The 57,671-nt window shown below is 73.9% G+C and carries 45 protein-coding genes and 1 tRNA gene (1 of these 46 running past the window's edge); 23 read left to right on the top strand and 23 right to left on the bottom strand.

Going from position 1 to position 57,671, the window contains the following annotated elements:
• The 4 genes from RF647_RS17590 to RF647_RS17575 form a co-directional block, all read left to right on the top strand.
• On the top strand, positions 1-345 hold the end of the coding sequence (locus tag RF647_RS17590) for a carbohydrate ABC transporter permease (RefSeq protein ID WP_368812841.1). The gene continues 561 nt to the left of window position 1, outside the view; the window shows 345 of its 906 coding nt (coding positions 562-906); the start codon falls outside the window, past its left edge; the stop codon is at positions 343-345.
• Positions 346-349: 4 nt separating this feature from the next.
• Complete coding sequence (locus RF647_RS17585; RefSeq protein ID WP_368812840.1) at positions 350-1,264, top strand: carbohydrate ABC transporter permease; 915 nt, start codon at positions 350-352, stop codon at positions 1,262-1,264.
• A 29-nt stretch (positions 1,265-1,293) separates the two neighbouring features.
• Positions 1,294-3,645 carry a glycoside hydrolase family 3 N-terminal domain-containing protein gene (locus tag RF647_RS17580; RefSeq protein ID WP_368812839.1) on the top strand — a complete coding sequence of 784 codons (2,352 nt, stop codon included), beginning with the start codon at positions 1,294-1,296 and terminating at the stop codon, positions 3,643-3,645.
• An 87-nt stretch (positions 3,646-3,732) separates the two neighbouring features.
• On the top strand, positions 3,733-4,902 hold the full coding sequence (locus RF647_RS17575; protein ID WP_368812838.1) for an endo-1,4-beta-xylanase: 1,170 nt from the start codon (positions 3,733-3,735) through the stop codon (positions 4,900-4,902).
• Positions 4,903-4,984: 82 nt separating this feature from the next.
• On the opposite strand, the gene RF647_RS17570 is transcribed toward RF647_RS17575, so the two are convergent.
• Entirely contained in the window at positions 4,985-6,151 is a 1,167-nt protein-coding gene (locus tag RF647_RS17570; RefSeq protein ID WP_368812837.1) for an ROK family protein, read from the bottom strand.
• Positions 6,152-6,299: 148 nt separating this feature from the next.
• Here RF647_RS17570 and xylA point away from each other — a divergent pair, with 148 nt between their 5' ends.
• Both xylA and xylB read left to right on the top strand, forming a co-directional pair.
• Positions 6,300-7,523 (top strand): xylose isomerase, encoded by a 1,224-nt coding sequence (gene xylA / locus RF647_RS17565; protein ID WP_368812836.1) that lies wholly within the window; start codon positions 6,300-6,302, stop codon positions 7,521-7,523.
• Positions 7,524-7,674: 151 nt separating this feature from the next.
• Positions 7,675-9,099: a xylulokinase gene (xylB, locus tag RF647_RS17560; protein WP_368812835.1), complete on the top strand. Its 1,425-nt coding sequence runs from the start codon at positions 7,675-7,677 to the stop codon at positions 9,097-9,099.
• A gap of 44 nt (positions 9,100-9,143) precedes the next feature.
• Here xylB and RF647_RS17555 read toward each other — a convergent pair whose 3' ends face one another.
• Positions 9,144-9,650 carry a PTS sugar transporter subunit IIA gene (locus tag RF647_RS17555; protein WP_368812834.1) on the bottom strand — a complete coding sequence of 169 codons (507 nt, stop codon included), beginning with the start codon at positions 9,648-9,650 and terminating at the stop codon, positions 9,144-9,146.
• Between the two features lie 206 nt (positions 9,651-9,856).
• Here RF647_RS17555 and RF647_RS17550 point away from each other — a divergent pair, with 206 nt between their 5' ends.
• From RF647_RS17550 to RF647_RS17540, 3 genes are read left to right on the top strand one after another with little or no spacing between them, the layout of a single operon-like run.
• Entirely contained in the window at positions 9,857-10,621 is a 765-nt protein-coding gene (locus RF647_RS17550; RefSeq protein ID WP_368812833.1) for a LamB/YcsF family protein, read from the top strand.
• Positions 10,618-12,276 carry a 5-oxoprolinase/urea amidolyase family protein gene (locus tag RF647_RS17545; protein ID WP_368812832.1) on the top strand — a complete coding sequence of 553 codons (1,659 nt, stop codon included), beginning with the start codon at positions 10,618-10,620 and terminating at the stop codon, positions 12,274-12,276. The genes RF647_RS17550 and RF647_RS17545 overlap by 4 nt, the downstream gene beginning before the upstream one ends.
• Before the next feature lie 4 nt (positions 12,277-12,280).
• Positions 12,281-14,011 carry a biotin carboxylase N-terminal domain-containing protein gene (locus RF647_RS17540; RefSeq protein WP_368812831.1) on the top strand — a complete coding sequence of 577 codons (1,731 nt, stop codon included), beginning with the start codon at positions 12,281-12,283 and terminating at the stop codon, positions 14,009-14,011.
• Between the two features lie 43 nt (positions 14,012-14,054).
• On the opposite strand, the gene RF647_RS17535 is transcribed toward RF647_RS17540, so the two are convergent.
• Positions 14,055-15,017 carry an ABC transporter substrate-binding protein gene (locus tag RF647_RS17535; RefSeq protein ID WP_368812830.1) on the bottom strand — a complete coding sequence of 321 codons (963 nt, stop codon included), beginning with the start codon at positions 15,015-15,017 and terminating at the stop codon, positions 14,055-14,057.
• A gap of 112 nt (positions 15,018-15,129) precedes the next feature.
• Here RF647_RS17535 and RF647_RS17530 point away from each other — a divergent pair, with 112 nt between their 5' ends.
• Positions 15,130-15,864 carry a GntR family transcriptional regulator gene (locus RF647_RS17530; protein ID WP_368812829.1) on the top strand — a complete coding sequence of 245 codons (735 nt, stop codon included), beginning with the start codon at positions 15,130-15,132 and terminating at the stop codon, positions 15,862-15,864.
• On the opposite strand, the gene RF647_RS17525 is transcribed toward RF647_RS17530, so the two are convergent.
• Positions 15,827-16,570, bottom strand: coding sequence for a putative hydro-lyase (locus tag RF647_RS17525; RefSeq protein ID WP_368812849.1), 744 nt, complete (start codon positions 16,568-16,570; stop codon positions 15,827-15,829). The genes RF647_RS17530 and RF647_RS17525 overlap by 38 nt on opposite strands.
• A 71-nt stretch (positions 16,571-16,641) precedes the next feature.
• Positions 16,642-17,895, bottom strand: a complete 1,254-nt coding sequence (locus RF647_RS17520) for an NRAMP family divalent metal transporter (RefSeq protein WP_368812828.1) — start codon at positions 17,893-17,895, stop codon at positions 16,642-16,644.
• 200 nt (positions 17,896-18,095) lie between these two features.
• On the opposite strand from RF647_RS17520, the gene RF647_RS17515 reads away from it, so the two are divergent.
• Positions 18,096-19,085: a DNA-3-methyladenine glycosylase 2 gene (locus RF647_RS17515; RefSeq protein ID WP_368812827.1), complete on the top strand. Its 990-nt coding sequence runs from the start codon at positions 18,096-18,098 to the stop codon at positions 19,083-19,085.
• A 39-nt stretch (positions 19,086-19,124) separates the two neighbouring features.
• On the opposite strand, the gene RF647_RS17510 is transcribed toward RF647_RS17515, so the two are convergent.
• The 6 genes from RF647_RS17510 to RF647_RS17485 form a co-directional block, all read right to left on the bottom strand.
• The gene (locus RF647_RS17510; RefSeq protein WP_368812826.1) at positions 19,125-20,159 is read right to left on the bottom strand and encodes an ABC transporter ATP-binding protein; all 1,035 of its coding nucleotides are present in this window, start codon (positions 20,157-20,159) and stop codon (positions 19,125-19,127) included.
• Positions 20,152-21,219, bottom strand: a complete 1,068-nt coding sequence (locus RF647_RS17505) for an ABC transporter ATP-binding protein (RefSeq protein ID WP_368812825.1) — start codon at positions 21,217-21,219, stop codon at positions 20,152-20,154. The genes RF647_RS17510 and RF647_RS17505 overlap by 8 nt, the downstream gene beginning before the upstream one ends.
• Positions 21,216-22,184, bottom strand: a complete 969-nt coding sequence (locus RF647_RS17500) for an ABC transporter permease (protein ID WP_081994050.1) — start codon at positions 22,182-22,184, stop codon at positions 21,216-21,218. The genes RF647_RS17505 and RF647_RS17500 overlap by 4 nt, the downstream gene beginning before the upstream one ends.
• Positions 22,177-23,100, bottom strand: coding sequence for an ABC transporter permease (locus tag RF647_RS17495; protein ID WP_368812824.1), 924 nt, complete (start codon positions 23,098-23,100; stop codon positions 22,177-22,179). The genes RF647_RS17500 and RF647_RS17495 overlap by 8 nt, the downstream gene beginning before the upstream one ends.
• Positions 23,101-23,183: 83 nt before the next feature.
• On the bottom strand, positions 23,184-24,815 hold the full coding sequence (locus tag RF647_RS17490) for an ABC transporter substrate-binding protein (protein ID WP_368812823.1): 1,632 nt from the start codon (positions 24,813-24,815) through the stop codon (positions 23,184-23,186).
• Positions 24,816-25,096: 281 nt separating this feature from the next.
• Entirely contained in the window at positions 25,097-25,552 is a 456-nt protein-coding gene (locus RF647_RS17485) for a hypothetical protein (protein WP_368812822.1), read from the bottom strand.
• Between the two features lie 433 nt (positions 25,553-25,985).
• Here RF647_RS17485 and RF647_RS17480 point away from each other — a divergent pair, with 433 nt between their 5' ends.
• The 4 genes from RF647_RS17480 to nrfD all read left to right on the top strand — a co-directional run bounded on the left by RF647_RS17480 (position 25,986) and on the right by nrfD (position 32,734).
• Positions 25,986-27,227 carry a heparan-alpha-glucosaminide N-acetyltransferase domain-containing protein gene (locus RF647_RS17480; protein ID WP_368812821.1) on the top strand — a complete coding sequence of 414 codons (1,242 nt, stop codon included), beginning with the start codon at positions 25,986-25,988 and terminating at the stop codon, positions 27,225-27,227.
• An 82-nt stretch (positions 27,228-27,309) separates the two neighbouring features.
• Positions 27,310-30,651 carry a formate dehydrogenase gene (fdh, locus tag RF647_RS17475; RefSeq protein ID WP_368812820.1) on the top strand — a complete coding sequence of 1,114 codons (3,342 nt, stop codon included), beginning with the start codon at positions 27,310-27,312 and terminating at the stop codon, positions 30,649-30,651.
• Positions 30,651-31,646 carry a 4Fe-4S dicluster domain-containing protein gene (locus tag RF647_RS17470; RefSeq protein ID WP_368812819.1) on the top strand — a complete coding sequence of 332 codons (996 nt, stop codon included), beginning with the start codon at positions 30,651-30,653 and terminating at the stop codon, positions 31,644-31,646. The genes fdh and RF647_RS17470 overlap by 1 nt, the downstream gene beginning before the upstream one ends.
• A complete protein-coding gene (gene nrfD / locus RF647_RS17465; protein ID WP_368812818.1) occupies positions 31,643-32,734 on the top strand; it encodes an NrfD/PsrC family molybdoenzyme membrane anchor subunit in 1,092 nt (363 codons plus the stop codon). Before RF647_RS17470 ends, nrfD begins: the two co-directional genes overlap by 4 nt.
• Before the next feature lie 27 nt (positions 32,735-32,761).
• On the opposite strand, the gene selD is transcribed toward nrfD, so the two are convergent.
• Entirely contained in the window at positions 32,762-33,781 is a 1,020-nt protein-coding gene (gene selD / locus RF647_RS17460) for a selenide, water dikinase SelD (RefSeq protein ID WP_368812817.1), read from the bottom strand.
• A 41-nt stretch (positions 33,782-33,822) separates the two neighbouring features.
• Between selD and RF647_RS17455 the strand changes: the two genes are divergently transcribed.
• The 3 genes from RF647_RS17455 (at position 33,823) to selB (ending at position 37,112) form a co-directional block, all read left to right on the top strand.
• A tRNA-Sec gene (locus tag RF647_RS17455) sits at positions 33,823-33,917 on the top strand.
• 64 nt (positions 33,918-33,981) lie between these two features.
• On the top strand, positions 33,982-35,319 hold the full coding sequence (gene selA, locus RF647_RS17450; RefSeq protein ID WP_368812816.1) for an L-seryl-tRNA(Sec) selenium transferase: 1,338 nt from the start codon (positions 33,982-33,984) through the stop codon (positions 35,317-35,319).
• A 2-nt stretch (positions 35,320-35,321) separates the two neighbouring features.
• Positions 35,322-37,112: a selenocysteine-specific translation elongation factor gene (gene selB / locus RF647_RS17445; protein ID WP_368812848.1), complete on the top strand. Its 1,791-nt coding sequence runs from the start codon at positions 35,322-35,324 to the stop codon at positions 37,110-37,112.
• Between the two features lie 47 nt (positions 37,113-37,159).
• Here the strand turns inward: selB and RF647_RS17440 are convergent, their stop codons facing one another.
• The 7 genes from RF647_RS17440 to RF647_RS17410 all read right to left on the bottom strand — a co-directional run bounded on the left by RF647_RS17440 (position 37,160) and on the right by RF647_RS17410 (position 45,458).
• Positions 37,160-38,155, bottom strand: coding sequence for an electron transfer flavoprotein subunit alpha/FixB family protein (locus RF647_RS17440; protein ID WP_368812815.1), 996 nt, complete (start codon positions 38,153-38,155; stop codon positions 37,160-37,162).
• A 67-nt stretch (positions 38,156-38,222) separates the two neighbouring features.
• Positions 38,223-39,047, bottom strand: a complete 825-nt coding sequence (locus tag RF647_RS17435; RefSeq protein ID WP_368812814.1) for an electron transfer flavoprotein subunit beta — start codon at positions 39,045-39,047, stop codon at positions 38,223-38,225.
• Between the two features lie 77 nt (positions 39,048-39,124).
• Positions 39,125-39,946, bottom strand: a complete 822-nt coding sequence (locus tag RF647_RS17430; RefSeq protein ID WP_368812813.1) for a CoA ester lyase — start codon at positions 39,944-39,946, stop codon at positions 39,125-39,127.
• A gap of 86 nt (positions 39,947-40,032) precedes the next feature.
• On the bottom strand, positions 40,033-40,521 hold the full coding sequence (locus RF647_RS17425; RefSeq protein WP_031282867.1) for a MaoC family dehydratase: 489 nt from the start codon (positions 40,519-40,521) through the stop codon (positions 40,033-40,035).
• Between the two features lie 10 nt (positions 40,522-40,531).
• Positions 40,532-41,692 carry an acyl-CoA dehydrogenase family protein gene (locus tag RF647_RS17420; protein WP_368812812.1) on the bottom strand — a complete coding sequence of 387 codons (1,161 nt, stop codon included), beginning with the start codon at positions 41,690-41,692 and terminating at the stop codon, positions 40,532-40,534.
• Positions 41,689-43,854, bottom strand: coding sequence for a biotin carboxylase N-terminal domain-containing protein (locus RF647_RS17415; protein WP_368812811.1), 2,166 nt, complete (start codon positions 43,852-43,854; stop codon positions 41,689-41,691). Before RF647_RS17415 ends, RF647_RS17420 begins: the two co-directional genes overlap by 4 nt.
• Positions 43,851-45,458, bottom strand: a complete 1,608-nt coding sequence (locus RF647_RS17410) for a carboxyl transferase domain-containing protein (RefSeq protein WP_368812810.1) — start codon at positions 45,456-45,458, stop codon at positions 43,851-43,853. Before RF647_RS17410 ends, RF647_RS17415 begins: the two co-directional genes overlap by 4 nt.
• 124 nt (positions 45,459-45,582) lie before the next feature.
• Here RF647_RS17410 and RF647_RS17405 point away from each other — a divergent pair, with 124 nt between their 5' ends.
• Together RF647_RS17405 and RF647_RS17400 are read left to right on the top strand one after the other, a co-directional pair.
• On the top strand, positions 45,583-46,257 hold the full coding sequence (locus RF647_RS17405; RefSeq protein ID WP_368812809.1) for a TetR/AcrR family transcriptional regulator: 675 nt from the start codon (positions 45,583-45,585) through the stop codon (positions 46,255-46,257).
• Positions 46,254-47,426, top strand: a complete 1,173-nt coding sequence (locus RF647_RS17400; protein ID WP_368812808.1) for an acyl-CoA dehydrogenase family protein — start codon at positions 46,254-46,256, stop codon at positions 47,424-47,426. Before RF647_RS17405 ends, RF647_RS17400 begins: the two co-directional genes overlap by 4 nt.
• Positions 47,427-47,438: 12 nt before the next feature.
• Here RF647_RS17400 and RF647_RS17395 read toward each other — a convergent pair whose 3' ends face one another.
• The 4 genes from RF647_RS17395 to RF647_RS17380 all read right to left on the bottom strand — a co-directional run bounded on the left by RF647_RS17395 (position 47,439) and on the right by RF647_RS17380 (position 52,344).
• Entirely contained in the window at positions 47,439-48,269 is an 831-nt protein-coding gene (locus tag RF647_RS17395) for an IclR family transcriptional regulator (protein ID WP_368812807.1), read from the bottom strand.
• 169 nt (positions 48,270-48,438) lie between these two features.
• Positions 48,439-50,184, bottom strand: coding sequence for a BCCT family transporter (locus RF647_RS17390; protein WP_368812806.1), 1,746 nt, complete (start codon positions 50,182-50,184; stop codon positions 48,439-48,441).
• Positions 50,185-50,191: 7 nt separating this feature from the next.
• Entirely contained in the window at positions 50,192-50,968 is a 777-nt protein-coding gene (locus RF647_RS17385; RefSeq protein ID WP_368812805.1) for a creatininase, read from the bottom strand.
• Positions 50,969-51,084: 116 nt separating this feature from the next.
• Positions 51,085-52,344 carry a M24 family metallopeptidase gene (locus RF647_RS17380; protein ID WP_368812804.1) on the bottom strand — a complete coding sequence of 420 codons (1,260 nt, stop codon included), beginning with the start codon at positions 52,342-52,344 and terminating at the stop codon, positions 51,085-51,087.
• Between the two features lie 724 nt (positions 52,345-53,068).
• On the opposite strand from RF647_RS17380, the gene ppsA reads away from it, so the two are divergent.
• The 3 genes from ppsA (at position 53,069) to RF647_RS17365 (ending at position 57,480) form a co-directional block, all read left to right on the top strand.
• Complete coding sequence (ppsA, locus tag RF647_RS17375) at positions 53,069-55,468, top strand: phosphoenolpyruvate synthase (RefSeq protein ID WP_368812803.1); 2,400 nt, start codon at positions 53,069-53,071, stop codon at positions 55,466-55,468.
• 72 nt (positions 55,469-55,540) lie between these two features.
• The gene (locus RF647_RS17370) at positions 55,541-56,386 is read left to right on the top strand and encodes a pyruvate, water dikinase regulatory protein (RefSeq protein WP_368812802.1); all 846 of its coding nucleotides are present in this window, start codon (positions 55,541-55,543) and stop codon (positions 56,384-56,386) included.
• 476 nt (positions 56,387-56,862) lie between these two features.
• Positions 56,863-57,480, top strand: a complete 618-nt coding sequence (locus tag RF647_RS17365) for an MBL fold metallo-hydrolase (RefSeq protein WP_368812847.1) — start codon at positions 56,863-56,865, stop codon at positions 57,478-57,480.
• Positions 57,481-57,671: the final 191 nt, after the last annotated feature.

Here is a 57,671-nt window from a genome sequence, read left to right as displayed (position 1 = left end):
CAGAGCATGTACGAGGCCGCCACGATCGACGGCGCGGGCACGGTGCGGCAGTTCTTCTCGATCACGCTGCCGCAGCTGAAGTACACGATCGTGACGTCCTCCACGCTGATGCTGGTCGGCTCCCTGACCTACTTCGACCTCGTCTTCGCCCTCACCGGGGGCGGGCCCGGCACCGCGACCCGGATCCTGCCCCTGGACATGTACCTGACCGGATTCCGCAGCAACCAGATGGGCGAGGCCAGTGTCCTGGCGGTCATCCTCGTCGCCGTGGGGCTCACCCTCGCCCTCGGCCTGCAACGGCTCACCGGGGCCGAAAAGATGGAGAGCCAGGCGGAAGGTGCGTAGTCCCATGAGCACACGAACCGCGGACACCCGTCCCGTGCGCACGCGACCCGAGGGCGCGTCCCGCCCGGACCCCCGGCCGGCGGCCGCCCGCGCCGCCCGACGGCGCCGGGGGCTCCCGAACATCCCGGCGGACGTCGGCGGCTGGCTGTGGCTGGGCGCGATCATCATCCCGATCTACTACATCGCCATCACGAGCCTGAAGCCCCGCGAGGACTACTACTCCACGAACCCGCTGCTGCCCTCGTCCCCGACGTTCGCGCCGTACGCCACGGTCCTGCAGAACCAGTTCGTCCAGTACTTCCTCAACAGCGTGGTCGTGGTCGTGTTCACCGTGGCCGGGATCGTGTTCCTGTCCCTGCTCGCGTCCTACGTGATCGTGCGCAGCCGCAGCGGGCTGGCCGTGTTCTCGAACCGGCTGTTCCTGCTGGGCATCGCCATCCCGATCCAGGCGACGATCATCCCGATCTACCTGATCATCGTCCAGCTCGGCCTGTACGACACCCTGGCCGCCCTGATCCTGCCCGGGATCGCGTCCGGGATCCCGATCACGGTCCTGATCCTGACGAACTTCATGCGGGACATCCCCAACGAGCTCTACGAGTCCATGACCCTCGACGGCGCCGGCGACTGGAAGGTCTTCCGCACGCTCGTGCTGCCGCTGAGCCTGCCCGCCATCACCACCGTGGGCGTCTACAACGCCCTCAACAGCTGGAACAACTTCCTGTTCCCGCTGATCCTCACGCAGAGCTCCGAGAAGCGCACGCTGCCCCTGTCCCTGTGGACCTACCAGGGGGAGTTCCAGGCCGACATCCCCGCCGTCCTGGCCGCCGTCGTCCTCTCGGCGCTGCCGATCCTCGTCCTCTACGTCTTCGGGCGCCGGCACCTCGTCGCCGGGCTCACCGCCGGCTTCGGCAAGTGACGCGCCCACCGAGCAGAAAGAACACCCCCATGACAGCACCCTGGAACGACCCCGCCCGCCCCGTCGCCGAACGCGTCGACGCCCTGCTGCAGGAGCTGAGCCTCGAGGAGAAGGCCGGTCAGCTCGGCAGCTACTGGCTGCGCCCCGACCCGGAGGAGGCCACGGGCGGCGCGGCCCCCATGGAGTCCGCCTTCGCCGACGACCGCTCGACCTTCGAGGCCGCGATCGCGCACGGTCTCGGCCACATCACCCGGGCCTTCGGCAGCGCGCCGATCTCCGCCGCGGACGGGGTGGAGCACCTGCGCACCCTGCAGCGCCAGGTCGTGGAGACCTCCCGGCTCGGGATCCCGGCCATCGCCCACGAGGAGTGCCTCACCGGGTTCACCACCCTGGGGGCCACCTGCTACCCGGCCGCGATCGCCTGGGGCGCCGCCTTCGACCCCGAGCTGGTCCGCACGATGGCCCGGCACATCGGCGCCGACATGAAGGGCGTGGGCGTCCACCTCGGCCTGTCCCCCGTGCTCGACGTCGTCCGCGACTACCGCTGGGGCCGCGTCGAGGAGACCGTCGGCGAGGACCCCTACCTCGTGGGCACCCTGACCACGGAGTACGTCCGGGGGCTGCAGGAGGCCGGCGTGATCGCCACCCTGAAGCACTTCGCGGGCTACTCCACCTCCCGCGCCGGGCGCAACCACGCCCCCGTCTCGATCGGACCGCGCGAGTTCCGCGACGTCGTGCTCGTGCCCTTCGAGATGGCCGTCAAGCTCGGGCAGGCCGGCGCGGTGATGAACTCCTACGCGGACGTCGACGGCGTCCCTCCCGTCGCCGACCCCGAGCTGCTCACCACGCTCCTGCGGGAGACCTGGGGCTTCGAGGGCACGGTCGTCTCCGACTACTGGGCCGTGAGCTTCCTGGAGTCCATGCACCACGTCGCCGCCGACCCCCGTGACGCCGGCGTGCAGTCGCTGGCGGCCGGGATGGACGTGGAGCTGCCCGAGACCGGCTGCTTCGCGGACCTCGCCGGTGCCGTGCGCGACGGCGCGCTCGACGAGTCCCTGCTCGACCGCGCGGTGCGGCGGGTGCTGACGCAGAAGGTCGAGCTGGGCCTGCTGGATCCGGGCTTCGACCCCGGCACCGCGGGCGGGGCCGTCGACCTCGACTCCCCGGCGAACCGCCGGCTCGCCCGCCGCATGGCCGAGGAGTCCGTCGTCCTGCTCAAGAACGAGGGCGTCCTGCCGCTGGCCCGCGACACCGCCCGGAAGGTCGCGGTCATCGGCCCCAGCGCCGGGCAGCCCCGCGCGTTCCTCGGCTGCTACAGCTTCACCAACCACGTCCTGTCCCGCTTCGGGGAGTCCGGCACCGGCATCGAGATCACCTCGATCGTCGACGCCCTCGCCGAGGAGTTCGCGGACGGGGGGACCACCTTCCGGCACGCCCGCGGCGTCGACTTCACCGACCCCGACACCAGCGGCATCGCCGAGGCCGTGGCCGCGGCCGAGGAGGCCGACCTCGCGGTCGTGACCGTGGGCGACCTCGCCGGGCTCTTCGGCACGGGCACCTCCGGCGAGGGCTGCGACGTCGTGGACCTGTCCCTGCCCGGCCGGCAGGCCGAGCTCGTCGAGGCCGTGCTCGCCACGGGCACCCCGGTGGTCCTCGTGCTCGTGACGGGCCGCCCCTACAGCCTCGGCGCGTTCGACGACCGCTGCGCGGCCGTGGTGCAGGCCTTCATGCCGGGCGAGGAGGGCGGGCACGCCGTCGCCGGGGTGCTCTCCGGGCGGGTGAACCCCTCCGGGCGGCTGCCCGTGGGGATCCCCCGGCACGTGGGCGGGCAGCCCGGCACCTACCTGACCCCCGCCCTGGGCGGGTACTCGGAGGGCGTCTCCAACCTGGACCCCCGGCCGCTGTACCCGTTCGGCCACGGCATCGGCTACTCGAGCTTCTCCTACGACGCGCTCGAGCTGTCCGCGGCCGAGATCGGCACCGACGGCACCGTGGAGGCCGCGGTCACCGTGACCAACACCTCCGGCCGGGCCGGCCAGGAGGTCGTCCAGCTGTACCTGAGCGACCCCGTCGCCCAGGTCGTCCGGCCGCTGAAGATGCTCGTCGGCTTCGCCAAGATCGCGCTGGAGGCCGGGCAGAGCGCCCGCGTGGTCTTCTCCGTCCACGCCGACCGCACCTCGTTCACGGGCCGGGCCGTGCGCCGGATCGTGGAGCCGGGCGAGTTCGTCCTGCGCGCCGGCACCTCCAGCGAGGACCTGCCCCTCGAGGGCCGGTTCACGGTCACCGGCACGGTCCGGGACGTGGAGGACGCCGACCGCGTCCTCACGACCCCCGTCGAGGTCCGCGTCGCCGACCGCGCCCTCGCGGCCGACGCCTCCTGAGCCCGGGGCGCGGGCCGCCGTGCGGCCCGCGCCCCGTCCCACCCGTCCCTGCGAATCCCCCCACCCCCTGATGAAGGAACCCCCGACATGAGCAGACGAGCCCCCCTCCTCCGCGCCGGAGCGGCCACCGCCGTCGCCGTCCTGTGCCTCACCGCGGTCCCCCAGGCCGCGAGCGCCGCCCCCGGGACCCGGCCCCCCGGCCTGGCCCAGCAGGACACCCTGCGCTGGAACACCCCGAAGGACTTCCACATCGGCAGCGCCGTGGCCGGCGGAGGCCACCACACCAGCGCCGACTACCCGGAGCCCTTCCCCTCCGACCCCGAGTACCGCTCCGTCCTGGCGCGGGAGTTCAGCTCCCTGACCCCCGAGAACCAGATGAAGTGGGAATTCGTCCACCCCGAGGAGGGGGTCTACGAGTTCGGCCCCGCGGACGACATCGTCGACTTCGCCGAGGCCAACGGGCAGGTCGTGCGCGGCCACACCCTGTTCTGGCACAGTCAGAACCCCGACTGGCTCGAGGAAGGGGACTACACCCCCGACGAGCTGCGCGCCATCCTCAAGGAGCACATCCAGACGGTGGTCGGCCACTACGAGGGGCGCATCCAGCAGTGGGAGGTCGCCAACGAGATCTTCGACGACAGCGGGAACCTGCGCCTGCAGGAGAACATCTGGCTGCGGGAGCTGGGCCCGGAGATCATCGCCGACATCTTCCGCTGGGCCCACGAGGCCGACCCGAACGCCCAGCTGTTCTTCAATGACTACAACGTGGAGGGCCTCAACGCGAAGTCCGACGCCTACTATGCGCTGATCCAGGACCTGCTCGCGCAGGGCGTGCCGGTCCACGGCTTCGGGATGCAGACCCACCTCGGCCTCCAGTACGGCTTCGACGGGCGCATGCAGCAGAACCTCCAGCGCTTCGACGACCTGGGGCTGGAGACGGCCGTCACCGAGATCGACGTCCGCGGACCGGTCGACGGGAACGACCGGATGACCGACGAGCTGCGCCGGAAGCAGGCCGACTGGTACCGCATGGCCCTCGAGGCGTGCCTGGCCGTGGAGGACTGCAACTCCTTCACCGTGTGGGGCGTGCTCGACGAGCACTCCTGGGTGCCGAACACCTTCCCCGGCTACGGGGACGCCCTGACCATGGAGGGCGACTACGAGCGCAAGCCGGCCTACGACGCCCTCCAGGAGACCCTGGTCCGCTCGCAGCCCGGCGGCGACGCGAAGTGGGAGCACCACCCCGCGTTCCGCTGAGCCGGTCGCCCGGCCCCGGCCGGCGCGCGACGGGGCCCGCTCGTGCGAGCGGGCCCCGTCGTCGTCCCCGGACGGGGGCGGGTCAGCGCCGGTCGATCCAGCGGGCCGGCGAGTCGTGGATGGGCTCGAGGGCCGTGGCGGCCGCACCGGTCAGGGCGGGATGGGCGTCCGCGGCGGAGCGCTGGATCTCGACGGGCCCCACCTCCGCCGTGAGCGCGTGCGCCTCCAGGACCTCGCGCAGCACGGGCTCCAGCTCCGGGGCGATCGGGGCGAAGTACCCGGAGAGCACGACCGTCGACAGGTCCAGGACGTTCATCGAGTTCGCGAGCACCACGCCCAGGGGCCGCCCGATCATCTCCATGACCGCCTCCCGGCTCTGCAGCCGCTCCGCCGTGGCCGCCACGAGGTCCTCGATCCGGACGTCCTCCGGCAGGCCGGTCCGGCCCCGCAGCGCGTGGTAGCTGGCGTAGGCCTCGAGGCAGCCGCGCCGCCCGCACCGGCACAGCTCCCCGCCGGGGGTGATCGTGACGTGGCCCAGTTCCCCCGCCCAGCCGTGCTCGCCGCGGTGGATGCGCCCCTCCAGGACCACGGCGCCGCCGATGCCGGTCTGGCCGTGCAGGAAGAGGAAGGACGCGCCGGGCCGGTGCAGGACCTCGGTGCGCGCGGCGAGCATGCTGTCGTTGCCGGCGGTGAGCGCCGGGCCCCGGAACGCCGGGTGCTCCCGGAGCCGCTCGACCAGCGGGACGTCCTGCCAGGCGAGGTTGGGGGCGGAGAGCACGGTGGCGCGGTCCGTGGAGAGCCGGCCGGGGACCGAGACGCAGATCCCGGCCACGGGCACGTCCCGGCGGGGCGCCAGGGCGGTGTCCAGCAGACCGGCCAGCACGGAGACGACCTCGTCCACGGACGCCCCGGCGAAGGCCCCGAAGCGGGACTCCTCGTGCAGGACGCGGCCGCCGAGATCCGTGACGAGGCACGCGAGATGGTCGGCGGCGATCTCCAGGCCCACGCCCAGCACGGTTCCCCGGGCCACGGTCAGGGGGATCGTCGGCCGCCCGGACACCCGCGCGGCCGTCTGCCGGCCCTCGACGAGCAGGCCCGCCTCGAGCAGCTCCTGCACCAGCTTGGACACGGTGGGCTTCGTGAGCCCGGTGAGCTTGGCGAGCGCGGCGCGCGAGACCGGCGCGTCCGCCCCGGCGACGGCGCGCAGCACGGTGGAGAGGTTGTGCTCCCGCAGGTGGCTCGACTGCACGGACGACTCTTCTCTGGTGCCGAGGGGACCGGGTCCGGCGCGGATCCCGGCCGACCGGACGGCAGAAAATCCGCCGGCGGTCTTCCCCCACGGTATCCCAGCTCCTATAGTAAGTAACGGAAACTAACCAACTGGGAAAGGACCTCCGATGCCCACCGCCTCCCCCGCGACCTTCCTCGCCTCCTCACTCACCCCGTCACCCGCGGACAAGTTCTCCTTCGGCCTGTGGACCGTGGGCTGGGCTGCCCGCGACCAGTTCGGCACCGCCTCCCGGCCCGAGCTCGACCCCCTCGAGTCCGTGCGCAAGCTCAAGGAGCTCGGCGCCTGGGGCTTCACCTTCCACGACAACGACCTGATCCCCTTCGACGCCACCGAGGCCCAGCGCGAGAAGCTGATCGGGCAGCTGAAGCAGACCATGGACGAGACCGGCATGGTCTGCGAGATGGTCACCACGGACACCTTCGCGGAGCCGATCTTCAAGGACGGCGCGTTCACGTCCAACGACCGGCGGGTCCGGCGCTACGGCCTGCGCAAGGTGCTCCGCAACGTGGACCTCGCCGCCGAGCTCGGCGCCACGACCTTCGTGATGTGGGGCGGGCGCGAGGGCACCGAGTACGACTCCTCCAAGGACCTCTACGCCGCCCTGGACCGCTACGCCGAGGGCATCGACACCGTGGCCGGGTACATCAAGTCCCAGGGCTACGACATGCGCATCGGCCTCGAGCCGAAGCCCAACGAGCCCCGCGGCAACATCTTCCTGCCCACCATCGGGCACGCCCTCGCGTTCATCGACCGGCTCGAGAACGGGGACGTCGTGGGCGTGAACCCGGAGACCGGGCACGAGCAGATGGCCACGCTGAACTACACGCACGGCCTCGCCGAGGCGCTGTGGTGCGAGAAGCTGTTCCACATCGACCTCAACGGGCAGAACGGCCCGATGTACGACCAGGACCTGGTGTTCGGCCACGGCAACCTGATCAGCGCCTTCTTCACGGTCGACCTGCTGGAGAACGGGTTCCCGTCCCTGCCGGGCGCCTACCAGGGGGCCCGCCACTTCGACTACAAGCCCTCCCGCACCGAGCACCTCGACGGCGTCTGGGACTCGGCCGCGGCGAACATGCGGATGTACCTGCTGCTGAAGCAGCGGGCCGTGGCCTTCCGCCAGGACCCCGACGTCCAGGAGGCCATGGAGCAGTCCAACATCCTCGAGCTCGGCGAGCCGACCCTCGCCGAGGGCGAGGACCTCGAGGCCTTCCTCGCCGACCGCAGCGCCTACGAGGACCTCGACCTGACGGGCCCGTCGGAGCGCAACTACGGCTTCGTGCGCCTGCACCAGCTCGCCGTCGAGCACCTCATGGGCGCCCGGGGCTGAGACACCCGGGGCCGGCACCCACCCCCCTCCGGGGTGCCGGCCCCGTCCCGGCCCGGTCCGGCGCACGTCCCCCCTGCGCCGGGCCGGGCACTGCGCGTCCCGTCCCGCGGCGCCCTCGCCGCTCCGTCCCGACCCTGCACCGAGGTTCTTCATGGCACGCACCACCGTCCTGGGCATCGACTCCTCCACCCAGTCCACCAAGGCGCTCCTCGTCGACGCCGGCACCGGCGAGGTCCTCGCGCAGCGCCGCGCCCCCCACCCGGACGGGACCGAGGTGGACCCCCGGGCCTGGCTCGCCGCGCTCGACGACGCCGCCGGGCCCTTCCTCGCGGAGGCCGCCGCGGTCTCCGTCGGCGGTCAGCAGCACGGGATGGTCGCCCTCGACGAGCACGACGCCGTGGTGCGCGACGCCCTGCTGTGGAACGACACCCGCTCGGCACCGCAGGCCCGCCGGCTTGTCGAGGAGATGGGCGGTGCGGCCGCCTGCGCCGAGGAGCTCGGCAGCGTGCTGGTCGCGTCCATGACGTCCACCAAGCTGCGCTGGATGGCGGAGCACGAGCCGGAGCACGCCGCCCGCACCCACCGGGTGCTGCTGCCCCACGACTACCTGTCCCACCACCTCGACGCCGGCCGGTCGTCCTTCTTCACCGACCGCGGCGACGCCTCCGGGACCGGCTACTTCTCCACGCGCACCGGCGCCTGGGACCACGCCCTCGTGGAGCAGGCGCTCGGCCACGACCTCGAGCTCCCGCAGGTGGCCGCCGCCCCGAACGCGGTCATGGGCCGCACGGCCGCGGGGGCGGTGCTCGCGGCCGGCACGGGCGACAACATGGCCGCCGCGCTGGGCGTCACGCTCGGCCCCGGCGACGTGTCCCTGTCGATCGGCACCTCCGGGGTCGCGGCCATGGTCTCGGAGACCCGCACCGCGGACCCCAGCGGGCTGGTGACCGGCTTCGCCGACGCCACCGGCCGGTACCTGCCCATGGCCACGACCCTCAACGCCGCCCGGATTCTGGAGTTCGGGGCCCGGGTGCTGGGCGTCGACCACGCGGGCCTCGCCGAGCTCGCCCTCGCGGGCCGTCCCGGGGCGGGCGGCGTCACCCTGCTCCCCTACCTCGACGGGGAGCGCACGCCCGACCGGCCTGAGGCCCGCGCCACCCTGCACGGGATGTCCTCGCGCACCGGCCGGGAGGACATCGCCCGGGCCTGCGTGGAGGGCCTGCTCTGCTCCCTCGCCGACGGCGTGGCCGCGCTCGAGCGGGCCACCGGCACCGCCGCGGAGCGGATCCTCCTGATCGGCGGTGGCGCGCAGTCCGAGGCGGTGCGCCGGCTCGCCCCGGCCGTGCTCGGCCGGCCCGTGCTCGTCCCCGCCCCGGCGGAGTACGTGGCCCTCGGGGCCGCCCGGCAGGCCGCCTGGGCCCTCTCGGGCGAGGACGAGCCCCCGGCCTGGGCGCTCGCCGGCGCCCGGCAGTACGAGGCCGAGCCGACGCCCGAGGTCCTGGAGGCCTACCGCACGCTGCGCGACCGGACCGCCGACTGGTCCCGGCCCCCGGCCGGCGCCCGTCCCGAGCGGTGAGACGGCGCCGCGGTCCGGGCCCCGCACCTGCCCGGCCGGACCGGTCAGACCAGCGCGTCCTCCAGCGCGGCCAGCACCTCGGACGCGCTCCCGGCGTCGAGGAGGGCCCGCCGGCAGGACTCCGCGGCCAGGGCCTCGGAGAGCTCGGCCAGCAGCTCCAGGTGCTCCTCCCCGGAGCGCTCCTCCGGGAGGGAGATCAGGAAGACCAGGTGGACCGGTTCGCCGTCCAGCGCGTTCCACTCCACGCCGTCCCGGCTGCGGGCGAACGCGATCATCGGCCGCTCGGCACCGGCGGACTTGGCGTGCGGCAGGGCCACGCCGTTGCCCACCCCGGTGGACCCCTCCTCCTCCCGGGCCAGGGCCGCCGCGACGGTGCTGTCGGCGTCGTACGCCCGCCCCGTGTGCGCGCCGAGCTCGGCGAGCTGCCGGATCACGCCGTCCCGGTCCGCCCCGTGGACGTCCAGGAGCACGGTCGACTCGCTCAGGTGGGCCAGGACGGAGCCGGAGCGGCCCGGGGAGTCGTCCGGGGCGCGGGAGGTCCTGTCGCTCATGTGCTGTCCCATCGGTGGAGGTGGACGGGCGGCGCGGTCCCACCGCGCTGCCCGCGGCACCGCTGCGCCCTCGTGCGGGCCAACCTACGGCGGCCGGGCCCCGGCGTCCACCGGTCCGCGCGAATTCCGATCCCGACGGCAAATATTGTTGAACAATCCCGGGGGAGAGGGCATGCTGGAGGGACCGACGTGACAAGGAGCACAGCATGCCCCCCTCCGACATCGACCTCAACGCGGACTGCGGCGAGTCGCTCAGCGCCTGGGCCATGGCCGGCGACGAGGCCGTCCTGCACGTGGTCACCAGCGCCAACGTGGCCTGCGGCTTCCACGCGGGGGACCCGACGGTCGCCCGCCGGACCTGCACCGTGGCCGCCGAGCAAGGCGTGGCCGTGGGCGCGCAGGTCTCCTACGACGATCTCAAGGGCTTCGGCCGCCGCTTCATCGCCGTGCCCCGGGCGGAGCTGACCGACCAGCTGGTGTACCAGATCGGCGCCCTCCAGGCCTTGGCCCGCGCCTCGGGCACCGGGGTGAGCTACGTCAAGCCGCACGGCGCCCTGTACAACGCGATCGTCCACCACGAGGAGCACGCGGGAGCCGTGGTGGACGCCGTGCGCGACGTCGACGATGCCCTGCCCCTGCTGGTGCTGCCCGGCTCCGAGATCGAGCGCCAGGCGCGGGCGGCCGGGCTGCGCACGGTCCGCGAGGCCTTCGCCGACCGCGGCTACACGGCGCAGGCCACACTCGTGCCCCGCACCGAGGCCGGCGCCGTCCTGCACGACGCCGACGAGATCGCCGCCCGCGTGGTGCGGATGGCCGTCGAGGGCGTGGTCGAGGCCGTCGACGGCTCCCTCGTGGCGGTGGACGTCCAGAGCATCTGCGTGCACGGGGACACCCCCGGGGCGCTGGCCATCGCCGAGCGCGTGCGCCGCGCCCTCGAGGAGGCCGGCCTGCGGGTCGGGAGCTTCCTGTGAGCGGGCCAGCCCCCGCGGGGCCCCGCCGGGTCCGGCCGCTCGGCCCGCGGGCGGCGCTGGTCGAGTGCGCCGACCTGCACGACGCCGTGGCGGTGCACGCCCGGCTCGCCGCCGCGGACCTGCCCGGGCTCGTGGACTGCGTGGCCGGCGCGGAGACCGTGGTGGTGCGCGCGAGCACCACCGCGGCGCTGCGGGAAGTCGTCCGCGCCGCCCGCGCCGCCCCCCGCGGGAGCGCCGGGGCCGGCGGGGCCCGCACCGTGACCATCGACGTCGTCTACGACGGCGAGGACCTCGAGGCGGTCGGCGAGCTCACGGGCCTCGGCGCGGACGGGGTGGTCCGGTTCCACACCGGGCAGGCGTGGACGGCCGCCTTCGCCGGCTTCGCGCCCGGCTTCTTCTACTGCGTGGGCGAGGACGGTCCCGACGTCCCGCGCCGGGGCACGCCGCGCACCGCCGTCCCCGCCGGCTCGGTGGCCCTGGCCGGCCGGTTCTCCGCCGTCTATCCCCGCAGCTCCCCCGGCGGCTGGCAGCTCATCGGCCGCTCCGCGGCCCGGCTGTTCGACCTCGACCGCGAGGACCCCGCCCTGCTGCATCCCGGGGACCGGGTGCGCTACCGGCCCGTGCGCGAGCTCGTGGAGGTCGCCGCGACCGCAGCCCGGACCGCCCCGGTGCGGGGGCCCCACCTGACGGTCGGCGCCCCCGGGCTGCAGACCCTCGTCCAGGACGGCGGCCGGGCGGGCTCCGCCGCGCTGGGCGTGTCCCCCTCGGGCGCGCTCGACGCCGCCGCCGCCGGATCGGCCAACCAGCTCGTGGGCAACGGCCCGGGGGCGGCGGTGCTGGAGCACCTGCTCGGCGGGCTCGAGCTGACCGCCCACGGGGAGCACGTCCTGGCGGTCACCGGCGCGCGGGCGGCGCTGACGGTCACGGGCCCGGCCCCGTGGCGGCCCCCGCCCGGCACCCCCTTCGCCCTGCGGGACGGCGAACGGCTGGCCGTCGGCACCGTGACGGCCGGGGCGCGGGTCTACGTGGGCGTCCGCGGCGGGATCGCGGTCCCGCCGGTGCTGGGCAGCCGCTCCGCGGACACGCTCGCGGGGCTGGGCCCGGCCCCCCTGGCCGCCGGCGACGCCCTGCCGGTCGGACCGGACCCGGGCACCGCCGTCCGGCCCCCCGAGCCGGCGCCCGCCCCGTCCGCGGTGCCCACGGTCCGCGTGGTCCCGGGCCCCCGCGACGACTGGTTCACCCCCGCCGCCGTGGCCTCCTTCTTCGCGCAGGAGTGGGAGCTGACCACGTCCTCGGACCGCGTGGGCGCCCGGCTCTCCGGCGAGCCGCTGGAGCGGGTGCGCACGGACGAGCTGCCCAGCGAGGGGACCGTGCCCGGCTGCGTCCAGGTCCCGCCCGCGGGCCTGCCGGTCGTCCTGCTGCAGGACGCGCCCACCACCGGCGGCTACCCCGTGATCGGGGTGGTGCACCCGGAGGACCTCGCCGTGCTCGCCCAGCTGCGCCCCGGCGGGCGCCTGCGCTTCGTCCGGCTGCCGGCGCCCGATCTCGGCCCGCCGCCCGCGGAGGACCCCGAGCCCGCCACTGCCCAGGCCGAACCCGTCAGCACCGCCACCAGCACGTCCACCGACATGTCCACCGACACCTCCCGGGAGTAGCACCGTGCGCAAGATCCTGATCGCCAACCGCGGGGAGATCGCCGTCCGCGTCGTCCACGCCTGCGCCGAGGCCGGCCTCGAGTCCGTGGCCGTCTACGCCGACCCCGACGCCGACGCCCCGCACGTCCTGCTGGCCGACGAGGCGTACGCCCTGGAGGGCACCTCGGCCGCCGAGACCTACCTGGACGGGGACGAGGTGCTCGCGATCGCGCGCCGGTGCGGCGCCGACGCCGTGCACCCGGGCTACGGGTTCCTCTCCGAGAACGCCGGGTTCGCCCGGGCGGTGATCGAGGCCGGCCTCACCTGGATCGGCCCCTCCCCGGAGACGATCGTGCTGCTGGGGGACAAGGTCGCCGCCCGCGAGATCGCCCGGCGCGCCGGCGCCCCGCTCGTGCCGGGCAGCGACGGCCCGGTCGAGTCGCCGGAGGACGCCCGGGCCTTCGCGCAGGAGCACGGCCTGCCGGTGATCGTGAAGGCCGCCCACGGCGGCGGGGGCCGCGGCATGCGCGTGGTCCGGGAGCTCGACGAGGTCGAGGACGCCTTCCGCTCGGCCGCCCGCGAGGCGCAGAGCGCGTTCGGCCGCGGCGAGTGCTTCGTGGAGCGCTTCCTGGACCGCCCGCGGCACGTGGAGGCGCAGGTCGTGGCCGACGCCCACGGCCACGTCGTCGTGCTCGGGACCCGGGACTGCTCCCTGCAGCGCCGCCACCAGAAGCTCGTCGAGGAGGCCCCCGCGCCGTTCCTCTCGGACGACCAGCGCGAGCGGATCGCCGCCGCCGCCGAGGGCATCTTCCGGGAGGCCGGGTACGTGGGGGTGGGCACCGCCGAGTTCCTCGTGGCCCCGGACGGGCTGATCTCCTTCCTGGAGGTCAACACCCGGCTGCAGGTGGAGCATCCGATCACCGAGGAGGTCTACGGCGTGGACCTGGTCCGCGCCCAGCTGACCGTGGCCGCCGGGGACCCGCTGCCGGTGCTCGAGACCCCGGTCCCGCGCGGGCACGCGTTCGAGTTCCGGATCAACGCCGAGGACCCCGGCCGCGGCTTCCTGCCCTCCGGGGGCACGGTCGAGGCCGTCGACACCCCGACCGGCCCGGGCGTGCGCGTGGACTCCGGGGTGCGCCGCGGCACCCGGGTGGCCACGACCTTCGACTCGCTGCTGCTCAAGCTCGTCGTCAGCGCGCCCACCCGCGAGCAGGCGCTCGTGCGGGCCCGCACCGCCCTGCGCGAGCTGCGGGTCCACGGCGTGGCCACCACGGTCCCGTTCCACCGCGCCGTGCTGGACGCCCCCGCCTTCGCCGGGGGCGAGGGGCTCGGGGTGTGGACCACGTGGATCGAGGACGAGTTCGCCGGCCGGCTCGCCCCGGACGCCGAGTACGCCCGCGCGGACGAGCCGGGCCGCACCCGCTTCACCGTGGACGTGGACGGGCGGCGCGTGAGCATCGGGATCCCCGACGCCCTCGCCGCGGCCCTGGGCTCCGCCCCCGCGGCGTCGGAGGCCGCCCCCGCGGGGGCGCAGCCCGCCGACGACGGCGCCGTCACCGCGCCCTTCGCGGGCACGCTCGTCTCGTGGCTGGTGGCCGAGCAGGAGGACGTGGCCGCGGGCCAGGACGTCGCCGTGCTGGAGGCCATGAAGACCGAGACCCGGGTGTCCGCGCCGCGGGCCGGCAGGATCCGGGAGCTCGCGGTGGGACCGGGGGACGCGGTGACCGCCGACCAGGTGCTGGCCCGCCTCTCCTGACCGGGCTCCACCGCGGCTCGGCCGGCGGCGGCCCGGCCGCCGGTCACTCGGGGAGCAGCTCCTCGAGGGGCGGGGCCTCCTCGATGAGTCCGTGCTGGACGGCGAGGTCCGCGAGCTCCTGCACGGACTGCCGGTTCACCTCGGTGGGGTAGGCGGGCAGGACGAGCTGGTCGATCAGCTCCTCGTCGAGCTGCGTGTAGGTGGGCAGCACGGCCCGGACCTCGTCGGGGTTGTCCTGCGCGAACTGCAGCGACTTCTCGATGGCGGCCCGGAACGCCTCGACGGTCTCGGGCTCCCGGGCCAGCACGTCCTCGGTGGTGAAGTACACGGCCACCGTCAGGTTCTCGATCGGGAACGCGTAGTTGGAGACCGCCGAGCGCGCCCCGTCCTGCATGGCGATGGTCCGGAACGGCTCGATCGAGCCGATCGCGTCCACCTCGCCCCGCTCCAGGGCCGCCGGCATGTCGGGGAGCGGGACCTCGACGAACTCGACGTCCCCGGGGTCCCCGCCCTGCGCCTCGATGGCCGCGCGGATGGTGGTGTCGCTGATGTTGTTCAGGGTGTTCACCCCGACGGTCCTGCCCTGCAGGTCCGCGGCGTCCTGGATGTCGCTGTCCTCGCGCACCAGGACGTCGGCGAAGTCCTCGCCCTGCACCCCGGTGGAGTTGTTGGCGTTGGCGATGATCTGCAGCGGCAGCCCCTGGGACCGGGCGACGATCAGCGACGTCACGTTGCTGAAGCCGAAGTCCATCTCCCCGCTGACCACGGACGGGACGATGGCCGCACCGCCCTGGGCCTGGGTGATGTCGAGCTCCAGGCCCTCCTCCTCGAAGAAGCCCTGCTCGATCCCCAGGTAGAGGGGCGCCACGTCGGTGCTCGCGATGACGCCCACGCCGACCCTGGTCAGCTCGCCGTCCCCGGCCGCTCCGCCGCCGGACTCCCCTCCCCCGCACGCGGTCACCGTCAGGACGGCCGCCGTGGCGAGTGCTGCACCGGTCTTCTGCATCGAAGCCTCCAGGGAGTGGGACGGACGTCCTGAAAGCCTAGAGGACGGCCCGGGCCCGCCACCAGGGTGCCGCCGCACGGCTGGGCGCCCCGGGATGCCAGGATGGGGACCGATGAACACCGTGGAGAACGAGTTCCTGACGACGGCCGTCGCGCAGGCCGGGCCCGCCCCGCAGGGCGAGGCCATCCCGTGGGCGGTGGACGTGCTGCGCCAGGGCGTCGTGGCCGGCCGACTGCCGCCCGGGACCCGGCTCTCGGAGGCTCGGGTCAGCGAGGCGCTGCGGGTCTCCCGCAACACCCTGCGCGAGGCGTTCACGATCCTGGTCGGGGAGAACCTGCTGGTGCGGGTCCCCAACCGCGGCGTCTCGGTGGCCCGGCCCGGCGCGGACGACGTGCGGGAGATCCACCGGGTGCGGCTCGCGCTGGAGACCTCGGCGCTGCGCTGGTCGGACCCGGTCCCGCAGCCGGGCCTGCACGCCGCCGTCGAGGACGGCCGCGCCGCCCGTGACCGCCGGGACGTCACCGGCATGGCCGACGCGAACCAGCGGTTCCACCGCGGCGTGGTGGAGCTGGCCGGCTCGCCGCGGCAGGACGAGCTGATGTCCCGAACCCTCGCGGAGATGCGGCTGGTGTTCTACTCCATGCGCCAGGATCCGTCCTTCCACGCGCCCTGGATCGAGCGCAACGCCCGGATCCTCGAGCTCTTCGAGCAGGGCCGGCGCGAGGAGGCCGCCGTGCAGATGCACGACTACCTGGAGGCCTCCCGGCAGCAGCTGCTGGACGTCCTGGAGGGCCCCGCGCCGGCCGCGCTCAGGGGACCTGGTACTGCCAGTCCGGCAGGTCGGTGACCAGCATGTGGCCCGGGGCGTGCCCGAGGGCGAACGGTACCCCGGACTCGAGCACCGCCGCCTGGGGCGTCACCCCGCAGGCCCAGAACACGGGGACGTGGCCGTCCGGGATCTGCACCGCGTCCCCGTGGTCGGGGGCCCCGAGGTCCCGGATGCCCAGCTCCTGCGGGGCGCCGACGTGCACCGGGGCGCCGTGCACGGCGGGATAGCGGGAGGTGATGCGCACCGCGTCGGCCACCCGGGAGGCGGGGATCGCCCGCATGGACACGACCAGCGGGCCGGACAGCCGCCCGGCGGGCGCGCACGGGACGTTCGTGCGGTACATCGGGACGTTGACGCCCTGGTCGATGTGGGCGATCGGGATCCCGGCCTCCTGCAGGGCCGCCTCGAAGGTGAAGCTGCAGCCGAGGGCGAAGGTCACGAGGTCCTCGCGCCACACGTCCAGCAGGTCGGTGCGGGTGCCCGCCACCTCGCCGTCCCGGTAGACGGTGTAGAGCGGGACGTCGGTGCGGACGTCGCCGCCGCCCAGCAGCGGCCCGGTCACCTTGCCGGCCTCGAGCACGCCGAGCACCGGGCACGGCTTGGGGTTGCGCTGGGCGAAGAGCAGGACGTCGAAGGCCCAGTCCGCGGGCACGACGATCAGGTTGGCCTGCGCGAAGCCGTCGCACCAGCCCGACGTGGGCGTGACCAGGCCGCTGCGGAACATCGCCCGGGCGGCGCCCGGGGCCAGGGCGGCCCGGTCCCGCCGGGCCTGCGTGCTGTCCGGTCCCACGGCGATCACGCCCACAGCGCGGCGATGCCGCTGAGGGACTGGTAGCCCAGGAAGATGGTGAGCAGCCACACCACGGTGCCGATCAGCGCGAGCCACTTGGGGTACTCGTAGCCGCCCAGCAGGTCCCGCCGGCGCCAGGCCACCCACAGCAGCACCGCGAAGCCCAGCGGCAGGATGAGCCCGTTGACGGCGCCCGCCACGATGAGCAGCGTGGACGGCGCCTGGCCGAGCAGGGCGAACACGGTGGCGGAGACCAGGATGAAGGCGATGGTCATCAGGTTCCGGGTGCGCGGCTTCGTCCGGGAGGTGGTGAGGAAGGACACCGAGGTGTAGGCGGCGCCGATGACCGAGGAGATGGACGCGGCCCACAGGATGACCCCGAACAGGCGCAGGCCGACCTCCCCGGCGGCGGAGCGGAACGCCTGGGCGGCGAGGTTCTCGCCCGTGAGCTGGGCGCCGCCGGCGACCACCCCGAGGATCGCCAGGAACAGCAGGAAGCGCATGACCCCGGTGAGCACGATGCTCACCACGGAGCTGCGGGAGATCTGCTTGACGCTCTCCACGCCGGTGATCCCGGCGTCGACGATGCGGTGGGCGCCCGCGTAGGTGATGTACCCGCCCACGGTCCCGCCGATGAGGGTCGTGATGATCAGGAAGTCCACGTTCTCGGGCAGCACCACGTTGCGCAGCGCCTCCCCCACCGGGGGCCGCGAGACGAACGCGACGTAGCTCGTCACGAGGATCATGAGCACGCCGAGGACCACCACGATCCGGTCCAGGGCCACGCCCGCGCGCTTGCTGACGAACACGCCCACCGCGATCAGCGCCGTGAGAACGCCGCCCCACGTGGGGTCGAGGCCGAGCAGCGCGTCGAGGCCGAGCCCGCCGCCGGCGGTGTTGCCGATGTTGAAGACGAGCCCGCCGGTGGCCACGAGCGCGGCGATGAACCAGCCGAGGCCCGGCAGCACGCGGTTGCCGAGCTCGTGCGCCTTGAGCCCGGAGACGCCGATGATCCGCCACACGTTCAGCTGCACCGCGATGTCGACGACGATGGAGATGACGATGGCGAACGCGAAGGCGGCGCCCAGCTGCACCGTGAAGTTCGCGGTCTGGGTGATGAACCCGGGGCCGATGGCGCTGGTGGCCATCAGGAAGAGGGCCCCGAGCAGGGCGGAGCGGTTCACGGCCCGCATCGCCGCGGGGCTGCTGACGGAGCCGCGACCCTCCGGGACGGGCGGGACGGGGGCGGAGCTGGACATGCGGCCTCCTCGGGACGGGGGCGACCTGCGCCGGGGCACGGCGCCGGCCTCCCTGGACGTGGCCGCGGTCACTTTCGTGCCAGTGTAGTGATTGTTGAACAATCTGAACAGGGCCTTCGCCGCTTCTCCGCCTGGACAGGCGACGCTCCCCGGGACAGGCTGGATCCGGATCCCCCGCCCTCGACGACCGGGAGCAGCGCATGCACGACGACGGGTCCGCGGGTGCCGTGGACGTCCTGCTCCCGGCGCCGGCGTCCCCCGGGTTCCTCCGGGACTTCCTGGCCTCCCAGGCCGTGCCCGGGTGCGACGACCTCGCGGGCGGTGCCCACCGGCGCCCCGTCGTGGTGGACGGAGCGGTCCGCACGGTGACGGTCGACTGGAGGGGCCTCACGCCGGCCGGTCTGCCGGTGCGCATCGGGCCCGGGACGGCGGAGACCCTGGAGCCCGTGCTGGAGCGGGTGCGCCGCTGGCTCGGCGAGGGCACGGAGTCCCCCGTGGCGGACCGCGCCCTGGCGGCCGACCCCGTGCTCGCCGCGGACGTGCGCGCCTGGCCCCTGATCCGGCTGCCCGGTGCACCGGACGGCTTCGAGACGGCGGTCCTGACGGTGCTCGGGCAGCAGGTCTCCCTCGCCGCGGCCCGCACCTTCGCCGGGCGCCTGGTCCGCCACCACGGCACGCCCGTGACCGGCGGCGCCACCGCCTTCCCGACGGCCCGCCGGATCGCCGGGACGGACCCGGCCAGGCTGCAGCGGGACGTGGGCGTCACCACCCGCCGGGCCGCGACCGTGCACGCGCTCGCCGTGGCGGTCCGCGACGGACTCGTCCTCGACGCCCCGCCGGGACGTGCCGGCGCGCCGTCCGGGGAGGACGCCGCCGTGCTGCGCGAGCGCCTGCTTGCCCTGCCCGGCATCGGCCCGTGGACGGCCGGGTCGATCTCGCTGCGCGTCCTGGGCGACCCCGACGTCTTCCTGGCCCAGGACCTGGTCCTGCGGCGCGCGCTCGGGGCGGCCGGGGCGGCCGCCGCCGCGGCGACGGCGGCCGCCTGGAGCCCCTGGCGCAGCTACGCCGTGATGCGGCTGTGGGCCCGCGCGGCGTTCCCGGACTCGGCCGCCCTACCCGCCGGCGGGGACCGCGCAGCGCCCGGCGGACCCGGCCCGGCCGGGGGCCCCGGAGGGTCCGGGGCCCGCTGAGCCCGGCCGGCGGCGCGGGCCGGGCTCCCGGGCCGGCGGCTACGCCGAGCCGGGCACGAGGTCCCGGCTCTCGGCGAAGTGGCAGGCCGCCGGGTGGCCCTGGCCGCGGTCGACGAGCTCCGGCTCCTGCTCGGCGCACACCTCCTGCGCCTTCCAGCACCGCGTCCGGAACCGGCACCCGGAGGGCGGGTTCGCGGGACTGGGCAGGTCGCCGCTGAGCATGATCCGCTCGCGCCCCCCACGCAGGGCGGGCTCGTGGACCGGCACCGCGGAGAGCAGGGCCTGCGTGTACGGGTGGGCGGCCCGGTGGTAGATCGCGTCCCGGTCGCCCGTCTCCACCACCTTGCCGAGGTACATCACCGCGACCCGGTCGCTGAGGTGGCGCACCACCGAGAGGTCGTGGGCGATGAAGAGGAAGGACAGGCCGAACTCGTCCTGCAGGTCCTGCAGCAGATTGATGACCTGCGCCTGGACGGAGACGTCCAGGGCCGAGACCGGCTCGTCGCAGATGATCACCTCGGGGCGCAGGGCCAGGGCCCGCGCGATCCCGATGCGCTGCCGCTGACCCCCGGAGAACTGGTGCGGGTACCGGTTGGCGTAGTCGGGCCGCAGCCCCACCCGCTCCAGCAGCTCCCGGACCGTGGCCGCGCGGTCCTGCCGCGCCACCGCGTTGGGGTGCACGTCCCAGGCCTCGGCCACGATGTCCCCCACCGTCATCCGCGGGTTGAGGGACGAGTAGGGGTCCTGGAAGATGATCTGCACGTTGCGGCGGTACTCCCGCAGCTGCCGCGAGGACATCGCGGCCACGTCCCGGCCCTTGTACAGGACCTGGCCCGCGGTGGGCTGCTGCAGCGCCATGATGAGCTTCGCCACGGTGGACTTGCCGGAGCCGGACTCGCCCACGAGCCCCAGGGTCTCCCCCGGACCGAGGGTCATGCTCACGCCGTCCACCGCCTGGACCTGGCCTACGGTCCGCCGCAGCAGCACCCCCTGGGTGAGGGGGAAGTGCTTGGTGAGCCCGCGCAGCTCCAGGAGGGGCGCGTCCGCCGTCGTCGTCGGCCGGGTGTCACTCATGCTGGAGCTCCTCGCTGTAGTGGCACGCGGCCGTCCGGCCCGGCACGACCTCGCGCAGCACCGGGACGTCCGCGGCGCAGTCCTTGCCCGGCGCCGCCGTCCGCCCGAACCGCGCCATGGGGCAGCGCGGGTGGAACGCGCAGCCGGCGGGAACGGCGGAGAGGTCCGGCGGCGTCCCGGCGATGGGCAGGAGCCGCTCGCCCTGGGACTCGAGGCTGGGCATCGAGGACATCAGCCCCCGGGTGTAGGGGTGCAGGGGCGCCGAGAGCACCTCGTCGACCGTGCCGTTCTCCACGATGCTGCCCGCGTACATCACAGCGACCCGGTCGGCGACCTCGTTGACCACCCCCAGGTCGTGCGTGATGAGGATGACGCCCATCCCGGTCTGCGTGCGGAGCTCGGTGAGCAGGTCCATGATCTGGGCCTGGACGGTGACGTCGAGCGCGGTGGTCGGCTCGTCGGCGATCAGGATGTCCGGGTCCAGGGCGATGGCCATCGCGATCATCACGCGCTGGCGCATGCCGCCGGAGAACTGGTGCGGGAAGTCGCCCACGCGCTCCCGGGCCGCGGGGATCCCCACGCGCTCCATGAGCTCGATCGCCCGGGCCTTCGCCTCCTGCCGGGAGGCGCCCCGGTGGGCGCGGAACAGCTCGCCGATCTGGTGGCCCACGGAGAAGACCGGGTTCAGCGCGGAGAGGGCGTCCTGGAAGACCATGGCGATGCCCGGCCCCCGCACCGCCCGTTGGTCCCGGGGGCTCATGCCCAGCAGGTCCTCGCCGTGGAAGCGGATCTCGCCTTGCGTGATGCGGGCGGGCGGGATGTCGAGGATGCCCATGACGGCCTGGGCGCTCACGCTCTTGCCGGAGCCGGACTCCCCGACGATCGCGAGGGTCTCGCCGGCCCGGACGGTGTAGCTGATCCCGTTGACGGCCCGGACGGTGCGCCGGCGGGAGCGGAACTCCACCGCGAGGTCGTCGACCTCGAGCACGGGGCCCGCCGCGCCGCCCGGCGGCGCGGGCACGGGGGCGGGGGTGGGGGCGGGGACGGAGGAAGGTGTCATCGGCGCAACTTCGGGTCGAGGGCGTCGCGCAGCGCGTCGCCCATGAGGATGAACGAGAGCACGGTCAGGGACAGGAACAGCGACGGGAAGAGGATCAGGTGCGGGGCGTCGCGCAGCCTGTTCTGCGCCGCGTTGATTTGCAGGCCCCAGGAGATCTCGGGCAGCTGCAGACCCACGCCCAGGAAGGTGAGCGTCGCCTCGGAGGCGATGATCGTGCCGACCGCGATGGTGGAGTAGACCAGGACGGGCGCCACGGCATTGGGCAGGATGTGCTTGGTGAGGATCCGGCCGGTCCGCGCGCCGAGCGCCCGGGCCGCCTGGACGTAGTCGGCCTCCTTGACCCCGATCACGTTGGAGCGGACCAGGCGCATGGCCGTCATCCAGCCGAACGCGATCAGCGCGAGGGAGACCTCGAGCACCCCGCGCTCGGGCAGCACGGAGAGCAGGATGATGGCGCCCAGGATGAGCGGCAGGCCGTAGAAGATGTCGGTGATCCGGGCGAGCAGCGAGTCGAGCCAGCCGCCGTAGTAGCCGGCGAGCGCGCCCACCACCACGCCGATGGCCAGGGTGCCCAGGACGGCGAGGAAGCCGATGGCCAGGGAGATGCGCGCGCCGTGCACCACGTTCGAGTAGTAGTCGCAGCCCTGGACGTCGTAGCCGAACGGCGCCCCGGGCTGCGGGCCCTCCCCCGAGCGGCCGAGGCTGCAGGCCCGCGGGTCCACCGAGGTGAACGCCTGCGGGGCGAGGGCCATCACCGCGAACACGACGAAGAGCAGGGCCCCCACCAGGAAGAAGGGGTTGCGGAGCAGGCCCTTCCAGGCGTCCCGCCACAGGCTGACCTGCTCGATGTCCCCGGCGGCCGCCGCCGAGGCGATCTCGTCCGCGCGGTCGTCCACGCGGTCGGAGAAGGTCTCGTGGCGGGCGTCCCGCTCCTCGCGGACGCTCTCCGGACGCGGCTCATTCATAGCGGATCCTCGGGTCGAGGGCGGCGTAGAGGACATCGACCACCAGGTTGAAGAAGATGTAGAAGAAGACGAACAGGGTGACGATCCCGACGACGACGGCGCCCTCCTGCCGCAGCACCGCGTCGTAGACCGCCCGGCCGAGACCGGGGATGTTGAACACCGACTCGGTGACGATGGCCCCGCCCATGAGCGCGCCGAGGTCGGCGCCGATGAAGGTGACCACCGGGATGAGGCTGTTGCGCAGGGTGTGCTTGCCGACCACCGACACCTCGCTGAGACCCTTGGCGCGCGCCGTGCGCACGTAGTCGCTCTGCAGGTTCTCCGCGAGGCTCGTGCGGGTCAGCCGGGCCACGTAGGCGAGCGAGAGCGCCGCGAGCACGAAGCCGGGCAGGACGTAGCTGTACCAGCCGTCCGAGATGCCGGCGATGGGGAACCAGCCGAGCCGCACGCCGAAGACGTACTGGGCGAGGAAGCCGAGGACGAAGACGGGGATGGACACGACCACCGTGGTGGAGACCAGCACGAGGTTGTCGAAGAAGGACCCGCGCCGCAGGCCCGCCAGCACGCCGGCGAGGATGCCGATGAGGATCTCGAAGGCCACGGCGACGAGGGCCAGCCGGGCCGTCACCGGCAGCCGGTCCACGATCGTGTCGAGGACGGGACGGCCCGAGAAGTCGGTGCCGAAGTCGCCCTGCACCAGGCCGCCCAGGTACTTGGTGTACTGGATCAGCATCGGGTCGTCGAGGTTGTACTCGGCGCGCAGCTGCGCCTGCACGGCCTCGGACAGCGGCCGGTCGCCGGCCAGCGCCCGGATGGGATCGCCGGGCAGCGCGTAGACCATCGAGAAGATGAGCAGGGACGCGCCCAGCAGCACCGGGACGGTCAGCAGCAGACGGCGGAGGACGTACCGCCCCATGGGTCTCCTTGTGTGTGCGGAGGTGTTGCGCGGACAGGTGGGCCCGGGGCGCCCCGTGCGGGGCGCCCCGGGTCAGGGTCGGATCACTCCGAGGCGACGACGACGTCCTCGACCTCGACGCGGCCGAAGCTGTTGACGTAGACCTCGTCCACGTTCTCCGAGTGGGCGTACTGCACGAGCCCGAAGAACAGCGGCGTGGCCGGCATGTCGGCCACGAGCAGGTCCTCGGCCTCCTGGTAGGCCTGGATCGCCGTGTCGATCGAGTCGGCGGCGTTGCCCTCCTGCAGCTTGGCGTCGAACTCCACGTTCGAGTAGAACGTCACGTTCGACCCGGCCGGCGGCAGGGCCGCCGTGGAGTACGTCGGGCCGAGCATGTTCTCCATGACCGGGTAGTCCATGATCCAGCCGGAGCGGAACGGGCCGGTCATGCCCTTCTCGTCCTGCTTGGGCAGGTACTCGGCGAACTGGAGGTCGCCGCGCAGCTGGTACTCGACGCCCAGGTTCTCGCGGAGCTGGTTGCCGACGGCCTGCATCCACTCCTCGTGGCCGGCGCCGGCGTTGAACCACAGGTCCACGGGCACGGACTTGTCGAAGCCCGCCTCGTCGAGCATCCGGTTGGCCTCCTCGACATCGAGCTCGCACGCGTCGCAGGCGTCCTCGCGGTGGCCGTCGATCACGGGCGAGACGAAGGACGCGGCCGGGGTGCGGGAGCCCTGGAAGATCGCGTCGGTGATCGCCTGCCGGTCGATGGCCATGGAGAAGGCGCGGCGGACCTCCGGGTCGGCGAAGCGCTCGTCGTAGGTCGGGAAGCCGAGCGCGGTGATGTCGCCGCGCGGGGTGGTCTTGAACCGCTCGCCGAACTGGTCCTCGGCGGAGGCGATGGCGTCCGGCGGGATCTGGTCGACCACGTCGAGCGAGCCGGCCTGGAGGTCGTTGTAGGCGGTGTTGATCTCGGTGTAGACGCGGAACTCCACGGCGGCGGCCTGGGCCGGCTCGTCGCCGCCGAACTCGTCGTAGCGGGTCAGCGTGATGCCCTGGCCCTCCTGGAAGGCCTCGTCCGCCTTGAACGGGCCGTTGCCGATCGGCTGCTCGCCGAAGCCCTCGGGGTCCTCGAAGAACGCCTCCGGCATCGGGAAGAACGCGGTGTAGCCGACGGTGGTCGGCCACTGCGCGTAGGGCTCGCTGAGGGTGACCTCGAAGGTCTGCTCGTCGACGACGCGCAGGCCGGACATCTCGGTGGCGGTGGGGCTCGCGCCCTCCTCGCCCTGGAGGGCGTCGTAGCCCTCGACGTTGGAGAAGAAGTAGGAGTTGCCCTGCGCGTTCTCGCTGTTGGCCACGTAGTTCCACGAGTCCACGTAGCTCTGCGCGGTCACCGGGGATCCGTCGTGGAAGGTCCAGCCGTCCTTGAGGCTGACCGTCCACGTCGTCTGGTCCTCGGACTCGATCGACTCCGCGACGCCGGTGTAGACGGCCTCGTTGGACTCCCGGTCGTACTCGACCAGGCCCGTCCAGAGCGCGTCGACGACCTGGCCGCCCTCTGTCTCGCCGGTGTTGCCGGGCAGCAGCGGGTTCTCGGGCTCGCCGATGTACACGCTGAAGGTGCCGTCGCCGCCACCCTCGGCGGAGGTGCCCCCGCCGTCTCCCCCGCCGCACGCGGTGAGCAGCAGGGCACCGGAGAGCGCCACTGACGTGCCCGCGATCCGCTTCGTTCTCATCGTTTCCTCCATCGGTCGATACGGGCCCGCCAGGAGTGCTGGGTTCGCAGTCCGAGGCGGACGGGGCCACGCCGGGGCGAGCACGGGGCTCGCGTCATGGAGCACGGGGCTCCGGGTCCGACGTGACGGAGATCACCGTCCGCCGCACCCAGAAAAAATCTATGTGGTCCGTTCGGGGGACGGCAGCAGACACGCCAGAAGAAACAGGAACCGCCGGTATCAGTTACCCATTCGTAACAACAGCGTCGGGTGACGGGGCCGCTTCCGGGCCGGTGGGCGGCTCAGCCGGCGACGGCCAGCCCCCTGACCCCCGCCCCGGGAGCGGCGGAGCCCAGCATGGAGCGCACCTCGTCCAGCGCCGTCGCGGAGGCCTCGGCGAGGAGGCAGAGCGGGACACCGCGCCGCGCCGCGCAGCGGATCTCGGCGTGCAGGGCACCCGCCGACCGGTCCAGCGCCCAGCGCGCCGACTCGAGGGCGCCGTCGAGGGGTGCGACGTCGAGGCCGATGCCCAGTTCCTCGCCGGAGGCCACGGCGTCGAGGACCTGGTCGAGCGCCCACTCCGCGGCCTCCACCTCTCCCGCCGCAGTGAAGACCCGCTGGAGGAGCCCGGCGGGGTGCAGGCCGAGGCCGTCGTCCTGCCGGCCGGGGGCAGCGTCATCGGGGCGCTCCGGGAGCAGCGGGACGTGGACGGGGTCGACCGACCGGGGCGTCGGCCGGGGGAACAGTGAACTGCTCATGATCGAACCTTCCTTAGGACCTGCAAGCGCGCCCCCCGTCCGGCACCCGGCGCAGGCCGAAGGGGCCTGCCCCCATGGAACCAGCGACCCCGGCGGACTTCCAGAGGGGCGCCGGTGAACACGTCACAAACACGTTGTGACCTGCGACAATGCAAATGTGTCAAGTGGACACGAGAAGGTCCGGCTCCTAGGGTCGGAGGCGGCTCGAGGGGGATTCGGGCCCGCCGCCGCACCGGGCCCCCGCCCGGGCGCACCGACGTCCGCACCAGCTCCTCCCCCGGGGCCGGCCGGACGTCTCACCGGCCGGCCGCCCGGATCCCGCGAGCCGCCCCGTCCGCGCGCACCCCCTTGCGCATCCCCCGCGCACGGGCCGCACCGGTCCCCGCCGGCAGCGGTCACGATCCCCTGCGCGCCCCCGCCCCCCGGAGATCCCATGAGCCGAACGTCCGAAGCCCCCACGACCGGCACGACACGCACGACCGCCGCGACCCCCGCCCGCAGACCCCGCCTCATCGCCGTGGACGCCGCCCGCGGTCTGGCGCTGATCGGCATGATCGCGGTCCACATCCTGCCCGTCCACGACCCCGCGACCTTCGAGCCCACCCTCCAGTGGAGCCTGTTCGGCGGGCGCGCCGCGGCGCTGTTCGCCCTGCTGGCCGGGCTGAGCCTGGCGTTCTCCTCGGGCGGGCGCACCCCGCACCGGGGCCGCGCGCTGACGGCCACCCGCGCCGGCCTCGTGGTGCGGGCCCTGCTCATCGCCGCCGCCGGGCTGGCGATCAACCAGGTCATGCCGTCCCCGGCGCCCGCGCTGGGCATCCTCGTCTACTACGGCGCGTTCTTCCTGCTCGCCGTCCCGCTGCTCGGCCTGCGGCGCCGCACGCTGGCCGCCGTCGCGGCGCTCGCCGCGGTGCTGGGCCCCGTGCTCGTGCACGTCCTCGGCCCCGCCCTACCCCAGGCCGGGGCCGTCAACCCCACCTTCGGCAGCGCGCTCTCGGACCCGGGCGCCACCCTGGCCCAGGTGCTGCTGACCGGGACCTACCCGGCCGTGCCCTACCTGACGTACCTCTGCGCCGGCCTGCTGCTCGGCCGGACCGACCTGCACGAGGTCGTGGTGCGGGTCCGGATCGCCGTGGCCGGCGTGGTCCTGGCGCTCGGCGCCTGGTTCGTCTACTGGGTGCTGGTCCTGCAGGCCGGCGGCTACGACCAGCTGCTGCGGCACACCCCGTGGCTGAGCGAGGACCAGGTCGACGAGATCCTCGTCTGGGGCCCGAGCCCGGACCTGCCCACCTCCACGTGGTGGTGGCTGCTCACCCCCGGGCCGCACAGCAACACCCCGGTGACGCTGCTCATGGACCTGGGCACCGGCCTGGCGGTGCTGGGGCTGTTCCTGCTCGTCGCGCGCCCGAACCGGCTGTGGACCACCCTGGGCGCCATGGGGGCCCGCACCTTGACCCTGTACTCGGCCCACCTGCTCGCCCTGACCACGACGCTCCACTACGAGGACCGCGTGCTCTGGTTCGCCGTGCATGTGGCCGTGGCCGCCGGCTTCGCCGTGCTCTGGCAGGCGACGTTCGGTCAGGGACCGCTCGAGCGGGTGATCGCGGCCGCCGTCCGGGGCACCCGCCGCCTGGTCCTGGGCACCCCCTCCCGGACGGCGGAGTCCCCGCGGGGCTAGCGGGTCCCGCGCGCCGGCGGGGTCCGCGCCCGCGCCGCCCGCCGGTGTGGCTCCTGACACACCGGCGGGCTATGCTCCTGACATGTCACGATTCAGTCCCCTGGAGTGGCCGGTCCTCCGGCAGATCCGTTCGGGCGACCTGCTCGGTCGCGGCCCGGCGGTGACCTCGGAGCGCACCCGGACGACGAGCCCGCGCACGACCACCGCGGACCGGGTCGTGCAGAGCGTCTGCCCGTACTGCGCGGTCGGCTGCGGCCAGCGGGTGTACGTCAAGGACGAGAAGGTCGTCCAGATCGAGGGCGACCCGGACTCGCCGATCTCCCGCGGCCGCCTGTGCCCCAAGGGCGCGGCCAGCGAGCAGCTGGTCAACGCGCCCGGCCGGCAGACCGAGGTGCTCTACCGTGCGCCCCGGGCCACCGAGTGGCAGCGGCTGGACCTCGGCACCGCCCTCGAGATGGTGGCCGACCGCGTCCTCGAGGCCCGCCGCAACGGCTGGCAGGACGCCGACGAGCAGGGCCGTCCGCTGCGCCGCACGATGGGCTTCGCCGCCCTGGGCGGCGCCACGCTGGACAACGAGGAGAACTACCTCATCAAAAAGCTCTTCACCGCCGCGGGAGCGATCCAGATCGAGAACCAGGCCCGTATTTGACACTCCGCCACGGTTCCCGGTCTGGGAGCCTCGTTCGGACGTGGCGGTGCCACGCAGTCCCTGCAGGACATGGCCAACGCCGACTGCATCGTCATCCAGGGCTCCAACATGGCCGAGTGCCACCCCGTGGGCTATCAGTGGGTGACGGAGGCCAAGGCCCGCGGCGCCCGGGTCATCCACGTCGACCCGCGCTTCACCCGCACCTCGGCGGTCGCTGACCAGCACGTCCCGATCCGGGCCGGCTCGGACATCGTCCTGCTCGGCGCCCTGGTCAACCACGTGCTCACCCACGACCTGTGGTTCGAGGAGTACGTGCGCGCCTACACCAACGCCGCCACGCTGGTGAACGAGGACTACCGCGACGCCGAGGACCTCGACGGGCTGTTCTCCGGGTTCGACCCGGAGACCGGCCAGTACGACATGTCCACCTGGGCCTACGCCGAGAACGAGGACGGCCCCGGGGACCACGACGGCAAGGTGGACGCGCCCGCGGGCGACCCCGACGACGGGGCCGCGGAGGGGGCGGAGGCCGTGGACGAGGCCGCCGGCCAGCAGCTCGGCAGCGGCGGCGCCCCGATGGAGCACGCCCGCATGCAGCGCGACGAGACCCTGCAGGACCCCCGGACGGTGTTCCAGATCCTCAAGCGGCACTACGCGCGCTACACCCCCGAGATGGTGCAGGAGGTGTGCGGGGTCTCCCCCGAGGACTTCGCGTACCTGGCCCGCTCCATCACGGAGAATTCCGGGCGGGAGCGGACCACGTGCTTCGCCTACGCCGTGGGCTGGACCCAGCACAGCCTGGGCGCGCAGTACATCCGCACCGCGTCCATCCTGCAGCTGCTGCTGGGCAACATGGGCCGCCCCGGTGGCGGGATCATGGCCCTGCGCGGGCACGCCAGCATCCAGGGCTCGACCGACATCCCCACGCTGTTCAACCTGCTGCCCGGCTACCTGCCGATGCCGCTGGCCGGCACCCACGACACGTTCGACGACTACCTGGCCGCGATCGCGTCGAAGAAGCAGAAGGGCTACTGGGCCGAGGCCGACGCCTACACCATCAGCCTCCTCAAGGCCTGGTGGGGGGACGCCGCCACCGCGGACAACGACTGGGCCTACGACTACCTCCCGCGCCTCACCGGCGCGCACGGCACCTTCCAGACGCTGACGAAGATGCTCGACGACGAGGTGGAGGGCTACTTCCTGCTCGGCCAGAACCCCGCGGTGGGCTCCTCCAACGGCCGGATGCAGCGGATGGCCATGTCCCACCTCAAGTGGCTGGTGGTGCGGGACCTCAACCTCATCGAGTCGGCGACCTGGTGGAAGGACGGCCCCGAGATCGCCTCGGGCGAGCTGCGCACCGAGGACATCGAGACCGAGGTGTTCTTCCTGCCCGCGGCCACGCACGTGGAGAAGTCGGGCACCTTCACACAGACCCAGCGGCTGCTGCAGTGGCGCCACCAGGCCGTGGCCCCGCCGGGCGAGTGCCAGAGCGAGCTGCAGTTCTTCTTCGAGCTGGGCCGGCGGATCCGGGAGCGGCTGGCCGGGTCCGGGGACGAGCGCGACCGCCCGCTGCTCGACCTCACCTGGGACTACCCCGTCGACGAGCACGGCGAGCCGGACCCCGAGGCGGTGCTCGCCGAGATCAACGGCCGCCACCTCACGGGCCCGGACGCCGGGAAGCCGCTGTCCTCGTACACCGAGATGCGGGCGGACGGCTCGACCTCCGGCGGCTGCTGGATCTACACCGGCGTGTACGCCGGCGGCGTCAACCGCGCCGCCGCCCGCAGGCCCGGCGGGGAACAGGGCCCCGCCGCGCTCGAGTGGGGCTGGGCGTGGCCGGCCAACCGCCGGCTGCTCTACAACCGCGCCTCGGCGGACCCGGAGGGCCGGCCCTGGAGCGAGCGCAAGAAGCTCGTGTGGTGGGACGAGGAGCAGGACCAGTGGGTCGGGGACGACGTGCCCGACTTCCCGCTCCACCTCGCCCCGGGCACCCGCCCCGACCCCGACGCCGGGGGCGCGGCCGCGCTCGCCGGGGACGACCCGTTCATCATGCAGGCCGACGGCAAGGGCTGGCTGTACGCGCCCAAGGGCGTGCTGGACGGGCCGCTGCCCACGCACTACGAGCCGCAGGAGTCGCCGGTCGGCAACGCCCTGTACACCCAGCAGCGCAACCCCTCGCGGGTGCTGTTCGCCCGCCAGGACAACCTCACCGCCCCGAGCGCCGGGGAGCCGGGGGCGGACGTGTACCCCTACGTGTTCACCACGTACCGGCTCACCGAGCACCACACCGCCGGCGGCATGAGCCGGTGGCTGCCGTATCTTTCGGAGCTGCAGCCGGAGATGTTCTGCGAGGTCTCCCCCGAGCTCGCCGCCGAGTGCGGGCTGGAGCCGTACGGCTGGGCCACGATCGTCTCGCCCCGGGCGGCGATCGAGGTGCGGGTGCTCGTCACCGAGCGGATGACCCCGCTCGTGGTGCGCGGGCACACCGTGCACCAGATCGGGCTCCCGTACCACTGGGGCGTGGGCGACGACGCCGTGGTCAGCGGCGACTCCGCCAACGACCTGCTGGGCCTGACCCTCGAGCCCAACGTGCAGATCCAGGACTCCAAGGTGGGCTCGTGCCACATCCGCCCGGGCCGCCGGCCGCGGGGTCCCGAGCTGCTCGACCTGGTCCTGGAGTACCAGCAGCGCGCGGGCGCCACCGTGGAGACCGGCAACACCCGGATCGACGTCCCCGGCACCGACCCGACCACCGACCCGATGAGGGAGCACTGATGGGCCAGCTGGCCGGACCGACCGATCCCACGGCCGACGCGCACTGGGAGCACGCGCACGCGCGGAAGGGCTTCTTCACGGACACCTCGATCTGCATCGGGTGCAAGGCCTGCGAGGTGGCCTGCAAGGAGTGGAACCAGAACCCCCAGGACGGGGACCTCGAGCTGCTCGAGTCCTCCTACGACAACACCGGCGCCCTCGGCGCCAGCACCTGGCGGCACGTGGCGTTCGTCGAGCAGGACAGCGAGCGCATCGAGGAGGCCCGCGAGTCCGGGCGCAAGCTCGTGAGCCTGGGCATGCCGCGGGTCGGCCCGCCCGAGGCGCGCCCGCAGCCGGCCGCCGGGGACACCACCCCGCCGGACACCCCGGAGTTCCGCTGGCTGATGTCCTCGGACGTCTGCAAGCACTGCACGCACGCCGGGTGCCTCGACGTGTGCCCCACCGGGGCGCTGTTCCGCACCGAGCACGGCACCGTGGTGGTCCAGGACGACGTGTGCAACGGGTGCGGCACCTGCGTGGCGGGCTGCCCGTTCGGCGTGATCGAGCGGCGCACCGACGGCACGGCCGCCCCGCGCACGGAGCGGGACGGGCAACCGGGCAAGCCCGAGGTGAAGAACGTGGGCGTCGCCCAGAAGTGCACCCTGTGCTACGACCGCATGGTGGACGACCAGACCCCCGCGTGCGCGCAGACGTGCCCCACGACGTCCATCAAGTACGGCGAGCACGACGACATGGTCGAGTCGGCCCGGCACCGGGTCGCCGAGCTGCACGCCCAGGGGCGCACCGAGGCGCGGCTCTACGGCGCCAACGAGCTGGACGGCGTGGGCGGCACCGGCTCGGTGTTCCTGCTGCTCGACGAGCCGGAGGTCTACGGGCTTCCGCCCGACCCGCGGGTGCCGACCGCGGACCTGCCCCGGATGTACCAACGGGCCGGACTGGCGGCGGCGGGCATGCTCGCCGCCGCCGCCCTGGCCTTCGCGGGGGGCCGCTCGTGAGTCTGTCCGAGTTCGACGGCTACCGTCCGCCCGAGCCGCCGCGCCGCCGGCGGCGGGACGGCCCGCGCCGCCGGGGCGCCGGGCCGGGCGGCGGCGACGGCTCCCGGGAGATGTCGATGGTCCCGGAGCCGGAGTTCGGCTCCTACTACGGCCGCCCGGTGGTCAAGCCGGCGCCCTGGGGCCACGAGGTCGCCGCGTACCTGTTCCTCGGCGGCGTGGCCGGCGGCTCCGCGCTGCTCGCGCTCGGCGGTCAGCTCACGGGCCGGGCCGAGCTGCGCCGCAACGCCCGGCTGGGGTCGGTGACCGCGCTCGGTCTCGGCGGCGCGGCGCTGGTCGCGGATCTCGGCCGCCCGGAACGTTTCCTGCACATGCTGCGCACGTTCAAGCCGACCTCGCCGATGAGCATGGGCACGTGGATCCTCAGCGCGTTCGGAGCCGGCATGGGGACCGCGGTCGCGGCCGAGGTGGACCGGATGACCGGCTCCCGCCTTCCGCTGGGCCCGCTGCGCCCGGTGCTGCGCGCCGTGGAGGGCCCGGCCGGCGTCGAGGCCGCGGTCTTCGCCGGCCCGCTCGCCGCGTACACCGCGGCGCTGCTCTCCGACACGGCGACGCCCACCTGGAACGCGGCCCGCGAGGACCTGGCATTCGTCTTCGTGAGCTCGGCGAGCCTCGCCTCGGGAGGCCTGGCGATGGTCACGACCTCGGTCGGCGAGGCCGGCCCCGCCCGGCGGCTGGCCGTGCTGGGCGTTGCCGGTGAGCTGATCGCCACGAAGCTGATGGAGCGCCGGATGGACCCGGTGGCGGCCGAGCCGCTGCACCACGGCCAGGCCGGGACCATGCTGGCGTGGAGCGAGCGACTGGCGGTCGCCGGCGGTCTCGGCACGCTGCTGGGCGGGCGGCACCGGGCCGTCGCCGCGGTCTCGGGGCTGGCGCTGCTGGCGTCCTCGGCCCTCACCCGGTTCGGCGTGATGGAGGCCGGTCTGCACTCGGCCGTGGACCCCCGCTACACGATCGAGCCGCAGAAGGCCCGGCTGGCCGCCCGGCGCGCCGCCGGGATCACCGACGACTCGATCACGACTGTCGGCTGAGCGCCCGGCGCCGTGCCCCGACGGGGCTCAGCGCACCTGGAGGCCGGACCCTGCCACGGTGTGGCCCACCACGGGGTACCCCGGCACCTCGCCGACCACGAGCAGGCCGCCCGAGGTCTGCGCGTCGGCCAGCAGCAGCAGGTCGTCCTCGGTGACACCGGTCCCCGCCCGCAGGTGCGGGCGCACCCAGTCCAGGTTGCGGCGGGTCCCGCCGGAGACGTAGCCGTCCCGCAGCGCCTCGGCCGCGCCCTCGACGAGGGGCACGGCCCTCCGGTCGAGCACCGCGCCCACCCCGGAGGCACGGCACATCTTGTGCAGGTGCCCGAGCAGGCCGAAGCCGGTGACGTCCGTGGCCGCCCGGGCCCCGGCCGCCAGCGCCGCCTCGGCCGCGTCCCGGTTGAGCCGGGTCATCGTGGCGAGCGCCTCGGCGAAGACCTCGCCGGTCGCCTTGTGCCGGTTGTTGAGCAGTCCCACGCCGATCGGCTTGGTGAGGGTTAGGGGCAGCCCCGGTGCGGCGGCGTCGTTGCGCAGCAGCCGGTCCGGGTGCGCAACACCGGTCACGGCCATGCCGTACTTCGGCTCCGGGTCGTCGATGGAGTGCCCCCCGATCACCGGGCACCCCGCCTCGGAGGCGACCGCCAGGCCGCCGCGGAGCACCTCGGTCATCAGCTCCATCGGCAGCACGTCGCGGGGCCACCCCACGAGGTTGATGGCCATGACCGGGCGCCCGCCCATGGCGTAGACGTCCGAGAGCGCGTTCGCGGCGGCGATCCGGCCCCAGTCGTAGGCGTCGTCGACCACCGGGGTGAAGAAGTCGGCGGTGGACAGCACCGCGAGGTCCTCGCGCACCAGGACGGCCGCGGCGTCGTCGCCGTCGTCGAGACCGACCAGCACGCCGTCCCCCGCCTGGCCGGTGAGGCCCCGGACCGCGTCCTCGAGCTCGCCGGGCGGGATCTTGCACGCGCATCCGCCGCCGTGGGCGAAGCCGGTCAGGCGGACCGTCCCGGGCGCGGGCAGGGGCGGGGTCGGCGTCCGGGTCTGTTCCATGCCGTCAGCCTACTGGTGACGGCGATGCTAGGTTGGGTGGCGGAGGCGTCCGGGTCCTGGTGGGCCCCCCGGTCTTCAAAACCGGTGAGGCCGAGCACCTCGGCCTGGCGGGTTCGATTCCCGTCCGCCTCCGCCAACCCCTGCGCCGCCCACCCGCGCACCGACCACCCGCACCGCGTGCCGCCCGACGAGGAGGGACTGTGGCCCTGGACGACCCGCGCCGCCTGATCCCGCGCACCGACCAGCTCATGGCCCTGCCACCCGTCCGCCGGGCGCTCGAGCGGCTGAGCGAGGACGTCGTCCGCGCGCTGGTGCGCGAGACCCAGGACCGGGCGCGGCGCGGCGAGATCGCCCCCGGCGAGGTCGAGCCGGCGGTGCTCGCCGCGCTCGGGGCCCGCTCCGCCTCGAGCCTGACGCCGGTGCTCAACGCCACCGGCGTGGTGGTACACACCAACCTCGGCCGCGCCCCGCTGTCCGCGGCCGCGCTCGACGCACTGGTCACGGCCGGCGGGTACGTCGACGTGGAGCTCGACCTGGTGAGCGGCACCCGCTCCCGCCGCGGCGCCGCCGCCCGGGCGGCCCTGCTCGCCGCCTGCCCACCCGCCGAGGACGCCCTGGTCGTCAACAACGGCGCGGCCGCACTGGTGCTGGCCACCACGGCCCTGGCCGCCGGCCGCGAGGTGGTGATCAGCCGCGGCGAGCTCGTCGAGATCGGGGCCGGCTTCCGGCTGCCGGAGCTGATCGAGTCGACCGGCGCCCGGCTGCGCGAGGTGGGCACGACCAACCGGACCCACCTGCGCGACTACGCAGAAGCGATCGGCCCGGAGACCGGCTGCCTGCTCAAGGTGCACCCGAGCAACTTCCGGCTGGAGGGGTTCACCTCGGCCGTCGAGGTCGACGAGCTGCGGCCGCTGGCCCGGGCCCACGGCCTGCCCCTCGTGGCGGACCTCGGCAGCGGGCTCCTCACCCCGGACCCGCAGCTGCCGTCCGAGCCCGATGCCGCCTCGGCTCTCGAGGGCGGCGCCGACCTCGTCATCGCCAGCGGCGACAAGCTGCTCGGCGGCCCGCAGGCCGGGCTGCTGCTCGGCGGCTCGGACGCCGTCGCCCGGCTGGCCGCCCACCCCCTCGCCCGGGCGGTCCGCGCCGACAAGCTCGCGCTCGCGGCCCTGGAGGCCACGCTCACCGGGGGGCCCGCCCCGGTCACGACCGCGCTGCACGCGGACCCGGACCGGCTCCGCGACCGGGCCGAACGGCTCGGCGCGGCCGTCGGCGCACCGGTGGTATCCCACGACGGCCGTGTCGGCGGCGGCGGCGCGCCCGGCGTGCCCCTGCCGGGGTGGGCGGTGCGGCTGCCCGAGGCGGCGGCCCCGCTGCTGCGCACCGGCCGCCCCGCCGTGCTCCCCCGGGTCCACGACCGCGCGTGCCTGATCGATCTGCGCTGCGTGCCCGAGTCCGAGGACGAGCGCCTGCGCACGGCGGTGCAGGCGGCCCTGACCGCCCTCGCCGGGGCGGTCGGCGGCCCGGGAGGGGCTCGGTGAGCGTGGACGTCGTCGCCACGGCCGGGCACGTCGACCACGGCAAGAGCACCCTGGTGCGGGCCCTCACCGGGATGGAGCCCGACCGGTGGGAGGAGGAGCGCCGCCGCGGGCTGACCATCGACCTGGGCTACGCCTGGACCACGCTGCCGTCCGGGCGCGACGTGGCCTTCGTGGACGTCCCCGGCCACGAGCGCTTCCTCGGCAACATGCTCGCCGGTCTCGGCCCGGCTCCCGTGGTCTGCTTCGTGGTCGCCGTCGACGAGGGCTGGCAGGCCCAGTCCGGCGACCACCGCGACGCCGTCGCGGCCCTCGGCATCGAGCACGGCGTGGTGGTGCTCACCCGCGCCGACCGGGCCCCCGGGCGCACCGGCGAGGTGCTCGCCCAGGTCCGCGCGGAGCTGGCCGGGACCGGTCTGCACGACGCGCCCGTGGTCACCGTCTCGGCCCTCGAGGGCACGGGCCTCGACGAGCTGCGCACCGTCCTCGACGACGTCCTGGCGCGGGCGCCCGCCCCCGCCCAGGGGCGGCTGCGGCTGTGGGTGGACCGGTCCTTCACGATCACCGGTTCCGGCACGGTGGTGACCGGCACGCTGGCCGCGGGATCGCTCCGGCAGGGCGACCGACTGCACCTGCTCGGCCACGGCGGGGCCGTGCCGGTCGTGGTCCGGGGCATGCACAGCCGGAACGTGTCGCACACCGCGCTGGAGCCGTGCACCCGCGTGGCGCTCAACCTGCGGGGGGTCTCCGCCTCCGACGTGCACCGCGGCGACTCGCTGGTCACCCCCGGCACGTGGCCGCTCACCGACGTCCTCGACGTCCGCCGGGCCACCGGCCCCGCCCTCACGGACACGGCCGAGCACCTCGTGGTCCACGCCGGCACCGCGGCGGTGCCCGCCCGGCTGAGCCCGTTCGACGACGACCACGCCCGGCTGGTCCTGGACCGGCCCCTGCCCCTGGTCCTCGGGGACCGTCTGGTGCTCCGCGACCCCGGCAGCCGCTCGGTGCTCGGCGGCGCCCAGGTCCTCGACGCCGACCCGCCCGCGCTGCGGCGGCGCGGCGACCGGGCGCGCCGCGCCGTCCGGCTCGCCGGCACGGACCTGCGCGGAGACGTCGGCGCGGAGGTGGCCCGCCGCGGCGCGGTGCCGGCGCAGCACCTGCACCGCCTCGGGCTGCTGCCCACCGCGGACGCCGCCCCGCCCGGCGACGTGCGCGCGCTCGGCGGCTGGTGGGTGCACGCCCCCGTGCTCGAGTCCTGGACGCAGCGGCTGCGCACCGCCGTGGAGGAGCTGCACGCCCGGGATCCCCTGGCCGCAGGGCTCTCGCGGGGCGCCGCCCGCGACCTGCTCGCGCTGCCCGACGCCGCGCTGGTCGACCCCGTGGTCCGCGGCGCCGGCCTGGAGCAGGACGGCGGGCACATCCGGTCCCCGCACCACCGCGGCGGCCTCGGCGCCCACGAGACCGCGGTGCTCGAGCTGGAGCGGCGGCTCGGGGCCGAGCCCTTCCGGAGCCCGGAGGCCGACGACCTGACGGCGCTGCGGCTCGGCGCCCGCGAGCTCGCCGCGGCCGAGCGCACCGGCCGGCTGCTCCGGCTGGGGGACGGTGTCGTGCTGCTCCCCACCGCCCCCGCCCTGGCGATGCGAGAGCTCGCCCGGCTGCCGCAGCCCTTCACCACGAGCCAGGCGCGCCAGGCGCTCGGCACCTCCCGGCGCGTCGCGATCCCGCTGCTCGAGCACCTCGACGCCCGCGGCTGGACCCGGCGGCTGGACGCCGGCCACCGGACCGTGGCGCGCTGAGCCCACGGCTCGGGACGGGCCCCGCCGGCCGCATCGCCGCCCGGTTCCTATCCGCGCAGCGCCCTGAGGTGCTCGACCGCCTGGGGCAGCACCTTCTGCAGGTCGCCCACGATGCCGAGGTCGGCGATCTCGAAGACCGGCGCCTGCTCGTCCTTGTTCACGGCCACGATCGTGCCCGCCGTCTGCATCCCGGCGCGCTGCTGGACGGCCCCGGAGATCCCGCACGAGACGTAGAGCTGCGGGGAGACGGTGCGCCCGGTCTGGCCCACCTGCGCCTCGGGGCCGATCCACCCTGCGTCCACCGCCGCGCGGGAGGCTCCGACCGCCCCGCCGAGGACGTCGGCGAGTGCCTCGAGCGGCTCGAAGTCCCCGCCGGTGCCGCGGCCGCCGGCCACGACCACGCGCGCCTCGCCCAGCGCCGGGCGCCCGGAGGCCGGCAGCGCGGACCGGCCCACCACCCGGGCCGCGGGCACGGTGTCCTCGAGCGCGTGCGTGCGCATCCGCGGGCGTTGCGCCCCGGCCGGCCCCGCGCCGGGGGTGCCCCCGGCGGCGTGGGCCGCGGGGTGGGCGGGGAGCTCGACCGAGTTGGGGCGGACGGTCGCGATCAGCACCGGGCTCGTGGCCCGGCACCGGGTGGTCCACCCCCCGGCGAGGACGGACTTGGTGGCGACGAGGTCGGCGTCGAGGGCGACCACGTCGGTGACCACCCCGGCGCCGAGCCGCACGCCCAGGCGCGCGGCGACGTCTTTGGCCTCGGGGGTGGCGGCGAGCAGCAGCGCCGTGGCGCCGGTCTCCCGGGCGGCGGCCTCCGCGAGCGCGACCGCCGGCGTGGTGAGCCGGTCGCCGGGCCCGCCCTCGGGGGCGTGCACAGTGCCCACCCCGTGGGCGGCGAGCTCGCCGAGCAGGGCGTCGCCGGGCGCGTCCGGCACGACGACGTGCGTCTCGCCCAGCGTGCCGGCGAGCACGAGCAGCTCCCGGTCGGCGCGGCGCAGCCGGTCTGTGGTGGCCAGCACCACCAGTGCGACGGTCGTGGTCGTGGTCATGGTCGTCCTCCTCCTGCCCGGCGGGCGGGTGCGTGCGATGGGGGTCCGGCGGGGTGCGGCCGGGTGCTCAGACGAGCTTCCGGGCCACGAGGAACTCGGCGAGGCGGATGCCGCCCTCGCCGTCGTCGACCACGACCTCCCCGGCGGTCCGGGGCGGGCGCGGCACGGCGTCGAGCACCTCGGTGAGCGAGCCGGCGAGGCCCACGTCCCCGGCGTCCAGGCCGAGGTCGGTGACGGGCCACGTCTGCACGGGCTTCTTCTTGGCCGCCATGATCGCCTTGAAGTTGGGGTAGCGCGGGGTGTTGACCTGGTCCGTCACGGCCACGAGCGCCGGAAGTTCCGCGGCGACCCGGAGGGCCTCGGTCTCGGTGTGCCGGACGGCCGTGAGCGAGGTGCCGTCCTCGGCCAGCGCCAGGGAGCTCGCGAAGCCGACGTGGGCGAGACCGAGCCGCTCGGCGAGCTGACCGGGGACCAGGGACGTCTCGCCGTCGGTGGAGGCCATGCCGGTGAGCACGAGGTCCACGGCCCGGTCCTCCACCGCGGCGATCCGCTGCACCGCCGCGGCGAGCACCCGGGCGGTGACCCAGGCGTCGGAGCCGGCGAGGGCGTCGTCGAGCACGTGGAACCCGGCGTCGGCGCCCAGCTGGAGGGCGCGCTTGAGCGCGTCCGTCGCGCCCGCGGGTCCCAGGGTGAGGGCGAGCACGCGGTGCCCGGCCGCCGCGCCCCCGTGCGTCTCGACGATCTGCGCGGCGGCCTCGAGGGCGTACTCGTCGAGCTCGGAGAGGATCCCGGACGCGCGCCCGAGCAGGGGCGGGGTCCCGGCGAGGACGCGGTCCCCCGCGGCGTCAGGGACGTGCTTGACGGGGACGACGATCGTCAGGGGCTGGCTCATGGTCTCCTCCGGGCGGGACGGGGATGGACGGGACGGGGCGGGGCGGTGACGGGCGGTCTGTGCGGACGGGCGGGGTTTCAGGCGTCGGCGCGGCGCACGAGGCGCTCGGCGTGGCGGATCAGGGGTTCGTCGACCATCCGACCGCGGAACGCGAAGACGCCGGGGGTGCGGCGGGCGGCGGCGAGCAGCTCCCGGGCGGCGGCGACCTCCTCGGCACCGGGCCGGTAGGCGGCGCGGACGGTCCCGACCTGCCCGGGGTGGAGGCAGGCGGTGGCCGCGAAGCCGGAGGCCACCGCGTCGAGGACCTCCTCGCGCAGCCCGTCGTGGTCGGCGAGGTCGACGTGCACCGCGTCGATCGCGGGCCGGCCGGCGGCGCCGGCCGCGAGCAGGACGGCGGAGCGGGCGTGGCGGGCCACGTCCCGGTAGGCGCCGTCCCGGCGCCGGGACGAGCTGCCGCCGAGCGAGGCCACGAGGTCCTCGGCGCCCCACATCAGCGCGACCACGTTGGGGGCCCGGGCGATCTCGGCCGCGTTGACCACGCCCTCCGCGGTCTCGCACAGCGCGACGACGCGGTGCAGGCCCAGCTCGGCGGCGACGGCGAGCCGCTCCGCGGAGGCGGTCTTGGGCAGCATCACGGTGGTGTACCCGGTGTGCCGCAGGGCGACGAGGTCGTGGGCGAAGTCCTCGGTGTCCTCGGCGTTGATCCGCACGATCGTGCGGGCGGGGTCCAGGGGCGTGGCCACGAGGGCGTCCCGGGCAGCGGGCTTGGCGGAGGGCGCCACGGCGTCCTCGAGGTCGAGGATCACGGCGTCGGCGCGCTCGGCCGCCTTGGCGTAGCGCTCGGGGCGGTCGGCCGGGCAGAACAGCAGGGCGGGTCCGAGGGAGAACGGGTCGGTCATCGGGGCTCCTTCGCCGGGGTGTCGCCGTGGGGCGTCACGGTGCGCTGCCGCTGCGGGGTGTCGCGGTGAGATGTCACGGTGCGCTGTCACTGCGGGGCGGCGTCGCGGGACCACACGAGCACCGAGCGGGTGCACTCGGCCACCACGACCCCCTCCTGGTTGCGGCCCACGTGCTTCACGCGGACGATGCCCTGCCCGGGCCGGGAGGCCGAGGGGCGGGCGCCGAGGACCTCGGAGGACGAGTACAGGGTGTCCCCGTGGAAGAGCGGGTGCGGGAAGGCGACCTCCTCGAAGCCCAGGTTCGCCACGATGGTGCCCTGGGTCAGCTGGGCCACGGACGCCCCCACGATGGTCGAGAGGGTGAACATGGAGTTCACGAGCCGCCGGCCGAAGGGCTGGCGCCCGGACCAGGCGGCGTCCAGGTGCAGGGACTGGGTGTTCATGGTGAGGGTCGTGAACAGCACGTTGTCCGCCTCGGTCACGGTCCGGCCCGGGGCGTGCTCGTAGACGGTGCCGACCTCGAACTCCTCGAACCACAGCCCGCGCTGGCGGACCACCCTGCGCTCCTCGGTCACGGCGGCCCCCTCAGAGTCCGAGCTCGCGGGCGATGAGCATGAGCTGCACCTCGGTGGTGCCCTCGCCGACCTCGAGGATCTTGGCGTCCCGGTAGTGGCGGGCCACCCGGAACTCGTTGATGAACCCGTAGCCGCCGAAGACCTGGGTGGCGTCCCGGGCGTTGTCCATCGCGGCCTCCCCGGCCACGAGCTTGGCGATCGCGGCCTGCGTCTTGAACGGCCGCCCGGCGAGCATCCGGGACGCGGCGTCGTAGTAGGCCAGCCGGGCGGTGTGGGCGCGGGCCTGCATGCGGGCGATCTTGAAGGAGACGGCCTGGTTGTCCCCGATGGGGCGGCCGAAGGACTGCCGCTCCCGCGCGTAGCGCACGGACTCCTCGACGCAGCCCTGGGCCGCGCCCGTGGCCAGGGCCGCGATGGCGATGCGGCCCTCGTCGAGGATGGACAGGAAGTTGGCGTAGCCGCGGCCCTCCTCCCCCAGCAGGTTCTCCTCGGGGACGCGGACGTCCTGGAGGGACAGCGGGTGGGTGTCCGAGGCGTTCCAGCCGACCTTGTCGTAGGCCTTCTCGGCGCGGAAGCCGGGGGTGTCCGTGGGGACGATGATCGTGGAGATGTCCTTCTGCACCTGCCCGTCCGGCAGCTCCGTGGTGCCGGTGACCGCGGTGACGTTCACCAGGCGGGTGATCGCCGTGCCGGAGTTGGTGATGAACTCCTTGGCGCCGTCGATCACCCACTGCCTGTCCTCCCGCTTCGCGGTGGTGCGGGTGCCGCCGGCGTCCGAGCCGGCCTCCGGCTCGGTGAGCCCGAACCCGGCGAGCGCACGACCCGCGGCAAGGTCCGGGAGCCACCGCTGCTTCTGCTCCTCGGTGCCGAAGCGGTGGATGGGCATGGCGCCCAGCGACACCCCGGCCTCGAGGGTGATGGCCACGGACTGGTCGACGCGGGCGATCTGCTCCAGCGCCAGGCACAGGGCGAAGTAGTCCCCGCCCATCCCCCCGTACTCCTCGGGGAAGGGCAGGCCGAACAGGCCCATCTCCCCCATCTGCGCCACGATGTCGTAGGGGAACTCGTGCGCGGCGTCGTACCGCGCGGAGACCGGGGCGATCACCTCGTCGGCGAAGTCGCGGACGGTGTCGGAGAGGTCCTGGTACTCCTCGTCGAGCTCCAAGTTCATGGGGTGCGCTCCTGGTCGGTCGGACGGGGGTCGGTCTGCGGTCGGGTGCCGGGGGCCTCCGGGGCGCCGCCGGGCGTCCCGTCGGGTGTCCCTGCGGGAGCGCCGTCCGGCACGTCGTCGCGGGCGTCCCCGGGGACCGCGGCGGGCACGCCCTCGGGGACGACGTCGGGGACCACGCGGGCGAGCAGCTGGTGCAGCGCCACGCGGTCACCGGTCCGCACGGAGAGCTCGACGGTGCCGGCGGTGGGGGCGGTCAGGCGGTGCTCCATCTTCATGGCCTCGACCACCACCACGGTCTGCCCCTCGGCGACCCGGTGCCCGGTGGCGGCCGGGACGGCGACCACGGTGCCGGGCATGGGCGAGTGCAGCTCCGGGGCGGCGGGCCCGGCCGTGCGCTCGAGGGCGGCCAGCGACCGCTCGAGCCGGGCCTCGCGGGTCAGCACCCGGAGCTCGTAGGCGCAGCCGCCCTCGCCCACCCAGATGCTGTCCGCGCCCGCGGCCACGTGGACCACCCGGGCCGTCCCGCCGCTCTCGAGCAGGTGCGCGGCCGGGCGGCCCGGCAGCGGGGTCAGGCGCACGGCGGGGTCAACGGCGGTCCGCCGGGGCTCCTCGAGCCCGTGGGCCAGCACCACCGCGGGCCGGGCGCGGCCGGCGGCCCGCCAGCCGTCCGGGCGGGACCAGGGGCCCGTGTCCCCGGCGGGGCGCGGGTCGGCGGGCCGGTGCCGGGCGAGGTGGGCGGCCGCGGTGGCGAAGTGGCTCTCGTCGGGGGCGGTGAACTCCAGCTCCGGCAGGCGCCGCTCGATGAGGGTCGTGTCCATGACCCCGGCGCGCACCCCGGGATCGGCCAGCAGGGCGCGCAGGTACTCGGTGTTGGTGCCCACCCCGAGCACCACGGTGTCCGCCAGGGCCAGGTCGAGCCGGTCGAGGGCCTGGGCCCGGTCGGCGCCCCAGGCGACGACCTTGGCGAGCAGCGGGTCGTAGTCCGAGCCCACGGTCAGACCCGGCGCCAGCGCGGAGTCCACGCGGATCCCCGGGCCGGAGGCCTCCTCCAGTGCCAGCACGGTGCCGGCGGTGGGCAGGAAGCCGCGGGCGGGGTCCTCGGCGTAGAGCCGGGCCTCGACCGCGTGGCCGGTGAGCACCACGTCCTGTTGCACCAGGTCCAGCGGCTCCCCCGCGGCGACGCGGATCTGCTGCGCCACGAGGTCCGTGCCGGTGACCAGCTCGGTGACGGGGTGCTCCACCTGCAGGCGGGTGTTCATCTCCATGAAGTAAAAGGTCCCGGGCTGTGCGGCGGGCACCAGGAACTCCACGGTGCCCGCACCGGTGTAGCCCACGGAGCGGGCCACCCGGCAGGCGGCCTCCCCGATCCGCTCCCGGGTGGCGGGGTCCAGCAGCGGCGAGGGCGCCTCCTCGATGACCTTCTGGTGCCGCCGCTGCAGGGAGCACTCCCGCTCCCCGAGGTGGACCACGGCCCCGTGGGCGTCGGCGAGGACCTGCACCTCGATGTGCCGGGGGGACTCGACGAGCTGCTCGAGGAGCAGGGTGTCGTCGCCGAAGGCGGCCGCGGCCACCCGGCGGGCCGTGGCCAGGGCCTCCGGCAGCTCGTCCGGGGCCGCCACCACGTGCATGCCCTTGCCGCCGCCCCCGGCCGAGGGTTTGATCAGGATCGGGTACGTCATCCCGGCGGCCGCGGCCGCCAGGGCGTCGTCGTCGAGACCGGGCTCGGAGACCCCGGCGACCGTGGGCACCCCGGCGGCGGACACGTGCCGCTTGGCGCGGATCTTGTCGCCCATCGTCTCGAGGGCCTCCACGCCGGGGCCGATGAACACGATCCCCGCGGCGGCGCACGCCCGGGCGAAGGCGGCGTTCTCGGACAGGAACCCGTAGCCGGGGTGGATCGCCTGCGCGCCGGTGGCCCGCGCCGCCCCGATCACGGCGTCGATGCGCAGATAGCTCTGGGCCGGGGCCGCCGGGCCCACGCACACGGCCACGTCGGCCTCCCGCACGTGCACCGCGTCTTGGTCGGCCTCGCTGTAGACCGCGACCGAGCGGATCCCCAGCGCCCGGAGCGTGCGCAGGACCCGGCGGGCGATCTCCCCGCGGTTGGCCACGAGGACGACGTCGAAGCGGCGCGGCGGCGTGCTGGCGGTCACGGGGATCACATCCTGAAGAGGCCGAAGGCCGGCTCGGGCAGCGGGGTCCGGGAGCAGACCTCGAGGGCCAGCCCGAGCACCTCCCGGGTGTCGGAGGGGGCGATCACGCCGTCGTCCCAGAGCCGGGCGGTGGAGTACCAGGGGCTGCCCTGGGCCTCGTACCGGGCCCGGATGGGCGCCATGAACGCCTCGCGCTCGGCCGGGTCCCACTCCTGCCCGCGGGCGGCCAGCTGGTCGGCCTTCACGGTGGCCAGCACCGAGGCGGCCTGCGTCCCGCCCATCACCGAGATCCGCGCCTGGGGCCAGAGGAACAGGAAGCGCGGGGAGTAGGCCCGTCCGCACATGGAGTAGTTGCCGGCCCCGAAGGAGCCGCCGATCACCACGGTGAGCTTGGGCACCCGGGTGGTGGCCACGGCCGTGACCATCTTGGCGCCGTGCTTGGCGATGCCGCCGGCCTCGTAGTCGCGGCCCACCATGAAGCCGGTGATGTTCTGCAGGAACAACAGGGGGATCCCGCGCTGGTCGCACAGCTCGACGAAGTGGGCGCCCTTCAGCGCCGACTCCGCGAAGAGCACCCCGTTGTTGGCCACGATGCCCACGGGGTGGCCGTGGACGTGGGCGAAGCCGGTGACCAGCGTGGTGCCGTACTCGGCCTTGAACTCGGAGAATCGGCTGCCGTCCACGAGCCGGGCGATGACCTCGTGCACGTCGTAGCCGGAGTTGGGGTCGACCGGCACCGCCCCGGGGAGCTCGTCCTCGGCCACGGCCGGGGGCGCGGGCTTCCCCACCGGCCAGGCCCGCGGGCCCGGCGGCGGCAGGGTCGCCACGATGTCCCGGACGATCTGCAGGGCGTGGGCGTCGTTCTCCGCGAGGTGGTCGACCACCCCGGACGTCCGGGCGTGCAGCTCCCCGCCGCCGAGCTCCTCGGCGGTGACCTCCTCGCCGGTGGCGGCCTTCACCAGCGGCGGGCCGCCCAGGAAGATGGTGCCCTGCCCGCGCACGATGACGGTCTCGTCGCTCATCGCCGGGACGTAGGCCCCGCCCGCGGTGCAGGAGCCGAGCACGGCCGCGATCTGCGCGATGCCCGCCGCGGAGAGGTGGGCCTGGTGGTAGAAGATCCGCCCGAAGTGCTCCCGGTCCGGGAAGACCTCGTCCTGCAGCGGCAGGTACGCCCCGCCGGAGTCGACGAGGTAGACGCAGGGCAGCCGGTTCTCCAGGGCGATCTCCTGGGCGCGCAGGTGCTTCTTGACCGTCATGGGGTAGTAGGTGCCGCCCTTGACCGTGGCGTCGTTGCACACGACCATCACCTGCCGGCCGTGGACCAGGCCGATCCCGGCGATCACGCCGGCCCCCGGGCACTCGTCGTCGTACATCCCCTCCGCGGCCAGGGCGCCGAGTTCCAGGAACGGGCTGCCCTCGTCCAGCAGGTGCTCCACCCGCTCGCGGGGCAGCAGCTTGCCGCGCGCCACGTGCCGATCCCGGGAGGCCTCCGGCCCGCCCCGCGCCGCCCGCTCCAGGCGCCGGACCAGCTCCTCGGCGAGCCCCTGCTGGGCGGCCGCGTTGGCGGCGAACTCCGCGCCGCCCGGATCGACCTGGGTGCTCAGCACGCGCATGGGTTCCCTCCGCTCCGGGCCGGCAGTCCGGGGATGCCATTTCGGTTAATCCCGACTAACTTGGGGTTCAGGTTAGTGGTGGCTCACTAGAATGTCCAGGAATCCGAACCCGAGAGCAGGACCCGTGACCCAGACCCAGCGCAGCCCCGGCCCGTCCACCACCGTGCGCGGGCGGGCCAAGGCCCGGCGGCGCCAGGACCTCCTGGCCGCCTCCGCCACGCTCTTCGCCGAGCGCGGCTTCGCCGGCGTCTCGATCGACGACATCGGCGCCGCCGCGGGGGTCAGCGGGCCCGCGGTCTACCGGCACTTCCCAAGCAAACAGGCGGTCCTGGGCGCGATCCTGCTCGAGGTCAGCCACGACCTGCTCGACCGGGGCCGCGAGGTGGCGGCCCGCTCCCCCGATCCGGCCCGGCGGCTGCGGGCGCTGATCTCCTTCCAGGTGGAGTTCGCGCTGCACCGTCCCGCCGTGATCGTGGTGCAGGACCGGGAGCTGCCGAACCTGACCGAGGAGGACCGCCGCGCGGTCCGCGTCCTGCAGCGCGGCTACGTGACGCTGTGGGTGGACGCCCTGCAGGAGCTGGCCCCGGCGCGCGACGTCGCGGAGCTCACCCTGCGCGCCCAGGCCGCCTTCGGGCTCATCAACTCGACCCCCCACTCCCTGCGGACCGCCCACCGGCTGCGCGCCCCGCAGGACGCGGGGCGGCTCGACGCGGCACGGGCCGCCCTGGAGGAGATGACCTGGGCCGCGCTGCGCACCGCGTTCGCCCCGACCCCCACCAGCACAGGAGGCACCCCGTGACCGAGACCCCGGCGTTCTACGATGAGGAGCACGAGGAGTTCCGCGAGGTGGCCCGCGAGTTCACGACCCGCGAGGTGGCCCCGCACTACGCCGCGTGGGACGCCCAGCACATGATGCCCCGCAGCCTGTGGACGGCCGCCGGCGGGGCGGGCCTGCTCGGCCTCGCCGTGCCCGAGGAGTTCGGCGGCATGGGCCTGACGGACTACCGGTTCCGCGCCGTGCTCGACGAGGAGCTGGTCCGGCAGGGCGCCCTCGGTGTGGCCCTGGCCCTGCACCTGCACGACGACTGGGTGCTGCCCCACCTGCTCGCCCACGGCACCGACGAGCAGAAGCGGCGGTGGCTGCCGCGCATGCTCACGGGGGAGCTCGTCACCTCCGTGGCCTGGACCGAGCCGGGCGCGGGCTCCGACCTGCGCGGGGTGCGCACCCGGGCCGTGCGCGACGGCGAGGAGTGGGTGCTCACCGGTCAGAAGACGTTCATCGGCAACGGGATCAGCGGGGACGCCGCCCTCGTCCTGGCGCGCACGGACGGGGGGACCGGGCGCGCCGGGGAGGACGCCCTCAGCCTGTTCCTGGTGCACAAGGCGGACTCCCCCGGCTACGAGACGGGCAAGCAGCTCGACAAGATGGGGGTCAGGGCCTCGGACACCGCCGAGCTGTTCTTCGAGGACGTCCGGGTCCCGGCGGCGAACCTCGTCGGCGCCGAGGGCGGCGGGCTGCGGCAGATCCAGCAGGTGCTGCCGCAGGGGCGGCTGGCGGTCGCCGTGGCCGCGAGCGCCGTCGCCCGCTCGACCCTGGCGGACACCCTCCGGTACACCGGCGAGCGCACAGCCTTCGGCTCCCGGGTGCTGGACTTCCAGCACACCCGGTTCGAGCTCGCGGAGCTGACGGTCGAGGTGGAGGTCGTCGAGGCCTACGTGCAGCGGGCGGTGCACGCGTTCAACGCGGGGGCCCTCGACGTGGTGGGGGCGTCCAAGGCCAAGTACTGGGCCGGCGAGCGGGCGCGGTCCGTCACCGACCGGTGCCTCCAGCTGCACGGCGGCTACGGGTACATCCTCGACTACCCCGTGGCGCAGGCCTATCTCGCGTCCCGGCTGCTGACGATCTTCGGGGGCACCAGCGAGATCCTGCGGGAGACCATCGGGCGGGCCGTGGCCGACGAGGCGTGAGGAGCACCCCGGTCAGCGCACCTCCAGGGACGCCCGCCCGGTCCGGCGGGCCGCCGGTGCCGCACCGAGCCGCTGGGACACCTCCCGGGCCGCCGCCACGGCGGCGGCCGCGAGCAGCTCGGCCTGTTCCGGCGTGACCCGGTAGCGGGGCGCGGCGACCATGACGGCCGCGACCAGCTGGTCCCGGTGGTCGCGGACGGCGGCGGCGACCCCCACCTCCTCCACGGAGGTCTTGCCGTAGTTGAGGGCCACCCCGCCCTCGGCGACCTGCCGCAGGGACTCCAGGTAGAGCTCGATGCCCGCCTCGGTGGAATCGGGCAGCTCGACGATCCCGGACAGCAGCAGCGCCCGTACCCGCTCCGGCGACTGCTCGGCGAGGAAGATCTGCACCGAGGCGCTCAGGGCCGTGTCGTACCGGGTGCCCAGCGGGGTGGTGTGCTTGATCTGCCGCGGGCTGGGGATCTGCTCCACGCACACGGCCTGGTCGCCGTTCCAGACCAGCAGCGCGCTGGTCTCCTGGGTCTGCTCGGTCAGCTCGAGCAGCACGGGGTACGCCACCCGCCGCTCGTCCAGTTCCGCGAGCAGCGGGCCGGCCACGGAGATCAGGCCGAGGCCCAGGCGGTAGCGCCGCGTCTGCGGGTCCCGCTCCACCACGTCCTCCCGCTCCAGGGTGGTCAGGAGCCGGGAGACGGTGCTCTTGTGCAGGCTCACGCGCGCCGCGATCTCCGTCACCCCGAGCGTGGGCTCGGCCGCGGAGAAGCACCGCAGCACCCGCAGGGCGTGGGAGACGACGGACGCCGCGCGGGCTTCGCTCGAGGAGGCGCTGGCCGGTGATTCAGTCATAGGACTCTCCATTCTCCTGCACGGGGGCGGGTCCGCCGTGCACGGCCGTTCCGGCGGCGGGGCCGTGTGGCGCGGCCCCGCCGCCCGGAGGCCGTGCGCCGGCGCTCGCGCCACGGGACGGTGGGCACGCCGCGACCGCGGGGTCAGGGCCACCGGCCGTGGGCGGGGATCACGGCCGCGCGAGCGCGTCCGGGACCGGCTCCCGTCCGGCGGGCACCGCGGCCGGCCGGGCCGGGGGCTGCGGGACCGCCCGCTCCACCACCGTGGCGTCCCCGCCGCCGGGCGCGTCCGGCGCGGGGTCGTTGACCTCGCGCTCCAGGCGCTCGGTCTCCGGGGTGCGGGTGAGCAGCCGCCGGACCAGGTTCGCGATCATCAACAGGATGACGAAGGAGAACGGGAAGGCCCCGATGATGGTGCCGGTCTGCACCGTGTCCACCACCGCGGTGCCGCCGAGCGTGAGCAGCGTGACCGCCACGGCGGCGATGCTGGCCACGAGCACCACGCGGAAGAAGGGCCCGGCCCTCCGCGGCGCGGAGACGAACTCGGCCAGGGCGTGGGCGCCGGAGTCCAGGGAGGTGACGTAGTAGGTGGCGACGAGCACGGTGGCGACCACGAGCAGCAGCGAGCCGACGACGGGCACGGACTCCAGCATGACGAACAGCCCGCTGGACGTGTCCGCCGCGACCGACGCGGAGATGCCGCGGTCGCTGCGGTCGTCGTAGTGCAGCGCCGCCGAGCCGATCACGCCGATCCACGCCATCACGATCAGGGAGGGGACCACCGTGACGCCGATGACGAACTCACGGATGGTGCGCCCCCGGGAGATGCGGGCGATGAAGCCGGCGACGAACGGGCTGAAGGCGATGACCCAGCACCAGATGAACACGGTCCACCAGCCGTTCCAGCTGTCCTGCCAGGTGGCGATGTCCTGGCCCGCGGTCCCCGCGTCGGTCCAGAAGCTCATCGGGAGGAAGTTGGTGAAGAAGGAGCCGAAGGTCTGCGTGATGTTGGAGATGAGGAAGATCGTGGGGCCGAAGACGAACACGGCCACGAGCAGCACGATGCTCAGCACCGAGTTGAGCTCGCTGATCCGCTTCATGCCCTTGTTGATGCCGAAGAACGCGGAGACGGCGGTGAGCCCGCCCAGGCCCAGGATCACCAGCAGCCAGACGCCCGAGCTCGGCGAGAGCCCCGTGAAGGACGCGAGCCCCGAGCTGAACTGCATGGCGGCGAAGCCGAAGGACGTGGCCAGGCCCAGGACGGTGGCGATGATGGCCAGCAGCTCCACGACCACGCCGGCCCCGCGCTGCGACCACTTCGGCAGGATGTCGACCGTGGCCTCGCGGAAGGTGAGGGTCTTGCCGAGGTTGTGGTGGGAGTAGGCGAGGCAGACGGCCACCACGCAGTACATGGCCCAGGCCGTCAGGCCCCAGTGGAAGTAGGACCACACCATGGCGCCCTCGGCCGCGCCGTCCTGCCCCGCGGGCACGACGGGGTTCTCGTCCCGGAGCAGGATGGGCTCCGCGACCGACCAGAAGATGAGGCCGATGCCCTGTCCGCAGGCGAAGAGCATCGAGTACCAGGCGAACTTGCCGTGCTCCGGGCGGGCGTCCGGGCCGCCGAGGCGGATCGAGCCGACGCGGCTGCCGACCAGCCACACGCAGACGGCGACCGCCACGAGCGAGTACAGGATGAACAGCCACGTGAAGTTCCCGGTCACGAAGGTGCGCGCCGTGGAGATGGCCTCGGCGGCGCCGCCCGGGTCCATGGTCACCGCCACCAGCACGGCGATGATGAGCAGGGGCGGGAGGACCGTGATGACGAGCCGGTCCAGGGCGGGCAGGTGTCGTCCCCGGAACCGCGGCACGGTCACGGCCTCGGTGGCGGCCGCCGCGGAGGCGTGTGACTTCTTCATGTGTTTCTCACTTCCCGAACTCGCTGGTGACCGCCCGGACGATGCCGGTGCGGACGGTGGAGAGCAGCAGCTCGCCGCGCTGGGCGGTCGCGCCTGCTGGAGATGAGAGGCACCCGGAGCTCGGGGTGCGAGCGGGGTCCTCGGGGAAAACGTCGTAGGGGGCCAGGTCAGCGGGGGGATGGTCGGGGGCCCGGGACATGTCGACCTTCTCGGGGTGCAGGTGGAGCATCAGCGAGGTCTCGAGGACGCCTCCGTGCTCGATGTCCCAACCGAGGAAGCCGTCGGGGAAGACGGCCGCCAGGGTCTGCTCGTCGACGAAGTCCCAGTACGAGAGCAGCAGGGCCCGGCTGTCGTGGAGGCCGCCGGCCCGGGCCTCGCGCACCGCGAGGTCGAGTCCCTCATAGAGGAACTGGTAGTTCTCGAAGTGGCCGTTGACCACCGCGATCCGGCGGACGCCGTGGCGGAAGAACTCCACCACCACGTCCTTCGTCTGTGCAATGAGGGCCTGGGCCGAGAGACTGGTGGTGCCGGCGCGGTGGTTGCCGCCCCCGGAGCGGGGCTGGGACTTGTAGCCGTAGCAGAAGGCCGGCGCCACCAGGGCGTCGAGGTCCTCCGCCGCCGCCAGGGAGATGGCGCGGGAGAGCATGGCGTCCACGCCCAGCGGCATGTGCGGCCCGTGCTGCTCCGTGGCCCCGGTGGGGATGAGCACCAGCCCCTGACCGGTGGCCACGTACTCCTGGTAGCTGTGGGCGTCGAAATCTTCGAGCGAACGGGTGGTGACCACCGTGGTCCTTCCGTGCAGTGGATGTGGCGGTGCCGCGGGGTGCGGCTGCGGCAGAGGAGCTGCCGGGGAGGACGGCGGCGGCGCACCGGGGCGCCGCCGCCGTCGTCGTTCCGTGCCTACGCGGACACGATGTTGTGCTCGGGGCCGTACGGGAATTTGGTGATGTTCTCCGCGCCGTCCTCGCCGACGACGAGGATGTCGTGCTCGCGGTAGCCCCCGGCGCCCGGCTCGCCCTCCGGGACCGTGATCATCGGCTCCATGGACACGACCATGCCCGGCTCCAGCACGGTGTCGATGTCCTCGCGCAGCTCCAGGCCGGCCTCGCGGCCGTAGTAGTGGCTGAGCACGCCGAAGGAGTGACCGTAGCCGAAGGTGCGGTTGGCGAGCAGGCCGTGGGAGATGTAGATCTCGTTGAGCTCGGCGGCGATGTCCTTGCAGACCGCCCCGGGCTCGATCAGCTCGAGGCCGCGCTCGTGGACCTCGACGTTGATCTCCCACAGCTCGCGCGAGCGCGCGTCCGGCTCGCCCAGGAACAGGGTGCGTTCCAGGGCGGTGTAGTAGCCCGACGTCATCGGGAAGCAGTTCAGGGACAGGATGTCCCCGCGCCGCAGCTTGCGGGTGGTGGCCCAGTTGTGGGCGCCGTCGGTGTTGATCCCGGACTGGAACCACACCCAGGTGTCGCGGACCTCGCGGTGCGGGAACGTGCGGGCGATCTCGTGGACCATCGCCTCGGTGCCGATGAGCGCGATCTCGTACTCGGTGATGCCCTCGCGGATCGCGGCACGGATGGCCTCGCCGCCGAGGTCGCCGATGCGGGCGCCGTGCTTGATGACCTCGATCTCCTCGGCGGACTTGAGCATGCGCTGGCGCATGGCGTCCTGGGAGACGTCGGTGAGCTCCGCGCCCTCGAACGCGGCCTGGATGCGCTGGCGGGTCAGCAGCGGCAGGGCGTCGTCCTCGACGCCGATCCGCCGGGCCTGCACACCGCGCCGGCGCAGGGCCTCCTGGAGGCCGTAGTAGAAGTTGTCGCGCCGCCAGTCGGTGTAGACGATGTTGTCGCCGTAGCTGGTGCGCCACGGCATGCCGGCGTCGATGTTGGCGGTGACCGTGACGGAGTCGTCGGCGGTGACGACGAGGGCGTAGTTGCGCCCGAACGTGGTGTAGAGGAAGTCCGAGTAGTACTTGATGCCGTGGTAGCTGGTGAGGATGACGGCGTCGAGCTGCTGCTCCGCCATGATCCGCCGCAGGCCGCCCAGCCGGCGCTCGAACTCGGCGTCGGAGAAGGTCAGCTGCTCCTTCTGCCCGTTGTGCAGGGTCTTCAGGCGCTCGAGCTCGGCGACGGAGGCGGCGGGGGCGGTGATGGGCGAGGTGGTCATGGTCGTCCTTTCGTGGAGCGGCTCCCGGTCAGACAGTCCGGGGTGGGTCAGGAGAGGCGCCGCACCGCGGGCTCGGCGTCGCCGGCCTCGGCAGCGGAAGCGGACAGTGCTGCCGCGCCTGACAGGTGCTGGGTCATCGTGTCCTCGGTCGCCAGTTGTTGCGCTAATCACAACCGAGTTGCTTCACTGTAGGAAGTGACGTGCACCACGGTCAAGGTTTCTTGCGCAACTTTTCCAGCAGTGCCGGATTCGGACCCTAGATGCCTGAATTGAAACGCATACCCGTTGCAATGAATGCAACGAACCGGGCTCCACTCCTTCATCCCCCGAGCGGTGGCCCGAGGGGCCGCCGGCGAGAGATGCCGTCACATCCTTCCGCAGTGTGTATATGAGTGATATATCTATTGGCGACAGACATGTGGGCTGCATCACGAGCCGGACGGAAGAACCGCGTGCTCCACGCGGCATGCGGTGACACGTTCGTCCGCGGCGGTCGCGGTGCGTTCGGGCCGTCCCGGGCGGACATCGACGTGCCGACTGCGCCGGCAGGCACCTCGGTGTTCACCGGCCAGGGCATGCCCACCACCATCGGCGGCGAGGGACCTCACCGGCACGGCCGGACCGAGCGGAACCCCCGACGTCCGACCCGCCCAGGATCCGGCACGGCCTTCCCCGACGACACGACCGACGCCCGCTCGAACGCACCCCTAGGAGCACGATTCTGATGACCCATGTTCTTTCGTTCACCGAGATCGATCTGTCCGACCTGGAGGAGGTGGGGGGCAAGAACGCCTCCCTGGGCGAGCTGATCCGCAACCTGGGTGCGGCCGGTGTGCAGGTGCCGGGTGGTTTCGCCACGACGGCCACGGCCTTCCGGGAGTTCCTGCAGGCCGGCGGGCTGGATGCGCAGATCGAGGAAGCCTTGGAGGGCCTCGACACCGCTGACGTGGGTGCCCTGGCGTCCGCGGGCGCCCGGATCCGCTCCCTGATCCGGCAGGCGCCGTTGCCGGCGGGTCTGGAGGCCGCGATCCGGGAGGCGTACGTGGAGCTGGCCGCCGCCCAGCCGGAGGGTGTGGAGGTGTCCTGGGCGGTGCGCTCGAGTGCGACCGCGGAGGATCTTCCCGACGCCTCCTTCGCCGGGCAGCAGGAGACGTACCTCAACGTGCGCGGCGTGGAGAACGTGCTGGCGGCGGTCAAGGACGTTTTCGCCTCCCTGTACAACGACCGGGCGATCGCCTACCGGGTCCACCACGGCTTCGCCCACGCCGAGGTCGCCCTGTCGGCGGGGGTGCAGAAGATGGTGCGCTCCGACGTCGGCGCCTCGGGGGTGATGTTCACCATGGACACCGAGTCCGGGTTCACCGACGCGGTGTTCATCACCTCCTCCTACGGACTGGGGGAGGCCGTGGTGCAGGGGGCGGTGAACCCGGACGAGTTCTACGTCTACAAACCGGCCCTGGCTGCCGGGCGGCCCGCGGTGCTCAAGCGCGGGCTCGGGGAGAAAGCCCTCCAGATGACCTACACGCAGTCCGCCGAGCTCGGGGAGACCGTGGCCTTCGTTCCGGTCCCGGCGCAGCTGCGCGCCCGGTTCAGCCTCACCGACGCCGAGGTCGAGCAGCTGGCCCGGTACGCGGTGGCGATCGAGGACCACTACGACCGGCCCATGGACATCGAGTGGGGCAAGGACGGCACCGACGGACAGCTCTACATCCTGCAGGCCCGCCCCGAGACGGTCGTCTCCCGCCGGGCGGCCGGCGGCATCACGCGCTACCGGCTCCACGAGGACGGGGAGGTCCTGGTCGAGGGCCGGGCCATCGGCCAGCGCATCGGCGCCGGACAGGTCCGGGTGCTGAGCTCGATCGGGCAGATGGCCTCCTTCCAGGCCGGGGACGTCCTGGTCGCGAACATGACGGATCCGGACTGGGAGCCGATCATGAAGAAGGCCGCCGCGATCGTCACCGATCGCGGCGGGCGCACCTGCCACGCGGCCATCATCGCCCGCGAGCTGGGCATCCCGGCGGTCGTCGGGGCCGGCAACGCCACCGAGGTGCTGGCCGAGGGGGATCCGGTGACGGTCTCCTGCGCCGAGGGCGAGGCAGGCCTGGTCTACGCGGGACTGCTGGACTACACCGTGGAGGAGACCGCCCTGGGATCCATGCCGGAGGCACCGCTGAAGGTGATGATGAACGTGGGGACCCCGGAGCAGGCCTTCAGCTTCGCCCAGCTGCCCCACCACGGGGTGGGGCTGGCCCGGTTGGAGTTCATCATCAACCGTCAGATCGGCATCCACCCCCTGGCACTGCTCGCACTGGAGAACGGTTCCCCGGAGCTGCCGGCCGAGGTCGCCGGGCAGATCCGGGAGCGGATCGCCGCCTACGACGGGCCGCGCGAGTACTACGTGCAGCGCCTGGCCGAGGGCATCGCCACGATCGCCGCCGCCTTCGCCCCCGAACCGGTGATCATCCGGCTCTCGGACTTCAAGTCCAACGAGTACGCCAACCTCCTCGGCGGACCGGAGTTCGAGCCCGCCGAGGAGAACCCCATGATCGGCTTCCGCGGCGCCTCCCGCTACCTCTCCCCCGACTTCCGGGCGGCCTTCGAGCTCGAGTGCGCAGCGGTGCGGCACGCGCGCACCACCATGGGCCTGACCAACATCAAGCTCATGGTCCCGTTCGTGCGCACCCTCGCCGAGGCCCAGGGCGTCATCGAGCTGCTGGCCGCCAACGGCCTGGTGCGCGGGCAGGACGGCCTTCAGATCGTGATGATGTGCGAGCTGCCGGCCAACGCCCTGCTGGCCGGGGAGTTCCTGGACCACTTCGACGGGTTCTCCATCGGATCCAACGACCTCACCCAGCTCACCCTGGGCCTGGACCGCGACTCCGCGCTGGTCGCCGCCTCCTTCGACGAGCGCAACCCGGCCGTGAAGAAGCTGCTCGCGATGGCGATCTCCGCCTGCCGGACCCGGGGCAAGTACGTCGGGATCTGCGGCCAGGGCCCCAGCGACCACCCCGACCTCGCCCAGTGGCTGCTGGAACAGGGCATCGACTCCGTCTCGCTGAACCCCGACGCCGTGGTGGACACCTGGCTATCCCTGGCCCGCACCCCGGCCCAGCCCGCCGCGTGAGCGGTGCCCGTGCCGGCGCCGGACGCGCCGGCACGGGCGCCGCAGGCACCGAGAAGAGAGGCACCTGCACCAGTGACCGACACCTGCCCGGTGGCGTTCTTCCTGTCGGACGGCACGGGGATCACCGCCGAGACGCTGGGCAACACCCTGATCACCCAGTTCCCGGAGCAGCACTTCGAACGCCACACCGTGCCGTTCATCGTCACCGTGGAGCGGGCACGGCAGGTGGCGGCCCGGATCGATGCCGTGGCCGCCACCGGACGGATGCCGGTCGTGTTCTCCACCGTCGTCGACCCGGACATCCGCGGTGTCCTCGCCGACAGCCAGGGCTTCCTCGTGGACCTCTTCGGCGCCCACCTCCCCCAGCTCGAGACCGCGTTGCACGCCACGGCGAACCTGCAGCCCGGGCGGGCCCACGGGCTCGGAGACGCCATCCGCTACCAGACCCGGATGGCGGCGGTCGAGTACGCCATGGAGCACGACGATGGGCAGTCCATCCGCGCTCTGGAGCGGGCGGATTTGATCCTCATCGCCCCGTCACGCTGCGGCAAGACCCCCACCACCATGTACCTGGCCCTGCAGCACGGCATCCGCGTCGCCAACTTCCCGCTGGTGGACGAGGACTTCGAGCGGCGGGCCCTGCCGACCCCCGTGACACCCCACCTGAGGAAGTGCTTCGGACTCACCTCGCAACCCCTCAGGCTCAGCCAGGTCCGTCAGGAGCGGCGGCCGTCGACCGTCTACTCCTCTCTCGCCCAGTGCTCCTGGGAACTGCGCAACGCCGAGGAGATGTACGCGCTGAACGGCATCCCCCACGTCAACTCCGCCTCCATGTCCGTCGAGGAGATCTCGGCCACGATCCTCGAACGCATGGAGCTCGAGGAGACCGGCCACGAACGAGCCGGCGGTCACCGGTGACGGTGGACCATGGGCCCCCGCCGAGGGGGCCCGTGCAGAGAACGGGCGCGCTCCCACTCCCGGCACCTTCCGTCGCACCCTTGACAGGGAAGATGATCCCTCGGAGACTTTCCCCACACCACGTGTTGCGTATCACGATACTTGTTGCACCAAATGAGGAGCACCTGCATGCAGTGGCGGGCGGGACCCAGGCCCGGCGGTCGGCCACCGGCCACCCGGGACGGCGACCCCGCACGACACGGAGAGGAAGACTCGATGCATCGAGTCCACCGTGCGCCGTCCGGGAACGGGATCCGGGCATGGCGCACCGGCACGACGCCCCCACCGGCCTCCGGACCCCGGGAGGCGTCGCGATGAGCGAGGGCTGCGTCTCCGGGCAGACGCCGGTGCCGGGCGGAGGACGCCCCGAGCCCGCACGGCCCCACAACGCATCGAGCGGCGAAGCCGGCCCCTCCGGACGGGCGAGAGTGGAGCGGCTGGTGACCTCGGGCACCTTCTCCCTGGACGGGGGCACCTGGGAGGTCGAGAACAACGTCTGGATCGTCGGCGACGACGAGCAGTGCATCGTCGTCGACCCCGCCCACGACGCCGCTGCCGTGGCGGCAGCCGTGGGGATCCGCGACACGCGCGCGATCCTCCTGACCCACGGCCACGACGACCACATCGGTGCCGCGCTCGAGGTGGGCGAGGCCCTCCGCGCCCCCGTGCACCTGCACCCGGCCGACACGATGCTGTGGCAGCAGACCCACCCGACCGCCGGTCCCGACGCCGCCATCGCCGACGGCGACCGCTTCACGGTGGCCGGAGCGCAGCTGGTGGCCCTCCACACCCCCGGGCACTCCCCCGGTTCCGTGTGCTTCTTCGCCCCCGACCTCGGAGAGAAGGGGGTGCTGTTCTCCGGGGACACCCTGTTCCGGGGCGGACCCGGCGCCACCGGCCGGTCCTGGTCGGACTTCGGCAGCATCATCGAGTCCATCCGCACCCGGCTGCTGACCCTGCCGGAGGGCACCGAGGTGCTCACCGGGCACGGGGAGTCCACCACGATCGGCGCCGAGACCCCCCACCTGCAGGAGTGGATCGCCCGCGGTCACTGACAGGTCGTTGCCTGCCCGGCTCGGCTCCTCGCCCGATCCGCACACCACCACATCCCCGCCCCTCAACCCCGGGAGGCACGCCGCGCCGGCACACGGTCGGTCGCGGTCGGCCTCCAGACGAAGGAGTCCCGTGTCCCACCATCCCATTCGCGTGGCCGTCGCCGGTGTCGGCAACTGCGCCTCCTCGCTGA

This window comes from Kocuria sp. CPCC 205263 (genome assembly GCF_040981075.1).
GTDB lineage: Bacteria > Actinomycetota > Actinomycetes > Actinomycetales > Micrococcaceae > Kocuria > Kocuria rosea.
Note: the sequence above shows the minus strand (reverse complement) of the source record. Positions and strands in the feature narration are given on the sequence as shown.

Excerpts from the sequence above, each read along its gene's own strand:
- RF647_RS17485 (WP_368812822.1), bottom strand. The coding sequence starts at position 25,552 with ATGAGCAGTTCACTGTTCCCCCGGCCGACGCCCCGGTCGGTCGACCCC.
- RF647_RS17395 (WP_368812807.1), bottom strand. The coding sequence starts at position 48,269 with ATGACTGAATCACCGGCCAGCGCCTCCTCGAGCGAAGCCCGCGCGGCG.
- RF647_RS17470 (WP_368812819.1), top strand. The coding sequence starts at position 30,651 with ATGGGCCAGCTGGCCGGACCGACCGATCCCACGGCCGACGCGCACTGG.
- RF647_RS17490 (WP_368812823.1), bottom strand. The coding sequence starts at position 24,815 with ATGAGAACGAAGCGGATCGCGGGCACGTCAGTGGCGCTCTCCGGTGCC.
- selD (WP_368812817.1), bottom strand. The coding sequence starts at position 33,781 with ATGGAACAGACCCGGACGCCGACCCCGCCCCTGCCCGCGCCCGGGACG.
- RF647_RS17380 (WP_368812804.1), bottom strand. The coding sequence starts at position 52,344 with ATGACCACCTCGCCCATCACCGCCCCCGCCGCCTCCGTCGCCGAGCTC.
- RF647_RS17435 (WP_368812814.1), bottom strand. The coding sequence starts at position 39,047 with ATGAGCCAGCCCCTGACGATCGTCGTCCCCGTCAAGCACGTCCCTGAC.
- RF647_RS17585 (WP_368812840.1), top strand. The coding sequence starts at position 350 with ATGAGCACACGAACCGCGGACACCCGTCCCGTGCGCACGCGACCCGAG.
- ppsA (WP_368812803.1), top strand. The coding sequence starts at position 53,069 with ATGACCCATGTTCTTTCGTTCACCGAGATCGATCTGTCCGACCTGGAG.
- RF647_RS17580 (WP_368812839.1), top strand. The coding sequence starts at position 1,294 with ATGACAGCACCCTGGAACGACCCCGCCCGCCCCGTCGCCGAACGCGTC.
- RF647_RS17510 (WP_368812826.1), bottom strand. The coding sequence starts at position 20,159 with ATGAGTGACACCCGGCCGACGACGACGGCGGACGCGCCCCTCCTGGAG.
- RF647_RS17550 (WP_368812833.1), top strand. The coding sequence starts at position 9,857 with ATGCCCCCCTCCGACATCGACCTCAACGCGGACTGCGGCGAGTCGCTC.
- RF647_RS17530 (WP_368812829.1), top strand. The coding sequence starts at position 15,130 with ATGAACACCGTGGAGAACGAGTTCCTGACGACGGCCGTCGCGCAGGCC.
- RF647_RS17500 (WP_081994050.1), bottom strand. The coding sequence starts at position 22,184 with ATGAATGAGCCGCGTCCGGAGAGCGTCCGCGAGGAGCGGGACGCCCGC.
- RF647_RS17420 (WP_368812812.1), bottom strand. The coding sequence starts at position 41,692 with ATGAACTTGGAGCTCGACGAGGAGTACCAGGACCTCTCCGACACCGTC.
- RF647_RS17520 (WP_368812828.1), bottom strand. The coding sequence starts at position 17,895 with ATGTCCAGCTCCGCCCCCGTCCCGCCCGTCCCGGAGGGTCGCGGCTCC.
- RF647_RS17505 (WP_368812825.1), bottom strand. The coding sequence starts at position 21,219 with ATGACACCTTCCTCCGTCCCCGCCCCCACCCCCGCCCCCGTGCCCGCG.
- RF647_RS17525 (WP_368812849.1), bottom strand. The coding sequence starts at position 16,570 with ATGTTCCGCAGCGGCCTGGTCACGCCCACGTCGGGCTGGTGCGACGGC.
- RF647_RS17410 (WP_368812810.1), bottom strand. The coding sequence starts at position 45,458 with ATGCGCGTGCTGAGCACCCAGGTCGATCCGGGCGGCGCGGAGTTCGCC.
- RF647_RS17480 (WP_368812821.1), top strand. The coding sequence starts at position 25,986 with ATGAGCCGAACGTCCGAAGCCCCCACGACCGGCACGACACGCACGACC.
- xylB (WP_368812835.1), top strand. The coding sequence starts at position 7,675 with ATGGCACGCACCACCGTCCTGGGCATCGACTCCTCCACCCAGTCCACC.
- RF647_RS17555 (WP_368812834.1), bottom strand. The coding sequence starts at position 9,650 with ATGAGCGACAGGACCTCCCGCGCCCCGGACGACTCCCCGGGCCGCTCC.
- xylA (WP_368812836.1), top strand. The coding sequence starts at position 6,300 with ATGCCCACCGCCTCCCCCGCGACCTTCCTCGCCTCCTCACTCACCCCG.
- RF647_RS17515 (WP_368812827.1), top strand. The coding sequence starts at position 18,096 with ATGCACGACGACGGGTCCGCGGGTGCCGTGGACGTCCTGCTCCCGGCG.
- RF647_RS17440 (WP_368812815.1), bottom strand. The coding sequence starts at position 38,155 with ATGACCACGACCACGACCGTCGCACTGGTGGTGCTGGCCACCACAGAC.
- RF647_RS17535 (WP_368812830.1), bottom strand. The coding sequence starts at position 15,017 with ATGCAGAAGACCGGTGCAGCACTCGCCACGGCGGCCGTCCTGACGGTG.
- RF647_RS17430 (WP_368812813.1), bottom strand. The coding sequence starts at position 39,946 with ATGACCGACCCGTTCTCCCTCGGACCCGCCCTGCTGTTCTGCCCGGCC.
- RF647_RS17495 (WP_368812824.1), bottom strand. The coding sequence starts at position 23,100 with ATGGGGCGGTACGTCCTCCGCCGTCTGCTGCTGACCGTCCCGGTGCTG.
- RF647_RS17575 (WP_368812838.1), top strand. The coding sequence starts at position 3,733 with ATGAGCAGACGAGCCCCCCTCCTCCGCGCCGGAGCGGCCACCGCCGTC.
- RF647_RS17390 (WP_368812806.1), bottom strand. The coding sequence starts at position 50,184 with ATGAAGAAGTCACACGCCTCCGCGGCGGCCGCCACCGAGGCCGTGACC.